Raw genomic sequence first — 57,671 nt, 5'->3', positions numbered from 1 at the left:
GCACTGGTTGGACTCGGTGAATTGTATGGAGGTGTGGAGATTCTTTCAAAAGCCAAGGATGTGGCGCCGAATTCCAAAGCAATCATGGCTGTGCGTCGTCTGGAACAGATTTATGACGTCCTGAAGATTTATGGGGTGGAGGAGTATATTAACTTTGACTTCAGCATGAGCGGAACCTACGGATACTACACGGGAATCATTTTCCGCGGATATACTTTTGGAACCGGAGATGCCATCGTAAAGGGCGGACGATACGATCATCTTCTGGAAAAATTCGGCAAACAATCGCCGTCTATCGGATTTGCTCTTGTAATAGATGAGCTGATGAATGCTCTGACCAGACAACATATCCGAATCACCTACCCGCGTAAGAATACAATCATTGTTTATGATGAGGGAAAACAGACTGATGCCATCGGACTTGCGAAAGAATTTCGTGAAAAATGTAAAAATACAGAGTTGATGAAACGAAAAGAGGGCAAGACTCTGGAAGATTATATAGCCTATGGAAATGAATATCATGCCGGCAGCCTGATATATATACAGGAAAATAATCAGATTGAAATGGTGAATCTGGTATCCGGAGAAAAGAAGACGATTAATTCGAACAGATAGGAGCAGCATTTATGAGATACCTGACATTTGCCCTGGGAAAAGGGCGTCTTGCAAAACAGACACTGGAATTATTTGAGAAAATCGGCATTACCTGTGAAGAAATGAAGGACAAGGATTCGAGAAAGCTCATTTTTGTAAATGAAGAGCTGAAGCTCAGGTTTTTCCTTTCTAAGGGACCGGATGTTCCTACCTATGTAGAATACGGGGCAGCTGATATTGGTGTGGTCGGAAAGGATACGATTCTGGAGGAAGGAAGAAAAATTCACGAGGTTCTGGATCTGGGTTATGGTCGCTGCAGAATGTGTGTGTGTGGTCCTGCTGATGCGGCTCCACTTCTGAAGCATCATGAACTGATCCGCGTTGCTACCAAATACCCGAACATTGCCAAGGATTATTTTTATAATGTAAAGCATCAGACAGTAGAGATTATCAAATTGAACGGATCGATCGAGCTGGCGCCCATTGTCGGTCTGTCAGAGGTCATTGTAGATATTGTAGAAACCGGATCCACTCTGCGTGAAAACGGTCTGACTGTACTGGAAGAAGTTTGTCCTCTTTCTGCCCGCATGATCGTCAATCCGGTCAGCATGCGTATGGAAAGTGAACGGATCAGGGATCTGATTACCAGACTGCGTACAGTCATATAATAAGGAAGGGATGATAACATGAGAATACAGCGCTTAGATCAAAATACAAAAGAAAATCTTCTGGAAGATTTATTAAAGAGAAGTCCGAATAATTACGGGCAGTATGAAGAAGGTGTGGCAGAGATTCTTGCCCGCGTAAAGGAAGAAGGAGATCAGGCAATCTTTGATTTTACACGTCGCTTTGATCATGCTGAGATTTCCGAAGAAACAATTCGTGTTACAAAGGAGGAAATCGAAGAAGCATATGGTCAGGTGTCCCCTTCCCTGGTTGAGATTATCAGAAAGGCACTGGTAAATATCCGCTCTTATCATGAAAAACAGAGGCGTACCAGCTGGTTTGACAGCAAGCCGGACGGAACGATCCTGGGTCAAAAAGTTACCCCTCTCCAGCGTGTAGGAGTATATGTTCCGGGTGGAAAAGCTGTTTATCCTTCCTCTGTACTTATGAATATTGTTCCGGCAAAGGTGGCAGGAGTGGATGAGATTATCATGGTCACTCCGCCGGGCAAAGACGGAAAGGTGAATCCAAATACACTGGTTGCCGCATGTGAAGCGGGAGCTGATGTCATCTATAAAGTTGGCGGGGCGCAGGCAATCGGGGCGCTTGCTTACGGAACAAAATCCATTCCAAAAGTAGATAAGATCGTGGGACCCGGCAATATTTATGTGGCTCTTTCCAAAAAGGCAGTATACGGTCATGTAAGTATCGATGCAATTGCCGGACCAAGTGAGATTCTGGTAGTGGCCGATGAGACAGCAAACCCACGTTATGTAGCAGCGGATCTTCTGTCACAGGCTGAACATGATGAACTTGCTTCTGCAATTCTGGTTACCACCAGTGAAGAACTGGCACAGAAGGTGTCCGCAGAAGTGGATGAATTTGTAAAAGTCCTTTCCAGAGGAGAGATCATTCAGAAATCTCTGGATAATTATGGATATATTCTGGTTGCGGATACCATGGAGGATGTAATTGACATTGCCAACGAGATTGCCTCTGAACATTTGGAAATCATGACCAGGGATCCTTATCAGGTCATGACAAAAATCCGCAATGCGGGAGCTATTTTCATAGGAGAATATGCAAGTGAACCTCTGGGTGATTATTTTGCAGGACCGAATCATGTTCTGCCCACCAATGGAACAGCCAAATTCTTCTCACCGCTTTCCGTGGATGATTTTATCAAAAAATCCAGTATTATCGGATATTCCAGAGAGGCATTGGAACAGATTCATACAGATATAGAGGCATTTGCCGAGGCAGAACAGCTGACAGCCCATGCCAACTCCATTAAGGTCCGTTTTGAGTAGCAGGAGGAATGCCCATATGAACAGAATTGCGACTTGTACAAGAAAAACAAAAGAAACGGATATCACCATTACCATTAATCTGGACGGCCAGGGAAAAAATGATATCCATACCGGCATCGGTTTCTTCGACCATATGCTGGATGGATTCGCAAGACATGGCCTTTTTGATCTGGATGTCAGAGTAACAGGTGATCTGAACGTAGACTGCCATCACACGGTGGAGGATACGGGAATCGTACTGGGAACTGCCATCCGGGAGGCACTGGGAGATAAGGCCGGTATAAAGCGTTACGGTAACTTTCTCCTTCCTATGGATGAGACTCTTGTTATGTGCGCCATTGATCTGTCCGGCAGACCCTATCTGAATTATGATGCCGGTTTTACTGCCGAATGTATCGGTGAACTGGACACGGAGATGATAAAAGAGTTTTTCTATGCGGTTTCCTACAGTGCAATGATGAACCTTCACCTAAAGGTGCTGGACGGAGGCAATAACCACCATATCGCTGAGGCTCTATTCAAAGGATTTGGAAAAGCGCTGGATATGGCAGTTATGGAGGAACCTAGAATCAAAGAAGCCTGGACTACCAAAGGAAGTCTTTAGGAATAACTATGCGAAAGGGAAATCCTGAAAAAAGGAGAGAATTAGAATGAGTTATAAGAGAGTTATACCATGTATTTTTATAGCTTCCGGCAAGGCGGTCAAATGGTTTGATGACCGTACCGTTGTTTGTGATGACGTAATCAAGCTGGCAAAATACTACAGCGAACATGGCGCTGATGAACTGCTGGTATTCGATATGTCTGAATCAGATGAGGACCACGATGAAGCGATTAATTTAATGAAGAAGATTAACCGGGTCATCCGTATTCCTATGGTTGCGGGAGGTAATATTAAGCGTCAGGAGGATGTAAAGAAGATCCTATATGCAGGTGCAAAGCGTGCGATGCTGAATTTTTCCAAGCCGGACAGTCTGAAGCTGATCGATGAAGTATCAAAGCGTTTTGGCAAGGAGAAGATTGCCGTATCGCTCAATGATTTTGATACACTGTTCAAACACCAGCATCTGATAAATAAGAATTGCAGCGAGATCGTATTTATGCACCGTCTGGATCTGGATTCCGTTATGAACATTACCGAGATTCCCTGCGTGATCGTGACGGATACCATGGAAGAGCCGGAACTGTTTAAGATCCTCAAGTGTCCGGGAGTAAAAGGATTATCCGGAAAATATATCAGCCAGACGGATATGGATTTTGTGGCTTTTAAAGAAAAATGCGAGGAAGAAGAAATCAGTATGACTACATTTGAAAGTCTTATGGATTTTTCTGAATTTAAAACAAATGAAGACGGTCTGATTCCTGTAATCGTTCAGCATTACAGAACACAGGAAGTTCTGATGATGGCATATATGAATGAAGAAGCCTTCGATAATACCATCAAGACCGGACGTATGACCTATTACAGCAGAAGCCGTAAATGTCAATGGATAAAGGGAGAAACCAGCGGACATTATCAGTATGTAAAATCACTCACTATCGACTGTGACAAGGATACGCTCCTTGCCAAGGTCGATCAGGTTGGAGCGGCATGTCATACCGGAAATCCCACCTGCTTCTTCCAGCCTCTTGTAGGAAGTGATTATAACGAGCATAATCCGCTGCAGGTGTTTGAATCTGTTTATAATACGATTACTGACCGCAGAGAGCATCCAAAGGAAGGTTCTTACACCAACTATCTTTTTGACAAGGGAATCGATAAAATCCTGAAAAAAGTCGGTGAAGAAGCTACAGAGATCATCATTGCGGCAAAGAACCCCAATCCGGAGGAGATTAAGTATGAAATGGCTGATTTCCTGTATCACGCCATGGTTCTTATGGTAGAACGGGGCGTAAGCTGGGATGATATTGTACAGGAACTTGCAGACAGATAAAATGCGAAGCATTTTGGAGGTTTGCTCTGAACAGTTACAGAAAAGGAAGTATTGTGTTACGAAAGATATATTTCATGGCATAATGCTTCCTTTTTTTTCGTATTGTTATATCAGATGGGAATTCGTATCAAAAGGAGAAGATACATCTATGAATCAATCAGAAAAAAGAAGACGGGAACTATTAAATCAAACCAGACGCCAATATACAGACTGGCGTACACCACCGGCTGTACATCCGAGATATGGTACGTTTTATAATGAATTATATGATACAGATGAAGAACCTTCCGGAACACTGGGATTACGGATATTGGTTTGTCTGATTCTCTTTGTCCTGTTTGTTGTTATGGATTATCGCGGCACCGATATTGCCCAGGTCAGCAGTGATCAGATTACGGCCATGGTCACTCACCAGATCAGTCCGCAGGAGGCCCTGGATTTTCTTAATTTTAAAGGAGTGATAACGGAACATGAACCTTAAATCAAAAAAAAATTCCAAAGTACATATGCTATTTATTTTGCTTTTACTGGCAGCTATTTTTCTAATGATACCCTTTCTTCTGAAAAAGAAAGTGGAATACGATGTGAACAATCAAATGAATAGTTATTGCAGCGAGCTGGTTCTTACTTTTCCGGAAACGGCGCAGACTTCTTATGAGGAGTTTCTGCAGACTGCTTTAGGACATGTTACCTTCCATGCGAAGGATATCGAAAAAAAGGCAGACAATCTCTGGAACACAGAGGTTTCATTTCAACCTGTTGATCTGGAAAAATTATTATCTTCTGAAAATCTTACATATGTAAAAGAGATGAAATCGACAGATATGGAAAAGGAATTGACGGGTATTCTGGAAATGGATAACAAAATACTGGAAGAATCGAAAGGCAGTATTCCTATTATGGATGAGATTTGTCAGGAAATAAAGATTTACAGGACAGATGATGGATTGCAGGTGGACAAAGACGGGTTACAGACTCTTCTGGAAGCGGCACTGCCGGGGTATATGAATCCATATACGATCGTGGCAGAAGCCTTTGATGTCCGTCAGAATCTGGAAGCCTATCTGGATGCGCATTTTAAGGGAGAACTGGAATTATTTTCCGAATACAGTCACATGAGTGAGGAAGAGGCAAAAAACTGGTATCAGTCAATCTTTACAAATGATAGTCAGATATTTCCGGAAGACCTGGCTCCGGAAATTACTGACAATCTCATGGAAATCTATCGGAAATGTGAATATGATGTTGGAATTGTTCGAAAGAGGGATGACTCCGGATATTCGATAGAAATAGATGTTGTTCCGAATATGAGTCTAAAGCTGATCAGAGAAGAAATGAATAACAGGGTATTCGACAGTGAACGAGAAGTATATGAAACCTATGCAGATCTGCTGGAACAATACGCGCAGTCACCTGTGTATGGTGACCGGGAAGTTCTGACCTTTCAGTGGAACCAGAAGTCTCTGACAGACCCTATTAGCCCGGATTCTGAATTTGGCAATCTTTTGGAAACTATACTTCCTATTTGACAGAAAACTGCAAAATTGATATAATAATATCAGATGTGAAAGCGTTGATTTTACTCTAATCAACGCTTTCCTTGTGTATGGGAAAACAAAGGAGGAAATGAGATGTTAAAAGTTTGGATTGTTGGCTCCGCAAGCCAATTGGGGAAGGCTATCAACGATGTCCTGGATCCGCTGGAAATGGAGGTATTCAACACAGATGTGGATGAACTGGATGTCACACAGACTGACGATGTTCTGAACTTCGGGGAGATTAATCGTCCGGATGTTATTATCAACTGTGCGGCAATCACAGATACGGAACTCTGTGAAAAAGAGCCGGAGCTTGCATACCGTGTTAATGCACTGGGTGCAAGAAACTTAAGTATTGTGGCAAGAAAGACCGGAGCCAAAATGGTTCAGCTATCTACTGACGATGTGTTTGACGGAACTGTAAAGGCTGCCCACACAGAGTTTGATGAGATGAGTCCGAAGACTGTGTACGGAGCTTCCAAGAGAGCGGGAGAGAATTATGTAAGAGAATTTACCCACAAGCATTTTATCGTGCGAAGTAACTGGGTTTACGGACATAGTGACAATAATTTCGTTAACAATTTGCTTAAAGCATCAGAAACAGAAGACAATCTTCCGATTGCCTGTGATCAGTTCGGTTCACCAACCAGCGCCAGAGATCTGGCTAAGATCGTCCTGTATCTGATTAAAACAAATGAGTATGGAACCTATCACGCAACCTGTCAGGGAAGCTGCAGCCGCTATGAATTTGCCCAGGAGATTTTAAAACTGGCAGGAAAAGATACCAGAATCGTTCCTGTACCGGCAAGCCAGTCCAGATTCTCATCTGTAAGACCGGACTACGCAATACTGGATAATTTTATCCTGCGCATTATGAATGTCTATGAGATGCCACACTGGAAGGAATCACTGCGTGAGTATATGGAAGAATGGAAGGAGAACTAAAGCGTATGGGAAAAACGGATACAACAACGAAAAAGAAACTTGGGCTTACCACAAAGATTTTCATTGCTCTGATTACGGGTGCAATCTTCGGAATCATTCTTCATTATCTGATTCCGGCAAGCTCTGTAAAGGATGATATTATTGTAGGCGGTGTACTTCACGTTATCGGACAGGGATTCATCCGCCTGATGAAGATGCTGGTTGTACCGCTGGTATTCTGTTCAATCGTATGCGGAAGTATGTCCATCGGAGATACCAAGAAGCTTGGAACGGTTGGAGTTCGTACTCTGATTTTCTATCTGTGTACCACAGCACTCGCTGTTACGGTAGCACTTACAATAGGAAATATCATCGATCCCGGAAAAGGGCTGGATATGACACAGGTTCAGGCTAATGCAGCAGATGTGGCAGAGATGGAAGCAACTTCTCTTACAGATACACTGCTGAATATCATCCCGGATAACCCGATCGGTTCTCTGGCGAACGGCAACATGCTGCAGATTATTTTATTTGCCCTGATCGTAGGTATTATTCTTGCAAAACTCGGCGAGCGTACTGAGACTGTAGGCAATTTCTTCAGCCAGTTCAACGACATTATGATGGAGATGACTATGATGGTTATGAGCCTTGCACCAATCGGTGTATTCTGCCTGATCTCCAAAACATTTGCAGGTATCGGATTCTCTGCATTCCTGCCGCTTGCAAAATACATGCTGGGTGTAATAATTGCTCTGCTTATCCAATGTTTCGTTGTTTACCTGGGACTTTTGAAGATTTTTACCGGTTTAAGCCCGTTCAAGTTCATTAAGAATTTCTTCCCGGTTATGGCATTTGCATTTTCAACAGCAACATCCAATGCAACCATTCCGATGTCTATTGACACACTGGCTAAGAAAATGGGTGTATCCAAGAGAATTTCTTCTTTCACCATTCCGCTTGGTGCAACGATTAATATGGATGGCACCGCAATCATGCAGGGTGTAGCTGTCGTATTTGCCGCACAGGCATTCGGAATCAATCTGAGTATCACAGATTATATTACGGTTATCGGAACCGCTACTCTGGCATCCATCGGAACTGCCGGTGTACCAAGTGTTGGTCTGGTTACACTGACAATGGTATTCAACTCTGTAGGACTTCCTGTAGAGGCTATCGGTCTGATCATGGGTATCGACCGAATCCTGGATATGAGCCGTACCGCTGTTAATATCACCGGTGATGCTGTATGTACGACCATCGTTGCACATCAGAATAAGGCACTTGACCGTGAAGTGTTCAATAAAGATCATTCAAAAGAGGCATAAATAAATATTTTGAAATATATAAAAGCATTCACCTTAAAACAGAAATATTCTGATTTTTGATGTGAATGCTTTTATTAATGATTTAAAAATATTTTGCCAAAATTTCTTTGCCTTGTTCTAATAAGATGTGTATAATAAAAATAATAATTGAAAAGAGGATGCCGTAAATGAACGAAAAAATATTTCGAAAAAAAACAATTGATAAATTATCAAGTCCTGAACAGCTGACAGATTATATCCGGGTGAGCAGTCCTTCCATGTGGCTTGTTCTGATCGCTATCATTTTTCTGTTATCGGGTGCCTGTATATGGGGAATATTCGGACGTTTAAATTCTACCATGGAAACAGCGGCAGTGAGTGAAGGTGACAGACTTTTTTGCTGTATCGGGGAATCGGAAGCAGAGAAAGTGAAGGAAGGTATGGAAGTAACGGTAAACGGAAATAAGTACACCATCGTAAAAATCTCTTCTCAGCCTGTACAGGTTCCCGACAATTCTCTTTTGTTACATTACAGCAACCTGAATGAAGGAGAATGGATGTATACTGCTGACCTGGACGGCAATGAACCGGAAGGTACATATAATGCAACTATTGTGGTTGAAAGCATTGCTCCGATGAAATTTGCAGTAAATTAATATCAGGAGGTCATCTCATGAAACGAAAGAAATTGAATACGGCTCCTGTAACGAAAGGAGTCGCCCGTGTTCCGGTCATTATGCAGATGGAGGCACTGGAGTGCGGTGCTGCCTGTCTTGCTATGGTCGCAGCATATTACGGCAAATGGATTCCTCTTGAGAAAGTAAGATTAGATTGTGGCGTTTCCCGCGATGGGTCCAATGCCCGCAATGTTCTTCTGGCAGCCCGCAGTTATGGATTCACTGCTAATGGTTTTCGCTCTGAACCGGAAGCTTTGCGTGCGCATGGAAACTTCCCCTGCATTATTCACTGGAATATGAATCATTTTGTGGTACTTGACGGATTTAGAAAGGATAAAGCAATCATTAACGATCCAGCCCGTGGTGAAGTGAAAATATCCTTAGAGGAATTTGACCGGTCTTTCACAGGAGTCTGTATAATGCTTGAACCAGGTGAAGATTTTATACCGGAAGGAAAACCCAAAAGTGTGATTTCTTTTGCAATAAGACGCCTGAAAGGTGCAGGTTCAGCTATTGCCTTTGTAATAATGTGTACGATCATAGGAACACTGCTTGGGGTTATCCGACCGGTCTTTTCCCGCGTTTTTTTTGATCGTTTGCTTACCCGCCAGAATCCTGAATGGTTTGTACCATTTATGATTTCACTGATAGTTTTTTCCTGTCTGCAGGTGTTTATCAATATCATTCAGATTTTTTATTCCAACCGGATCAATGCTAAATTCTCGGTAGTGGGTAATACCAGTTTTTTATGGAAAGTTCTTCATCTTCCGGCTGAATTTTTTTCGCAGCGTCTGGCAGGTGATATACAGATGCGCCAGAGCTCGAATGGAGCAGTAGCGAATTCCATTGTTAATACCTTTGCTCCGTTAGCACTTAACATCATTATGATGATATTTTATTTTGTTGTAATGCTCCGGTACAGTTGGTTACTTACTCTGTTGGGTGTCATATCTATTGCGGCAAATATATTTATGTCTACCATTATTTCAAAAAGAAGAATCAATCTGTCACGGGTCAAGATGCGCGATCTGGGTAAACTTAACAGCACTACCATATCCGGTGTAGAAATGATTGAAACGATCAAGGCAAACGGTGCAGAAAATGGTTTTTTCAGTCGTTGGGCCGGATTTCAGGCCAGTGTAAATTCACAACAGATCCGTTCTTCACAAATGGAACAGTTTTTGGGCCTTGTTCCGGCTATTGTTTCCATGCTTTGTAACAGCGCTATAATATTAACCGGAGTATGGCTGACGATGCGGGGACAGTTCACGGTGGGAATGATTGCTCAGTTTCAGGGATTTCTTGCCTCTTTTACATCACCGGCAACTTCTCTGATATCATCCGGACAGACGGTAATGGAGATGCGTACGGAGATGGAGCGTATTGATGATGTAATGAATTACCCGGAGGATCCAGTTTATAATGCCCATCCTGACCATACCGTCTTCACAGATTCCATGGGAAAATTATCCGGTCAGGTGGAGCTTAGGAATATTACCTTTGGGTATTCAAAACTTGCCCCTCCCTTAATTCAGAATTTTAATCTGACTCTTAAACCGGGAAGTCGTGTAGCTTTGGTAGGCGGATCGGGCTGTGGAAAATCCACAGTAACTAAACTGATATCCGGTCTGTATCAGCCGTGGAATGGAGAAATATTATTTGATGGACAGCCAATTCAAAACATTGATCATGAACTGCTTACCGGCTCACTTGCCGTGGTAGACCAGGACATTGTAATTTTTGAAGATACCATAGCGAACAACATTCGTATGTGGGATACTTCAATTGAAGATTTTGAAGTAACTCTGGCTGCATGGGATGCTCAGATTTATAATGATATCATGCAGCGCGATGGAGGATTCCAATATAAACTTTCCGAAGGTGGAAAAGATTTTTCCGGAGGCCAAAGACAAAGGCTGGAAATTGCCCGTGTACTTGCGCAGGAACCAACGATTATTATCATGGACGAAGCCACCAGTGCACTGGATGCAAAAACAGAGTATGATGTTGTGAATGCAATTCACAACAGAGGAATTACCTGCATCATAGTAGCACACCGTTTGTCGACGATAAGAGACTGTGATGAGATTCTGGTTATGGATAAGGGAGTAGTAGTGGAACGGGGAACTCATGAAGAATTAATGGCAAGAAAAGGTCTCTACACAGAACTTGTAACAAATGAATAACAGGGGGATCAGAATGAGAATTTACGAGGAACAAATGGAGCAGCGCCGAAAAGCTGATAACGAAAGTCTTGCCGATGCTCTACAGGACCTGGCTGCAGCAGCGACACAGCATCACACATATATCGGGCAAGACAACAACCAGCGTTTATTAAGTGCTATTGAACAGGTATTTCGCTATTACAATATCAAATATCGTGATATTTCCACCTCAGCTGCAACACTGGATGATAAAGTAGAATGCCTCTGTCAGCCTCATGGCATGATGCACCGGAATGTAAAACTGGATAAAGACTGGTATAAACATGCCACAGGAGCTATGCTTGGTTTTTTGAAGGACGATACTCCTGTAGCCTTAATCCCGGGAATGATAAAAGGTTATTTTTACTTTGATCCTGCTACAGGAAAAAAAATCCGTCTCAATGAAAAATCAGTACAGACACTTCAGGTAGATGCAATTTGCTTCTACCGCCCTTTTCCACAAAAAAAACTTGGGATTCCTGATTTATTGAAATACATTTTACAATGTATTCCGCTTTCTCAGCGTATAGTACTGATTATCATGATGGGCATTACTATGCTGGTTGGCATGATTTCTCCTAAAATCACATATATCCTGTACAATAATGTTATTCCCAGCAAGAGTATACGTGTTCTTTGTGCAGCTGGAATTTTTATGATTTTCACCAACATCAGTATTCTGATATTTGGAATCATACAGAATTTTCTGTCTACAAATATTAATGTTCAGATAAGCATTTCAGTGCAGGCAGCAACCATGGCAAGATTGATTTCACTTCCTGCCAATTTTTTTCGACAATTCAGTTCAGGAGAATTATCCAATCGAGCACAGCAGCTCAACACCCTGTGTACCACCCTGTCCTCCACTTTCGTGATGTCAGGGATAACAGCACTTTTTTCTCTTGCGTATATCGGTCAGATATTCGTTTATGCTCCTGCTTTGGTGGTGCCGTCTCTGATTATGACAGCAATTACGATTGGCTTTACTCTGCTCAATACAAAAATCCGAATGAATGAAGATCGTCAGGTGATGAATGTTGCCGGAGAAGAGAGCAGCATGACTTATTCGATGATTACGGGAATTCAGAAAATTAAACTTGCCGGAGCTGAGAAACGTGTATTCTCAAGATGGGCACGGCTGTATACTCAGGAGGTACGACATACCTATGACCGACCAAAGATTTTGCAATTAAGCAGTGCATTTAGTATGATCATATCCCTTAGCAGTACTGTTATCATGTATTATTTTGCGATTCAATCAGGAGTTACGGTGGCAGAATATAATGCTTTTATGGCTTCTTACGGTATGGTATCCGGAGCTTTTTTTACATTGGCAAGTATGGCAAATACGGCTGCATCTTTCCGTCCTGTACTGGAGCGGGTACGTCCTGTGATACAGGCAACTCCGGAAAATGGAACAGGGAAAAAAGCTGTAAACAGGATAAAAGGAAGAGTAGAACTATCGCATGTATCATTTCGGTACAGCGAAACGATGCCGCCTGTACTGGACGATATCTCAATGCAGATTCATGCTGGAGAATATGTGGCAATTGTAGGAAAGACAGGCTGTGGAAAATCAACACTTGTGCGAATGCTTCTTGGATTTGAAAAGCCTCAGAAAGGTGCGGTTTATTACGACGGCAGAGATATACAGACATTAAATCTTCGTTCATTGAGACAGCACATAGGCACTGTAATGCAGGACGGAAAACTCTTTCAGGGCAGTATTTATGAAAATATCATTATTTCGTCTCCTGACGCAACAATGGACGATGCATGGAATGCTGCCGAACTCGCAGGTATAGCCGATGATATACGGGAGATGCCGATGGGAATGTATACTATGATTTCAGAAGGCGCGGGGGGAATTTCCGGAGGTCAGAAACAACGTCTGATGATTGCACGTGCAATCGTATCCAAACCTAATCTTCTGATTTTTGACGAAGCAACCAGTGCACTCGACAATATTACCCAGAAAAAGGTTTCCCAATCACTGAACAGCCTTAAATGTACCCGTATCGTTATTGCACACAGACTTTCCACTATCCGGCAATGTGACCGCATCCTTGTGTTAGATGGTGGCCATATTATAGAAGATGGAACCTATGATGAGCTAATGGCTCAAAATGGATTCTTTGCTTCCTTAGTTGAGAGACAGAAAGTAAGTTGACAGAAGAAATAGCTTATAGTACAATTTTACGGTTATAATTTCTTCCTGAATTTCGGAGAAAAATATATAATAAAAAGGTAAATGAAAATGAGAAAACTAGCGTTAAGTGATGAAATATTACTGAATATCGAGAAACCCGCTCGCTATATAGGCAATGAGGTAAACTCGATAATGAAGGATAAGAAAGAAGTGGATATCCGCTTCGCCATGTGCTTTCCGGATGTTTATGAGATAGGGATGTCCCATCTGGGAATCCAGATTCTATATGATATGTTTAACCGCAGAGAGGATGTCTGGTGTGAGCGGGTATATTCTCCATGGATAGATCTGGATAAGGTGATGCGAGAGCAGAATATCCCTCTCTTTGCACTTGAATCCCAGGATCCCATTCGGGAATTTGATTTTCTGGGTATTACGATTCAGTATGAGATGTGCTACACCAATATTCTACAGATTCTGGACTTAAGCGGTATGGCTCTGAAAGCCTGTGACAGAAAGGAAGGGGATCCTATCGTAATCGGAGGCGGTCCCTGCACCTATAATCCGGAACCGCTTGCAGAGTTTTTTGATTTATTTTATATTGGTGAAGGTGAGACGGTCTACGACCAGCTTTTAGATGCCTATAAAGAAAATAAAATAAATGGCGGCTGCAAGCAGGATTTTCTTGAGATGGCTGCACAGATCGAGGGTATCTATGTACCTTCTTTTTATGATGTGACCTACAACGAGGATGGAACTATTGAGCGGTTTTATCCAATCAATCCCCATGCACCGGAAAAGGTGAAAAAACAGGTAGTAATGGATATCACCGATACGACTTACCCGGAAGCACCTGTAGTTCCATTTATCAAGGCGACCCAGGACAGAGTAGTACTGGAAGTACAACGCGGCTGTATCCGTGGGTGCCGTTTCTGCCAGGCAGGTATGCTCTACCGTCCCACAAGAGAGCGGAATGTTGATAAATTAAAGGAATATGCATATAAGATGTTGAAAAACACCGGTCACGAGGAGATTTCTCTAAGTTCCTTAAGTACCAGTGATTACAGTCAGCTGGAAGAACTGGTGACTTTTTTGATTAATGAATTCAAAGGAAAGGGAATGAATATCACATTGCCTTCTCTTCGTATTGATGCATTTTCCCTGGATGTAATGGAAAAAGTACAGGATATCAGGAAAAGCAGCCTGACCTTCGCCCCGGAAGCAGGTTCCCAGAGAATGCGAAATGTCATTAACAAAGGTCTGACAGAGGATGACATTATTAATGGTGCCGGACAGGCATTTGAAGGCGGATGGTCTAAGGTAAAGCTCTATTTCATGCTGGGTCTTCCTACGGAAACGGAAGAGGATATGAAGGAAATCGCAGTACTTGCTGATAAAGTGGCAAGACGTTATTATGAGATTCCAAAAGACCAGAGAAATGGAAAATGCCAGATAACAGCCAGCTCATCCTTCTTTATCCCGAAACCTTTTACTCCATTCCAGTGGGCAAGAATGTACACAAACGAAGAGTACATTGCAAGGGCTGCTATCGTAAAGCATGCTTTTCAGGATCAGCTGAACCGCAAGAGTCTGAAATACAACTGGCATGACGCGGAAGTAACAGTACTGGAAGGTGTCTTCGCAAGAGGAGACCGGAAGACCGCAAGAGTAATTGAAGAAGCCTATCGTCTGGGATGTCTCTATGATTCCTGGACAGAGACATTTGATAATGAAAAATGGATGCAGGCCTTTGAAAATACAGGAATCGATATTGGATTTTACAATCTCAGGGAGCGTCCATTGGATGAAGTGTTCCCGTGGGATTTCATTGATATTGGCGTGACCAAGAATTTCCTGAAGAGAGAATGGGAGCGCGCCATGAAAGGCGAAGTAACACCGAATTGCCGTCAAAACTGTTCGGGATGCGGTGTGGCAAAATGGGGAGGAGGTGTCTGTGTTGAAGGCAAGAATTAAGTTTCGTAAATACGGAGTTATGAAGTTCATCGGTCATCTGGATGTTATGCGTTATTTTCAGAAGGTGATGCGTCGTGCAGACATCCCAATTGCATTTACATCCGGATACAGCCCGCATATGATCATGTCTTTTGCGCAGCCACTAGGAATCGGCGTGACCAGTGATGCAGAATATCTGGATATAGAACTGACAGAGCCCATATCTTCCGCAGATGCAGTGCGTCAGATGAATGCTGCGATGGTGGAAGGTATTGATATTGTCAGCTTTGTAGAAATCTCGGACGATAAGAAGCAAAGCGGCATGACCATTGTGGCAGCTGCTGACTATCTGGTGCTGCCTAAATCCGGGAGCACTTATGAAGGAGGTAGTTTCCCTGAATCATGGAGGAAATTTATTGACCAATTTATGAGTCGGGATCAGATCGTTGTCTGGAAGAAGACAAAGAGAAGCGAAAAAGAAGTGGATATCAAACCTATGATCTATGATTTCCACTGGAGAAAAGACGGACTTTTCCTTCGCCTGGCAACCGGAAGCGAACAGAATCTGAAACCGGAGCTTGTGATGGAAACCTTTGCAAAATATGCAGAGCTTTCTGAAACAGAATCTGGTTTCCGCTATCACCGGCTGGAAGTCTATGCTCATAAGGATGAGTCGAAGGAAGGGTTCATTTCCCTGGAAGCTTTGGGCAAGGATATTCTCTGTTAATAGGAGGAAGATCATGAGCAAAAAAGAACTGAAAACAAATGCTATGCGAATATTAGAGCGCAACAAGATTTCGTACACTTATGAGACCTATGAATGCGATGAATTTACTGATGGTATCCAGGTGGCAGACATGCTTGGACTTGATCACAGGCTGGTATATAAGACACTGGTAACGGCGGGAAAAAGCGGCGGTTACTATGTATTTGTTATTCCTATAGAGGAAGAGATTGATTTTAAAAAGGCTGCGAAAGCCGTAGGAGAAAAATCCCTGGAAATGCTTCATCTTAAGGATCTGACAAAGGTCACCGGCTATGTGCGTGGCGGCTGTACCGCTATTGGAATGAAAAAACAGTTTCCAACTGTCATTCAGGAAGATGCAAAGGAACTGGATGAAATGTACGTAAGCGGCGGAAAACTTGGAATGCAGATTAAACTGGCACCTCTGGATCTGCAGAAAGCAGCCGGAGCAGTATTCGCTGACGTGATTCATACTTCATAAATATTTAACTGCTTACGATTCAAAATATATGAGGAGGCACTATGTATTTATATCAGGGACATGCAATTCGTAATATCGTATTTGATCTGGGAAAGGTTCTGCTTCAGTATGACTGGGAAACTTACCTGAAATCCTTTACATTTGATGATAAAACCTATGAGATCGTTGCAGATGCCATTTTTCGGAACCCGGACTGGGAGACAGGAGATGCCGGAACCGTGACACCGGAAGAATGGGAAGAGCTGTTTGTGGAAAATGCACCGGAATATGAACCCGAAATCCGCCGTGTGTTTGCCGGCATCCGAAAAACAATCTCTCCTATGCCCTATACGGAAGAATGGATCCGTTATTTCAGACAGCGGGGATTAAAGCTGTACTTCCTGTCCAATTATTCAGAAAAACTTCATAAGGACACGCTGGAACACATGAGTTTCCTGAATGATTTTGATGGAGGAGTATTTTCTTATGAAGTGAAATGTATTAAACCGGATTTGAGAATCTATCAGATTTTACTGGAACGCTTTCAGTTAGAACCATCAGAAACGCTTTTTTTTGATGATCGTCCGGAGAATATCGAAGCTGCAAAAAAGCTTGGAATCCATGGTGTGGTATTTACACCGAAGATTGTATATGATATGCTACAGGGTGATTGATTGACAAAATACTTTATACAACTTGAAAATGATGGAGGATACCAGAAGATGAAGAAAGTAGTGAAATTTGGAGGCAGCTCACTGGCAAGCGCAGCACAGTTTAAAAAGGTGGGAAGAATTATCCGTCAGGATGAATCCAGACGTTATGTGATTCCTTCCGCACCGGGAAAACGGCATTCCGGAGATACCAAGGTCACCGATATGCTGTACAGCTGTTATGGGCTTGCTATTCAGGAGGAAGAATACGAAGAGCTCCTGGATGCAATCAAAGAACGTTATAACGAAATCATTCGCGGACTGGAACTGAATCTGAATCTGGATGAAGAATTTAAAATCATTCATGAGAATTTCAGCAAAAAAGTCGGAAGAGACTATGCTGCATCCAGAGGAGAATATTTAAATGGAATTATAATGGCAAATTACCTGGATTATGAGTTTATTGATGCAGCCGAAGTGATTTTCTTTGATGAGAATGGGAATTTTGATTCTGATAAAACGGATGCAATTCTTTCCGAACGTCTGGATAAAACAGAACGTGCAGTCATTCCGGGATTTTACGGTATCGGAACCAATGGAAAAATCCGTACCTTCTCAAGGGGCGGATCTGATATTACCGGTTCTATTGTATCAAAGGCTGTCCATGCAGATATGTACGAAAACTGGACGGACGTTTCCGGATTTATGATTGCTGACCCGCGTGTTGTAAAGAATCCGAAATCCATCGATGTGATCACATACCGTGAGCTTCGTGAGCTTTCCTATATGGGTGCTACCGTACTCCATGAAGATGCTATTTTCCCGGTGCGCAAAGAAGGTATTCCGATCAATATCCGCAATACAAATGCACCGGAGGATAAAGGAACTCTCATTGTAGAAGCAACCTGCAGAAAACCGAGATTTGTAATTACCGGAATCGCCGGTAAGAAGGATTTTGCATCAATTACTGTTGAGAAGGCAATGATGAACTCACAGGTTGGTTTCTGTAAGAAGGTACTGGAGGTATTTGAAGAAAACGATATTTCCATTGAACATATGCCATCCGGAATCGATACCATGACCATCTTCGTACATCAGGATGAATTTGAAGAAAAAGAGCAGAAGGTAATTGCCGGAATTCACCGGGCAGTGGAGCCGGATCTGGTGGAAATGGAATCCGATCTTGCACTGATTGCTGTAGTAGGACGGGGAATGAAAGCTACAAGAGGAACTTCCGGAAGAATTTTTTCTGCGCTGGCACATGCAAATGTTAATGTAAAGATGATCGACCAGGGATCCAGCGAGCTGAACATCATTATCGGTGTCCGCAATCATGATTTTAATGCGGCAATCAAAGCAGTTTATGATATTTTTGTAACAACACAGATTTAATTTTTATGTTTTTGAGAGAGTTTTATAATGAAAAGTATAATGTTTTTTTTGAAACCTAAGGTGGAGATTGCTTACATATATGATTATCATACGGTAAGACAGGCACTGGAAATCATGGAGTATCACAAGTACTCCTCCGTGCCGATTCTGAACCGTGAAGGAAAATATGTAGGATCTATCACAGAGGGCGATTTGCTTTGGGGGATTAAGAAGCTGGGTATTATGAATATCAAAGGCGCGGAAAGCGTCAGTGTAATGAAGATTGAGCGCCGTCTGGATTATCAGTGTGTAAATGCTGAATCCAACATGGTCGATCTGATTGACCGGGCAATGGAGCAGAATTTTGTTCCGGTAACAGATGATCAGCAGAACTTTATTGGTATCATTACCCGAAAGGACATCATAGGTTATTGCTATAGCGAGCTGCGCAAATTAGAGCAGCAGCTGGATAAAGAGGAAATGTAAAATGATAGATTTTCACACACATATTTTCCCGGAAAAAATTGCAAAAGCGACCTTAGCGTTTCTGGCCGAAAAATGTCAGGAGGAACCGTCTACCAATGGTATGGCAGACGGTCTTCTTGCATCTACCGAAGACGCAGGGCTTGAATGTTCTGTTATCCTGCCGGTAGTGACAAAACCGTCTCAATTTCAGTCCATTAACCGGTTCGCATCGAATTTCAGGGAAGGAAAGCTGATTTCTTTTGGAGGAATCCATCCGGACAGTGCGGATTATAAGGCAGAACTACGGGAGATTTATCATCTGGGACTAAAAGGCGTGAAGCTGCATCCGGACTATCAGCAGGTCTTCATAGATGATATCCGCTATAAGCGAATCATTTCTTATGCAACAGAATTGGGCTTAATCATCAGTGTACACGCCGGTTTTGATCCGGGCTATCCGGAATGTACGCACTGTACCCCAAAACGTGCAAGAGACATGATTCTGGATGTACAGCCGGAAAAACTGGTTCTTGCCCATATGGGTGGATTTATGCAGTGGGACGATGTGGAGGAGTATCTGGTTGGTCAGCCTGTCTGGTTCGACACCGCAGTTGTTTTTGGGAAAATACCGGATGAGCAGTTTATAAGAATGGTTAGAAACCATGGAAACGATAAAATTCTTTTTGCCAGTGATTCCCCGTGGGCAGATCAGAAAGAATTTGTAAAACATCTGCAGTCTCTTCCTCTTACCGGGGAAGAAAAGGACAATATTTTTCATAATAATGCAGTACGTCTTCTTTCATCTAAATAGTTGTAAAAGGTTGTATACAGCGGAAATTCGACGTATAATAAAGAATCAGAGGAAAAATTTTATTGTAAAAGGAGTTTATACATATGGGAGAATTTATTACGCCGGAGGGCTATGAATCTCCGTTAACGATCCGTGAAACGGAAGTAGCTATTAAGGAAATCAAAGACCATTTTGAGCGTGCTCTTGCAAAGTCTCTGCATCTGACACGTGTTTCCGCTCCGTTATTTGTAAAGCCGGAAAGCGGAATGAATGATAATCTGAACGGAGTAGAACGCCCGGTATCTTTTGGAATCAAGGCACTCGACGATGAGGCGGCAGAGATCGTACACTCTCTTGCAAAATGGAAACGCCACGCATTGAAGCGCTATGAATTTCATTCGGGAGAGGGACTATATACGGATATGACTGCCATTCGCCGGGATGAAGATCCGGACAATATTCACTCCATCTATGTGGATCAGTGGGACTGGGAAAAGGTTATTTCCAAAGAAGAACGCAACACGGAGACACTTCAGTATACGGTACGTAAAGTGTACGCTGCACTGAAGGAAACGGAAGATTTCATGTCCAGACGATACAATTATATTGAGGCACTTCTTCCGGACGAGATTACATTTATCACGTCCCAGGAATTGGAGGATATGTATCCGGGTGCAACAGCAAAAGAGAGAGAATATAACATCGCCAAAGCGAAGGGAGCAGTATTCATTTCCCAGATTGGAAAGGTTCTTGCTTCCGGTGAGAAACACGACGGACGTGCACCGGACTATGATGACTGGGAGCTGAACGGGGATATTATTGTATACTATCCGGTTCTTGATATTGCACTGGAACTTTCATCCATGGGAATCCGCGTAGATGAAGAAGCAATGAGACGTCAGCTTAAGCTTGCCGGCTGTGAGGAGAGAGCAGAACTTGCCTTCCACAAACAGCTTCTGAACGGCGAACTTCCCTATACGATAGGCGGCGGAATCGGCCAGTCACGTATCTGTATGTATTATCTGCGTAAGGCCCATATTGGCGAGGTACAGTCTGCTATATGGCCGGATGAGACTCATGAAATCGCAGAGGCTCACCACATTCACCTTCTCTAGGCAGAGTATGTAAAAAAGTTTGAAAAATAAGTAAAAAACTGTAGAAACAGTATTGATTTTTTGAAATGTTTATGCTAACATACAATGGTATGCCGCACAATGAGGTTTTAAGATTCTGGAATTATTTTTCAGACACCGTAATTGGCGAGTAATGATAATAGGAGGTGCCATATGTACGCAATTATAGCAACAGGTGGTAAACAGTACAAAGTAGCTGAAGGCGATATCATTAAAGTAGAGAAGCTTGGTGTAGAAGCTGGAGAGACTTATACATTTGACCAGGTGCTTGCAGTAAGCGACAACGAGTTAAAGGTTGGAAATCCTACAGTTGAGGGTGCAACCGTTGAGGCTTCTGTTGTAGAAAACGGAAAAGCAAGAAAAGTTATCGTTTACAAGTACAAGAGAAAATCTGGATACCATAAGAAAAACGGTCACAGACAGCAGTACACAGCAGTAAAGATTGAAAAAATCAACGCTTAATATTGGAGAATATCCATGATTCATGTAACCATTTTTGAAAATGACCACGGAGAGTGTATAGGATTTCAGACAGAAGGCCATGCTGAATACAGTGAGGCCGGACAGGATATCGTGTGTGCAGCAGTTTCCATACTGGTGATTAATACGATAAATGCCATAGATCTCTATACGGATGAGGAGGCTTCTTTGATTTCTGATGAGGAGTCGGGAATGATTTCCTGGAATCTGCAGCAAAGACCCTCTGCCGGGACAGAACTTCTTCTGAATACTATGATTCTTGGTCTGAGACAAATGGCAGATGATGATAACTATGCAGAATATATTCAGTTAAACTTTGAGGAGGTGTAAGACCATGATGAAATTAAACCTTCAATTTTTCGCTCATAAAAAAGGAGTAGGTTCTACAAAGAACGGACGTGACTCTGAGGCTAAGAGACTTGGTGCTAAGAGAGCAGACGGACAGTTTGTAAAAGCTGGTAACATCCTTTACAGACAGCGCGGAACCAAGATTCACCCAGGTGTTAATGTAGGACGCGGAGGCGACGATACATTATTCGCACTTGTGGATGGCGTTGTTAGATTCGAAAGAAAAGGAAGAGATAAGAAACAGGTTTCTATCTACCCAGTAGCACAATAATGATGAGACGAAAGTTCCGGGACCAGTTGATGTTCCCGGACTTTTTGTTACCATAAGGATGCACAGAGATTCGGATGATTAGTTCGAATGTTGTAATTAAAAGCGAAGACGCAGAGAGGAACATCTTATGTTTGCAGACAGAGCAAAAATATTTATCAAATCAGGAAAAGGCGGCGATGGTCATGTGAGCTTCCGCCGGGAATTATACGTACCAAACGGCGGTCCTGACGGCGGTGACGGCGGACGTGGGGGAGATGTTATTTTTGAGGTAGACGAAGGACTCAATACGCTCCAGGATTACCGCCACAGAAAGAAATTCGCTGCCAAAGATGGTGAGCAGGGCGGAAAGAGAAGATGCCATGGTGCAGATGCCGAGGATATTGTACTTCGCGTTCCGGAAGGAACCGTAATTAAGGAAGCTGAGTCCGGCAAGGTTATTGCGGATATGTCAGGAGACAATCGCCGTCAGATCATATTGAAGGGCGGTAAGGGAGGCCTTGGAAATCAGCATTTTGCAACCGCAACCATGCAGATTCCGAAATATGCCCAGCCAGGACAGCCATCTAAGGAACTTTGGGTAAATCTGGAGCTGAAGGTTATTGCGGACGTAGGACTTGTGGGATTTCCGAATGTGGGAAAATCCACACTGCTTTCCCGTGTAACAAATGCCCAGCCAAAGATTGCCAACTACCATTTTACGACGCTGAATCCGAATCTCGGTGTGGTTGATCTTCCGGGAGCTAAGGGATTTGTGATTGCCGATATTCCCGGACTGATCGAGGGTGCATCCGAGGGTGTCGGCCTTGGTCATGAATTCCTGCGTCATATTGAGAGAACAAAGCTGATGATTCATGTGGTGGATGCAGCAGGAACAGAGGGCCGTGATCCCATCGATGATATATATAAAATCAATGCAGAGCTTGAAGCATACAATCCTGAGATTGCAAAACGTCCTCAGGTTATTGCAGCAAACAAGATCGACGCCATTTATCAGGAGGACAGTGATCCGGTTCAGGCACTGAAAGATGAATTTGAGCCACAGGGAATTCGTGTGTTCCCGATTTCAGGTGTGACAGGTTCCGGTATGAAGGAACTGCTGTATTATGTGTCAGAACAGCTTCAGAAGCTTGATCAGGCACCGATTATCTTCAAGCAGGAATATTTCCCGGAGGACGAGCTTATTTACGTAGATCTTCCTTATACTGTTGAGAAAGAAGATGACATGTATGTGGTGGAAGGTCCTAAGATTGAAAAAATGCTGGGATATACAAATCTTGATTCCGAGAAAGGATTTGCATTCTTCCAGAAATTCCTGAAAGATACGGGTATTCTGGATGAACTGGAAGCTGCCGGAATACAGGAGGGAGATACCGTCCGCATGTACGGTCTCCAGTTTGACTATTACAGATAAGAAGGGAAAAAAGTGATGACTACAAAGCAGAGAGCCTATTTAAAGAGCCTTGCCATGACCATGGATGCAATTTTCCAGATCGGCAAGAACAGTATGACACCTGAACTCACAAAAGCCATCAATGAGGCGCTGGACGCCAGAGAACTGATCAAAGTCAGCGTACTGCAGAATTGTGCTGATGACCCGAAGGAACTGGCACAGATGCTGGCAGAGAGAACCCGCTCCCAGGTGGTTCAGGTAATTGGAAAGAAAATTGTCCTTTATAAAGAAGGAAAAGATGATAAAAAGAAAATACAGTTACCATAAATAATTTATGTATATTTTCATGTAAAAGAGGTGTACCGATGAAAATTGGAATCATGGGCGGAACATTTAATCCGATTCATAATGGTCATCTGATGCTGGGCGAATATTCTTATCGTTCTTTCGGGCTTGATCAGGTATGGTTTATGCCAAATGGAAATCCGCCTCACAAAGCAGGTATCAGCGCAAGCTACAGTGCTGACATCAGAGCCCGCATGACGGAACTTGCCATTCAGGATGTACCGTACTTTCGATTGGAAGATTATGAAGTGAGACGGCAGGAACTTTCCTATTCCTATCAGACACTGGAACATTTTAAAGAAATATATCCGGAAGATTCATTTTATTTCATAATAGGGGCAGATTCGTTATTCGACATCAACAAGTGGATGAAACCGGAACGGATTCTGAAGATATGTACGATTCTTGCGGCATTTCGCGGAGATAAGAATAACAGCGAAATTATGAACCGACAGATTGAACTGCTGAAAGAAAAATATGGTGCTGAAACAGATATCCGGCTGTTATCTTCCCCGTTGATGGATGTATCCTCCCATGAACTTCGGGAAATGATTTCTGAAGGAAAATCTATCTCGGGACTGGTACCGGAAACAGTAGAGCAGTACATTAAAGAACACGGATTATATCGGTAATCAGGATAAGACTATGAATGAACACATAAGTAAAATAAGCAGAAAACTAAAAAAATATCTGGACAGGGATCGTTATGACCATACCATGGGAGTCATGTACACCGCAGCATCTCTTGCAATGTGCCATGGCACAGATATTGAGCAGGCAATGATCGCAGGTCTTTTGCATGACTGTGCAAAATGCATCCCATCTGCCAAAAAAATCCGTATGTGTGATAAGTATCATCTCAGTGTGTCAGAGGTTGAATTAAAAAATCCCAGTCTTCTTCATGCAAAACTTGGTGCATTTATTGCCGCCAAAAAATATCATATAGAAGATCGGGAGATTATTAATGCAATTGCAAGCCATACTACCGGCAAACCGGAAATGACTATGCTGGAAAAAATTATTTATATCGCAGATTATATGGAACCTGGCAGAAAGGAACTGCCCAATATGGCAGTCGTTCGAAAACTTGCGTATACTGATATTGATCAATGTCTCTATCGGATTCTTGAAGATTCTCTGACCTATCTGGCTTCCAGGAATATCCCTCTGGATCCCATGACAGAGAAAACATATCAGTATTACAGACAGATATTAAAAAAAGAAGAGGAGATGTAACCTTATGGAACATGCAAAGAACATGGCCCGCACCGCGTGGCATGCATTGGACGAGAAAAAAGGCGAAGATATTCGCGTCATTAATATCTCTCAGGTTTCTGTAATTGCAGATTACTTTATTATTGCAAACGGAAGCAGCAACAGCCAGGTAAATGCCCTGGTAGACAATGTAGAAGAGAAGATGCACGAAGCAGGATTCACCCTCAAACAGCGTGAAGGCTACGGAGCAGGAACATGGGTACTTCTCGACTATGGAGATGTAATCATACATGTTTTTGACCGTGAGAACCGTTCTTTCTACAATCTGGAGCGCATCTGGAGTGACGGAATGGAAGTAGCACCGGAAGAATTATAAGAATCAAAAAAGTCCACGCAGTTATTCAGACTGTCTGGACTTTTTTAATCTTTTTTATACTTAATTCTTAATGAAAGAAACGGAAAACTCCGATTACTTTTCCAAGGATCTGAACATCCCTCACGATAATCGGATCCATGAAATCATTCTCAGGCTGAAGACGAATTACTCCTTCTTCTTTGTAAAATGTCTTAACAGTTGCGCCATCTTCAATCAAGGCAACTACCATCTCGCCATTATGAGCTGTATTCTTTTGTTCCACAAGAACCATATCCCCATCCAGAATACCCGCATTGATCATACTTTCCCCACGTACAGACAGAAGAAAAGTCTGGTTATTCGGAAGCATATCTACCGGAAATGGAAAATAATTCTCTATATTCTGTTCCGCCAGAATAGGTTCACCGGCGGCCACACGACCCACAAGTGGAACATTCGTAACTTCCCGACGTGTCAGATTAAAAGTGTCATCCAGAATCTCGATAGCTCTCGGCTTAGTAGGATCCCTTCTGATATATCCATTCTTCTCCAGAGTCTCAAGATGGGAGTGAACAGAAGAGGTTGACTTCAGATTCACAGCCTCACATATATCACGTACAGCCGGAGGAAAACCTCTGCTCAATATCTGTGATTTAATATATTCTAAAATTTCCTGCTGTTTTGGGCTGATCTTTCCCTGTGCCATAATAATCCCCTTTCTCATGCAATTCATCCTTATAATCCGGCACATACCGTTATAACATTCACATAAATACGTTCATTTGCATTTAAAAATATTTTATCATAGTGCAAATAAAAACGCAAACAAATGTTTGAAGAAAATGTGTTCGGATTTAATTATCTTCTATTGACAAACATTTGTTCGTGTCGTATAATTTAGTCACAAAGAACAGATGTTCGATACATTCGGATTAAGGGGGAAGAAGTTATGAAAACACCAGGCAGAAAACAGACTAAAAAGAGAAGAGAAGCTATTGTAATTAGACATAGTTTCATTGCAATCCTGTCATTTACATTTATACTAATCATGGCACTTTTCGTCAGCACAAGCTTCGTAGAAGCTAGTGATCACACTACAGAATCCAGTTCTTCCTGTGTTTTATATAAAAGTATCCAGTTGGAATCAGGTGACACCCTTTGGAGCATTGCTGAGGAATATATGCCGGATGGATTTTCTTCCATCTGGGATTATATTGAAGAACTAAAAGACATCAATGGCCTGAAAAGTGATGAGATTCATGAGGGAAGATATCTGACGGTCGTATACTGCGATACAAATATTGAACCTTAGATATTATTAGTATCTAAGAAAATATGAAAGTAAAATCAATAACACTCAGTTACACATATTATGACCGGGTGTTATTTTTTACTACATATATCGGGTAATGCCAATCTATACGTAAAATACCGATTTTTCCAAAAGATATAGACAGAAAATATAGAAGATGGTATAATCAATCCGTATACAGGAGGTAAAATTACTTATGGCAAAACAAATCACCTATCATGAGCAGACAAATATTGATTATACATTGCGTCTCCGAGAGATTCTTAAAACCCTTCCTCCTTTTGCCAGGGATTATTTCCGAGCAATGGAACCAACGTCCTCCATACGGACACGGATGAATTATGCCTATGATATCCGGGTATTTTTTCATTTTCTTATGGAGAATAATCCCATATTTTCTTCCTATACCATTGACCAGTTTACTCTGCATGACCTGGAACGGCTGGAACCGATTGATATTGAGGAATATATGGAATATCTGAAGGTTTATAAAAGCGAGGATGAAGAACTCCGCTATAACGGAGAAAAAGGCCTTGCACGCAAGATGTCGGCTCTCAGAAGCTTCTATGGATATTATTATAAACATCAGTCCATCTCCAGGAATCCTACTTTATTAGTGGATATGCCTAAAATGCATGATAAAGCAATCATACGTCTGGAAACGGATGAGGTTGCCATGTTGCTGGATTTTGTAGAACATTGTGGAAATACACTTACCGGACAGGCTAAAGTATACTATGAGAAGACAAAGAAACGGGATCTTGCCATTCTTACATTATTACTTGGTACCGGAATCCGTGTATCCGAATGTGTGGGACTGGACCTGAACGACGTGGATTTTAAAAATAACGGAATCAAAGTTACACGAAAAGGCGGCAACGAAATGATTGTTTATTTCAGCGATGAGGTTGCAGATGCTCTGATTGAATATATAGAAACAGACCGAAAATTCATTCAGCCTCTTTCCGGTCATGAAAATGCACTGTTTCTTTCCACACAAAAACGTCGAATGGGTGTACAGGCCGTTGAAAATATGGTAAAAAAATATGCACGTCAGGTAACACCAAATAAGAAAATTACGCCACACAAGCTTCGCAGTACTTATGGAACATCTCTGTATAAGGAAACCGGAGATATCTATCTTGTTGCAGATGTTCTCGGCCATAAAGATGTCAATACTACTAAAAAGCATTATGCTGCTATTGATGAAAATCGAAGACGTCAGGCTGCCTCTGCAGTAAAGCTCAGAGAACCGTAACAAATTACAATATGTCAGAGTGGAGACATAATAAATATATGTAAACACAGAAAGGATTTACCCGCAAATGAAATTACAGCAATTATTAAGTTATACAAGAAAAGCCGTGGATGAATATCAGATGATACAGGAAGGAGATCACATTGCGGTAGGTGTCTCCGGAGGAAAGGACAGCCTTACTCTTCTCTATGCCATGCACGGACTGAAACGATTTTATCCGAAGAAATTTGAACTCAGCGCCATCACCGTAGACCTCGGATACTCTGAGTGTGATTTTACTCCGGTTCAGAAACTTTGCAAGGAATTGGAGATTCCATATAGAATCGTAAAAACAGACATTGCCCACATTCTTTTTGAAGAGCGAAAAGAGCCGAATCCCTGCTCTCTCTGCGCAAAAATGAGAAAAGGCGCACTGAATCAGGCTGTTAAGGAAATGGGCTGTAATAAGGTAGCTTACGCGCATCACAAGGATGATATTATTGAAACGATGCTCCTCTCTCTCATCTTTGAGGGACGATTCTATTCCTTCTCTCCAAAGACCTATCTGGACAGAATGGAGCTTACCGTCATTCGTCCGATTATGTTCGTAGATGAGGCTGATGTGATTGGATTTAAGAATATGTATCAGCTGCCGGTCGTAACCAGCCGCTGTCCGATTGACGGGTATACCAAGCGTCAATATGCCAAGGAGCTCGTAAAACAGTTGAATATGGAGCATCCCGGTGCAAAACAGCGCATGTTTACGGCTATCCTGAACGGAAATATCAAGGGATGGCCGGAACGCGTACCACATGTTCGGTAAATCAAAAATTTTTCTCATGAAAATGCGCGTGGAATGCAGACATCGATACATTTTACCGTGCCGTTTCGCATCTCACGCGCTTAAATCTTTATACTAAAATACTTTATCCCAGAAGTGCCTTATCGCTGGCGAATTCTTCACCGCTTGCAAGCTCAAATTGATGAAGCAGGTCTTCTACGGTAAGTTTCTTTTTCTCTTCTCCACTGATATCAAGAATGATTTTTCCATCCATCATCATAATCAGTCGATTACCGTGGGCAATCGCATCCTTCATATTATGGGTGATCATAAGAGTGGTCAGGTTGTCTCTGCTTACTATTTTTTCCGTAGTATCCAAAACCTTGGCTGCTGTCTTCGGGTCAAGTGCTGCTGTATGTTCATCCAAAAGAAGAAGCTTCGGTTTCTTTAGTGTTGCCATTAGAAGTGTCAGAGCCTGTCTCTGTCCTCCTGATAAAAGACCTACCTTTGATGTGAGACGATTCTCCAGTCCCAGATCCAGAATCTTTAACAATTCTTTATATGATTCTCTTTCTTTTTTCGTAATACGTGGCTTTAAAGTACGTGATTCCCCGCGACGCTGTGCTAATGCAAGATTTTCTTCAATTCCCATACTCCCAGCTGTCCCGGTCATTGGATCCTGAAAAACACGTCCCAGATATTTTGCCCGCTTATGTTCCGGAAGCTTTGTTACATCGATTCCGTCTATCAAAATCTGTCCCTCATCTATTGGCCATACGCCTGCTACCGCATTCAGCATCGTAGATTTTCCTGCACCATTTCCACCGATAACCGTTACAAAGTCTCCATCTTCCAATTTAAGTGAAACACCATTCAAAGCACATTTTTCATTCACTGTTCCCGGATTAAAGGTCTTATATATATTCTTAATTTCCAGCATTTACATTTCCTCCTCTTTTTACCGGTTTTGAAAAATATTTGCTTTTCCAGAAAGGAATCGCAAGAAATACTGCAACAACCAGTGCTGAGAACATTTTTAATAAATCTGTATCGACTCCCAGCCAGATTACGATTTGAAGTACAAGGTAATAGATTACGGAACCCAGGGCAACTGACAGAAGATTCAGGGCAAAATTATGGAAAATACGCCCAAATATAGCTTCTCCTATGATGACTGCCGCAAGACCGATTACAATAGCTCCACGTCCCATATTAATATCTGCAAATCCCTGATATTGAGCTAAGAGCGCACTTGAAAGGGCAACCAGACCATTGGATACCATCAATCCCAGAACCTTATTAAAGTTTGTATTAATTCCCTGGGCACGTGCCATATTGCTGTTGCATCCCGTAGCACGGATGGAGCATCCAAGTTCCGTACCAAAGAACCAGTATAAAATTGCAATTACAGCAATGATAATAATTGCTACAATAAAAATTGTATTTTTACTGAGCGCAACTCCTTTTATGTAGCGAAGAGATACCAGAAGATCATACTTGTCTACATTAATTGCCTGGTTCGCTTTACCCATAATTTTAAGGTTTGCTGACCACAGAGCCAGCTGAGTCAGAATACCGGCCAGGATTGGCGGTATTCCCATGGCCGTATGAAAAATTCCCGTTACGAATCCTGCAATTGCTCCTGCAAGAAGTGCAAAAAAAAGTGCAATCCATACATTGTATCCATTTAACATCATCATAATACAGACAGCACCGCCAATACACATGGTTCCATCTACCGTAAGATCAGCAATATCCAGAATTCTGTAAGTGATGTAAACACCGATAGCCATGATTCCCCATATCAAGCCCTGGGCAATCGCTCCCGGCATTGCATTAAAAAGTGACATAAAATTCAATGATAAAACCTCCCATTCCTATAATTTCAGACTCATCCGAATACGACATACAGCGAGAAAGCAAAAACATACTTTCCCGCTGCCTAATCTTCATGATTTCTATCATTTTGTTATGATTTATGATTATAGCCGATTACTCCTCAATTGCTTCATAATCATCCGGGATGGTAACTCCCAGTTCTTCACAACGACTTGCAACATATTTCTTTGTAAAGTTCGGTGCATACTCGATTGGCATCTTGGAAATGTCTTCGCCCTGAAGAATCTTCACTGCCATCTTACCTGTTGCACATCCAAGATCATAATAGCTGATAGATAAAGTAGCTACACCGCATCCGCTGCAGATACCTTCCTCTCCTGCAATTACAGGAACCTTAGCCGGAAGACAGATATTGTTAATAAGCTCTGTGTTAGAAGCAACTGTATTATCTGTTGGAACATAGATTACATCAGACTCATCTGCTGCTGTTGTTACAACAGAAGACAAATCATTAGAATCTGAGAATGCATAAGGCTCGCATGTATAGCCCATACCTTCCAAAGCTTTTTTAACCTCATCTACCTGATACTGAGAATTAGCCTCTGCGGAACAGTACAGCAGACCGACTTTCTTTGCATCCGGGAAAAGTTCATTTAACATCTTTGCCTGATCCTCGAGAGGTGCAAGGTCAGATGTTCCGGAAATATTTCCACCTACAGTACCATCAAAATCATCAATTTCCAGAGCAACTCCGTACTCTGTTACAGATGTTCCGAGAATCGGAATCTCATTTGTTCCTGCTGCAGCTGCCTGAAGAGCAGGTGTAGCATTTGCCAGAATCAGGTCCACACCGTCTGATACAAAACCATTAATAATTGTGGAACATGTATTGGAATCTCCCTGTGCATTCTGTTCATCAAACACTACATCATCACCGAGTTCTTCTTTTACCGTGTCCATAAATCCCTTTGTTGCTGCGTCAAGCGCTTCATGCTGTACCAGCTGACAGATACCAATCTTATAGGTTGCATCTCCGGAAGCTTGTGTCTCTTCCTTTTCTCCATCCGAAGAATCCGTGGATGAACTACCACATGCCGCAAGGCTCAATGCCATAATCATGACAAGCATTGCTGCCAATAATTTTTTTGCTGTTTTCATAATGTATCTCCCTTCTTTTGTAGCACCATTTACGTGTACTATTAACACATCAAAGTGTAACGCTTTAAAGCGCGAAAGTCAACATGAAATTTTTAACATATTTTAACTTTAGGATTGTTGATTATTTTTAATCAACCAGATTACAAAGAGTCGAACTATAAAGAAAAATCCGGGAAGCAGATATTTCTATCGGATTCCCGGCTCTGAATATTCAATAACTACAATTTTTTATTTACATCTCTTTCTTTTATCTCTATCAATTTCTTGATTGCTTCAGCTGTTCCTTCGATACCCAGAACTGAACTGTCCAGACACATATTGTAACTGGAAGAATCTCCCCACCGTTTGTTGGTATAATAATTATAATAGCTTGCACGTTTTTTGTCCGCTTTGATTATCATATCTTTTGCCTTAGCATCGGTAAGATCATAGATTCTTGCAATTCTGCGGATACGTGCATCCAGATCTGCATGGATAAATACGCTTAGTACATTATCATATTCTTCCAATGCATAGTCAGCACATCGTCCAACCAGGATACATGGACCTTCATCAGCAATCTTCTTAATCGCATCAAACTGGGCCAAGAAAATCTTGTGATTGATCGGCATGTCCGTAAATGTACCGGAAGAATATCCCAGTGAATACGTATCCATAACAAGAGAATACAAAAAGCTGTTGGTAGGTTTCTCATCATGTGTCTCGAATAATTCCTGACAAATGCCGCTCTCCTTTGCAGCACGATTCAGCATCTCTTTATCATATAATTTAATATCAAGATCTTCTGCAAGCTTATATCCGATCTCTCTTCCCGCACTTCCAAACTGACGTCCTATGGTAATAATTGTATTTGTTTTTGCCATAAATTCCACGCTCCCTTTTACTGATTCTTAATCCTGACGATTATCTATCAGAAAATTATTTATATATATTATAACGGAAAAGCCTGTAAATGTATAGAAAAATATGTTATTTTACACAAAATTAATCTTAAAAATAGGTTAGTTTATCTAATAATTCTGTAAAATATTGAGGAAGCGGTGCATTCACTTCTAAATATTCCCCGGTTCTTGGATGAATGATTCCCAGTGTTTTCGCATGAAGTGTCTGTCCAACAAGATCCCGAAACGGACATTTTGCCGGTCCGTAAACCATATCTCCCACAAGTGGATGCCCGATACTGGCCATATGAACACGAATCTGATGCGTACGTCCTGTCTCCAGTTCACACTGAATATACGTATAATTACCAAAACGCTTCAGAACCTTATAGTGCGTCACCGCATCTCTGGACTGTTTTGCATGGGTGCTCATTTTCTTTCGATCCACAGGATGCCGCCCGATCGGTGCATTCACCGTTCCTGCATCTTCTTTTATATTACCGTGAACAACAGCTTCATATACCCGTTTGATAGAATGCTCTTTAAGCTGGGCAGCAAGATGCTGATGTGCCATATCATTTTTACATACCAGGAGGGATCCCGTCGTATCCATATCAATTCGATGTACGATTCCCGGACGCATAACTCCGTTGATTCCCGAAAGCTCCGAACCACAATGATACATCAGCGCATTTACCAGAGTGCCGCTGTAATGTCCAGGCGCAGGATGAACCACCATCTGCTTGGGTTTATTAACGATAATAATATCTGCATCCTCATAGAGAATATCAAGAGGAATGTTCTCGGCCTCGATTTCCGGCTCTTTTAGTTCCGGTATAGTAACTTCTACCATATCATCAAAAGAAAGCCTGTAATTGGCTTTTACAGGCTTCTGATTGACAATGATATTGCCATCCTTTATTAATTTCTGAATATGAGATCTGGACAGGTCCGGCATCTCCTGAGCCAGATACTTGTCGATCCGTATATCATTTTCTGTCTCGATGCTGAAAAATCTCTTCAAAATCTTCCTCCTTATACCAGAACAAAATCAAAACTGCCAATACAAAAACTGCAACTGTCACATAAATATCAGCCACATTGAAAATAGGGAAATCGATCAATTCAAAATAGAAAAAATCTACTACATAATTCAGCCTGAGTCGATCAATCATATTGCCAATTGCACCTGCACAAATGAAAAGAACACACACCCTGATTGGAAGAAATTTGCGATTCATGGGAACACGCATGTAAAACCACACTGCAGCACCCAGCACAATGATGGCACTTACTACAAAAAACAGTTTCTGATTCTGGAAAAGCCCAAAAGCTGCACCTCGATTCTCCAGGTAGTGCAACATAAATACACCTTTGATCAAAACCAGGGAATTTCCCTGTTTCAGATGAAGCACAGCCAGATGCTTGGACCACTGGTCGATAAAAATAGCTGCCAGCACACATATAATTCCTGCCAGATAATGCTTTGTTCTTGAATTAGTTGTCTTTAAATCTGTGTGTCTCTCTACCATAGAACCTCCACTAATAATACTGATATACCTGAATAAAATACCGTCCCTTCTTTGTCTCAGAAAGAACACCATTATATTGAATGCGTCCCATGCCGCGGACAGAAATCAAATCTCCCTCTTTCAGCCGGTAACCGTTTGAAGTAATCAGTTTTCCATTTACAAATACTTTTCCTCCTTCAATCAATCCGGTCAACTTACTGCGCGACAGTGGATATGCCACAGCCAGAACGGTATCCAGACGCACAGAGGCAACCGTCCCTTTTAATTCTTTCCTTCGGGGCTCATACTGAAATGCCGACATTTCAATCGATGTTGCAATTACAGACGTATGACGAATCCGTGTCAGTGACTCTTCGATATAAGATGCAATAGAATCAGATACAAAAAGAATACATTCTCCATCCGCCAGAATAAGATCTCCCGTTTTACACCGTTCAATTCCAAGATTCATCAAAGCTCCCAGATAATCCCTGTGGGAAAGGTCTTCGGCAAATCTGGAGTTTAGTGGAGAGATACGGAGTGCCGACATCGGATAATCATATTCATAATAAAGAGCATCAGGTAGAAATGCAACCATCTGACGCTCCGCATATTCATATCCTCCGTATGTACGATACCCTGCCGGTAACATATTTTTAGGAATAGAATGTAAAATATTCTGTTCATTTAAATTAAGAAAATCTGAAAAAGTAACAATATCCCGTCTGAAAGCAATATTAGATAGCTCTATGAGACGCTTCTGTATCATCAACTCTTCTTTATTCATAAAAAATACTGCTCCTGATTAGAATCTATCCCTCATGGAAGATGCATCAAAAGAAGTGTTGAGCAAATCCTGCAAATCTCCGGAAATATCAACATTAGTAGGTGTAACCAGGAAAATGTAATTGGAGATTTTCTGAAGATTACCGCGGATTGCAAAAGCTGCTCCGGAAGTAAAGTCAATAATTCTCTGAGCGATCTCAACATCCAGCCCTTCAAGATTCAGAATAACGGTGCGGCCACTGAGCAATGTTTCTGTAATCTCCCGTGCATCTTCAACAGAAGCCGGCTTAATAACACATACTTCCATAGCAGGACCTCTTCTGGAAGGCTGACGCATCGGAGTTACTTTATTACTTACAGCAGTACTTCCTGATTTCTTTGCAGGTCTCTCCTCGTAATCATCTTCATAATCATCATAGTCATCTTTATCTTTACGACGATTAAAGAAACTTTTTTTCGCGGGTCTTTCCTCATAATCATCTTCATAATCATCATCGAAGAAATCATCATTTTCATCATAATCGTCTTCATCACTTAACTTCATAATATCAAGGAACTTATCTAATACTCCCATTTTTAAACACTCCTATCTTACGTTGTCAAAATATTATACGTGAGTATTCCCTGATTAAAACCACACTCTTAAAAGCAGAATCAGGGCTGCTATTTCGCATAATTTCTCGCACCGAAAAGACCGGTCCCTACTCGAACCATCGTTGCCCCCTCTTCAATTGCGATCTCATAGTCATTTGTCATACCCATAGAAAGAATACTCATAGTAACATTATCAACTTTTTTCGCTTCAATGTCAACAGATAATTTACGTAAACGCTGAAAATATATACGATTTTCTTCCGGATTTTCAACAAAAGGAGCTATCGTCATCAGACCGCAAATTTGAATATGCGGAAATTTGGCTACTTCTTCGACAAAGGAAAAGACATCTTCTTCCATAAGTCCAAATTTACTGTCTTCTTTTGCCACATTAACTTCTATGAGAATTTTAGCGGTAACTCCCTTTTTTGCTGCTTCTTTATCTATTGCATCAGCAAGACGAACGGAATCTACGGAGTGAATCAAATCTACTTTGTCAATAATATATTTGATTTTATTGCGCTGCAGGTGACCAATCATATGCCAGTGTATATCTTTTGGCAATACATCGTATTTTTCAGTAATTTCCTGAACCTTATTTTCACCGAACACTCTGGTTCCAAAATCATATGCCTCCTGAAGCATTTCAACCGGTTTTGTTTTGCTCACTGCAATCAGAGTTACATCTTCCCTTTTCCGTCCTGCTCTGTCACATGCAGCCTGAATTCGTTCCTCTACCTCTTTAAAATTGTCAATTAACATTCTATGTCAACTCCTTTATTTGTATTCTATAACAAGATATTTCTGTTAAATGAGCTAGAAAATCACATCATTTTCCCGGACATTTTTTCCCTCGAGAGCAATATGATCATAATTGGAAAGTCCATAAGTATTTCCGTTTTCCACAATATAATATTCATCACTCTCACACAGCTTGTGTATCTGCTGAAAAACGGCATATCCCTTATTGATATTGTAAACGCCCTGAAGACTGTCCGTCTTATTCATAACATAACTGTCACTGGAATCGGGTTTTAAAAGAACCGTATTTTCCTTAAAATCCGTTGGATTCAGATAAACCATACCCGTTTCATTATCGCGATAATAAATATCTACGGTACGGAACTCTGTCGTATTTTTCTTTCCCTGTATCAGGACACCGGATCCACTACTGTTTCCGCCCTGGGTAATATATTCTTCCGGAACCAGGTAGAACTCTTTTTCTACCACTGCGGATTTTGGTATTTTCAATCCTGTTGCATCTTCCAGAATCAATTCGATATCCAGAAAACGTTCTCCCGCATACCTGACCATTGAACGGTCAAAAGTTAGAAATCCAAGGTTGGATTCTTTCGTATTGTAAATCGAGAAACCTGCTCTTGTTACCTGATGGTCCTTTGAAAATTTTACCTTAACACTGGTAGTTTCTTCCAGTTCTTTTGCCATTTCATCATCAAGCTCTATAACAAGCGTCCAGTCATCCGATGTAATAAGCTTATAAACCGGATCTCCCGAAGCAACTTTCGTATTATTACCAAGTTCATTTTTCTGATAATCTGCACGGGATATCATCTCTTCCGTCACCTGATCTGCAGTCAGACCTTCATATCCATCTGTAGAATATATGATAATACCATCATCTGACGCTGGATATATAGTCACACCCTCCTGTCCGTTTTGAAGCATAGCTGTAATCTGAGCTTCACGGCTTTGTGTAGAATTACTGGAAATGATATTTTCTACCGAATCTTTCAGTATATAGGCATCTCCATACTGGGTATCCTGAAATCCTTCGCAAAAGGTCTGCGCTTTTAAAACGGCAGATGCCTGTTCTTCAGAAGTTAGCGCTGCCCCTTCTGCATATTCTCCCTCCTCAACTGTCTGTGATGTACTGTCAAAATTAAGCTTTTCCGGAGATAAACTGTAAACATTCGTTTTCATGCCAACTTTATATCCCTCCGGAACGAAATAATTCACATATCCGTCAGCATCGGCATGAACAACAGTTTCCTGTCGGAGAACAATCCCGGTATATGAATTGTCTCTTAGGATAGAACCTTCCCGTACCTCATAAACAGATACATGCTTCTGTGTCACATAAGCCAATATCGTAACCACAAGATAAATAAAAATAACGCCGAAAATAATAATTCCAATATTAAAATTCCATTTTTTTCGATACACTTCAATATTTGTTAAGTCATTTCCTGCCAAGTCTGTGCCTCCCCGTTTTACAAATATTTAAGCGCTGCGCCATTCAGGTAATGAAAAGCACAGCCCTGATACGCCCCTTCTTCTATCATCTTCTGCTCAAACTCATCCTTCAGTTTCCACCAGCTTGTTCCCCAGTTTGAAAACACAGCATCTTCCTCCGGTATACGGCTAAACAGCCTTTCCACTACAATATCCGGTGAAAGATTTTTCAAAAATACTGCCAGACGTTCCAGATACTCTTCTTTTGAGCATACCGATATTGTACCATTTTCATAAGCCTTGCACAATAAGGTGTTTTTCGCAATATAAAGAGAATGTATCTTCACCATGGAAATATCCAGAGCTGAAAGAATTCTTGCGGTTTCTATGCAGTCAGTCATATCATCTCCCGGAAGATTTAAAATCACATGTGCGCAGACAGAAAATCCATGTTTTTCTATCCGGCGTACCGCATCTATGAATTCTGCCAGTCCATGTCCTCTGTTCATTGATTGAAGCGTGTGATAATTCACCGTCTGCAACCCCAGTTCAATTCCGACCTTAACAGGATATCTTAACTCTACCGTATCCAGATAGTCCAGATAATCCTCACGAATGCAGTCCGGTCTTGTGGAAATCTGTATTTCGACTATATCTTTCACTTTTGCTGCTTCTTCTATATATTGCTGAAACTTTTCTAATGGCAAAAATGTATTGGTAAAATTTTGAAAATATGCAATAAATCTGTGTGCATGATATTTCTTCTCAATATGTTCGCGATTACGTGCCAACTGCTCTGTGACCGGCACATCTGCATCTTCTGATTCAAACCCGGTTCCCTGTTCCGAGCAAAATGCACATCCGGATAAACCATTTATTCTATTCGGACATCCCACCGGGAGGTTTACCGGCAGCTTGTATACTTTTTCACCATATTTATTTTTCAAATAATCGGAATAAGCGTAATAAAGCTTTTTGTTTTCCATAAAAGTTCCTTTCCTGCGGTATATTTAAAAATTTTCCGGCACATAATATCAGTATCGATAAAAAAGGAGGAAAATCTCATGAAATGGTTTGATAATACATCTCTGACACTTGTAATCATCGGAGCTGTCAACTGGCTTCTGGTCGGAATATTCCGATTTGATCTGGTCGCCTTTTTATTCGGGAATCTCACCTGGTTATCCCGCATTATTTACGCAATCATTGGTCTGTGCGGGCTTTATCTGATCAGTCTGTATGGAAGAATCAGCAGCACTCCTGATGTTTAACAACAAACAAAGAGGGGTATCCACTCAGATGCCCCTCCTATTTATATTTTTTTAGTTAATGTTAGGAATCTGATCAATAATTGCCGTCATATCTTCATAAAGAAGCGGTTTGCTCTCAGCCCCCAAAACAATTGATATATACGGATTGCCTCCTGCATCCTCATCAAGAAGAATCAGGCAGTTGCCTGCTTCTCCTGTATATCCTGTCTTACCACCAATTACCTGCGCTCCGCTTGGAAGAGCAGCTTCTCCTTTTGCATAAAAACTGGTTGGATACCAGGTCACCTGTCTTACGCTTCCGTCTGCACCTGTAATATCTGCAGTATAATAATCAGAACTTATAATGTCTATAAATTCCTCATATCTGATACACTCATTGAAAATCAGATACAGATCATAGGCAGTGGTATAATGATTTTCATCATGAAGCCCATTCGGAGTAACAAAATGTGTATTGGTAGCCATCAGACTCCGGGCTCTCTCATTCATCATATTCACAAATCCTTCTACACTTCCGCCAATATACTCTGCAATGGCAACCGCATTGTCATTGCCGGAATGAAGCAACAGCCCGTTCAATAACGCCTCCATTGTAATCTGATCCCCCTGCTGCAGACCACATACCTGAGCATCTATGGCAAAAGAAGCTGCCGCAGCATCGCTCCCGATCGTTACCACATCATCCATACTGCTGTTCTCCATCGCAACCAGAGCCGTTAAAATCTTTGTCGTGCTCGCCGGATAATTTCTCTCATGAAGGTTTTCTGAATAAACAACTTTCTTATTATTCAAATCAAAAAGCGCCGCAGCATGGAGTGAACTGTCGCCATGAAACCCTTCTATTGATATGTCCGTATCCGATACACATAAATCCTCTGCATACAAACTTTCTTCATATATCTTTTTATTATAATTCTCCATTTCATATGAAGCCACTATATCCTTTGCACCACAGCCGGTCAGGACTGCAGAGATTCCTGCCATGCAGCACAAAGATATAAAATATCTACCTGTACATCTCACGCCAATCCAAATCTCCTCTGTCTATTGCTAAAACAATCAATTCCGCTGTGGCAAGATTGGTTGCCATAGGGATATTATGCATATCGCACAGACGAATTACATCATTCACATCCGGTTCATGCGGTTTTGCACTTGTTGGATCACGAAGAAAAATCAGCGCATCAATATCATTCTGAGCAATCTGCGCACCAAGCTGCTGCTTTCCGCCAAGAGGACCTGCCAGATACTTATGAATAGAAAGATTAGTAACCTCTTCAATCAGTCGTCCTGTAGTTCCTGTAGCGTATAAATTATGCTTATTTAAAATTCCTCGGTATGCAATGCAGAAATTCTGCATCAGTGTTTTCTTTGAGTCATGTGCGATTAACCCAATATTCATTCCTCTCTCACTCTCCTTATTGATATTTTTTTGGCTGTAAACCAACATTAAGGACTAACCCGATACCGATATACAGACTTACCAGAGACGTAAGTCCATAACTTACAAATGGAAGAGGAATTCCTGTATTGGGAAATACCTGTGTTGCAACAGCAATATTAATAAATGTCTGAATTCCTATCAGTGAGCCGACACCACAGGCTATCACACGTCCTGCCATATCCTGCGATCGGACTCCGACTAAAATACATTGAATCACTATTAATAATAACAGAGTGATAACAAGACAGCAACCCACAAATCCCAATTCTTCTCCAACAATTGCAAAAATAAAGTCAGTCTGCGGTTCAAGAATAAAGTTTCCGTTTTTTACGGAGGTAGTGGTATTATTATTCAACCCTTTTCCGGTCAATTGTCCGGATCCGATGGCCATAACGGAATTATTCTGCTGATACGCATCGTCTGTTGCATATTTCTGTGGTTCCAGCCATGCAAGAATACGCTTCTGCTGATAGTCCTCCAGCAACTTCTGATCCGGCTGTACTACTATACTCAGAAAAATAATTGCCAATGGAATGGTAATCAGCAGTACTGTTCCTATAAACCGATAGCTCAATCCCCCAACATACATAAGGACACAGAACAAAAGCGCTGTAGCAATGGTAGTAGAAAGGTTTGGCTCTTTTATAATCAGAAGCAGTGGAATGGCAATCAGAATCACTGCTTTTATGATTGTTACCTTATCACTCAGATCCTCCTCGTGCTTCATAATAAACTTCGCAAAAAAGATAATCAGCAGAATCTTGGCAAGCTCAGACGGCTGGAAATTGGTAAATCCCAGATTAATCCATCTCCTGGCACCGTTTACATAGACTCCTACTCCCGGAATCAATACGATAGCCAGAAGGAATACTGCCAGTCCGTATATAAGCCAGTAAAAATTCAAAATCCAGACATAATCAATCAATGACACGACCGCCATCACCACTAGGGCGATCACCAGTCCCAGAATCTGCTTGTTCTGGTAATTTTCATTAGCACTTCCAATAACCAGTACCCCAAGAAAGGATGTGGCCAGTACCAGTATCAGCAGGCTGAATTTAAAATCTTTCAAACGATAAGGTTTCCTTAATTTCAGTAATCTCAATTCTTTTCTCCTGTAAGTTTTATATGGATATGTGTTCTGGTAATCGAAACGTCAAATTCTTCGGGTGTAAGTTCCAGGTACTTCGAAAGTGTCTGGTATAATTCTCTGCAAATGTGCTCATACGCATCCGGATTACAGTGAACCCGGTCAGATACCACCAGTGTTCGAAGCCTGTCTTTTGCAACGGATACCGAAGATCTCTTTAACATTCTTTCCCCTCCTAATTAGATTTAAACAATCTGGTCAATTTTTGAAAAATCCCATTTCCACTTTCCAGATCCAGGAAAGGAACTTCCACACCCAGAATCCGTTTACAAATGTTAAGATAAGCCTTTCCGGCAAGTCCTCCCATACCGATTACCGGCTCACCCTGATTGGTACCTACTACCACCTGCTCGTCATCGGGAATGGCACCGATCAATGGAATAGACAGAATCTCTGTCACATCCTCGATAGACATCATATCGCCTCTTTTCACCATATCCATACGAATACGGTTAATGATCAGATCCATTTTTCTGAGTTCTGCTTTTTCAAGTAATCCTATGATTCTGTCTGCATCACGAATTGCTGACACTTCAGGAGTCGTTACTACAATAGCTCTGTCAGCACCGGCAATAGCATTCTGAAATCCCTGTTCAATTCCCGCCGGACAATCCAGAAGAATATAATCAAATTCCTCTCTCAGTTCCGCTGTCAGCTTCTTCATCTGTCCCGGAGAAATCGCTGACTTGTCTCTTGTTTGAGCCGATGGGAGAAGATACAGATTCTCATACCGTTTGTCACGAATCAGAGCCTGTTTCAGTCTGCAGCTTCCCTCGATAACATCTACCAGATTATAAACGATCAAATTCTCAAGGCCCATGACAACGTCCAGGTTCCGAAGTCCCAGATCCGTATCAATGATTACCACCTTTTTATCCAACTGTGAAAGACCTGCGCCTATATTTGCAGTAGTGGTCGTCTTACCCACTCCGCCTTTTCCTGATGTAATTACGATGACCTCGCCCATGAATTATATCCTCCTATTACTGGTTTCAATTTCTCATCTGATGTATTAATCACCGTGTGATGTAACGGTAACTGTTGATGCCTGTCCGGTTATCAGCTCGGATGGGTCCGTAATATTATAATAGTATTCCATAACACTTTTGCCGACCTCTGCTGCAAAGGTAGAACTGTATCCATTTGCAATACGAATAGCAAATGCCACATCTGAATCAGTATTCGATGTAAATCCGACAAACAATCCATGATCGGGATGTGTTGTACTCTGCTGTGCAGTACCTGTTTTTCCACAAAGTTCAATACCACTTGCATTCAGTTTGGTAAAGACAGTATTGTTGCTGACCACACCTCTCATGCCGGCATGAACTGCATCCCATGTATCCGGAGAAATACCTTCCACCTGGTTCCTGATTTCCGGTTGATAATCCTCCACCAGCGTACTGTCCACTTTCTCAACCCGGCCCAGAAGGCTCAGATTATAAACCGTTCCTTCATTAGCCACAGCCGTCACATAACGGGCAAGCTGACTTGTTGTAAAGTTATTTGTACCCTGTCCCATCGCAGACGGAACAGAAGAATCATCCGAGATCTGAGGTTCTGACTCCGGTATCTCCATACCTGATGTTTCATCCAGGCCAAACATGGCTGCATATTTTCCCAGACGGCTAAGTCCCAGTTCACTGGAATATGCACCCTGTTCATCCAGACTCATATTGTACCCCAAATCACAGAAAAACACATTGCAGGAATGAGTAATTGCTCCTACTACATCCTGTGTTCCGTGGCTGTCCGGATATACCCAGCATTTGATATTAGGTTCTACGCGTTTGAAAACACCATCACAGTAAACAGATGTTCCCAGTGATATCGTGCCTTCTGTCAGACCTGCAATCGCCGACAGAGGTTTATAGGTAGAACCGGGGGCTGTTTTTTCCTGAGTCGCATTATTATAAAACGGTCTTGCCTGATCTGTTACCAGCTTATTATAATATGCACTGTCCATGGTGTTTGCCAGACGATTGTTGTCATATCCCGGATATGACACACATGCCAGAACTTCACCGGAATTTGGATCTGTCATAACAAGAGAACCGGTACAGGGTTCCAGTGCAAGCTGCCCCGGCGTGATCTCAAGTGTCTGGATTTTCCCCCTGATAAAATCATAGGCGCTGACTGCTCCGGAAGCCAGCTGATTGTACTGTGTCTCATCGAAAGGAAGAATATTCTGCTCATAAATCATCATACAGATCTCCCTGCCGCTGATAGCGCCCGATTTAATCATGTACTTATAAATTAATTTATCAAAATTCCGGTCACTTCGAAGAGCCTGCTCAACATAAGAAACCAGAGCAGTATATACATCTGCTGCGTCTGAATACTTCTCCCCTTCCGGTGTATATTCCTGAAGTTTTGAAGAATCAATCCAGTTTTTCGAAATTGCATAATTCAGATAAGTATTAATATTAATAGTTTCTTCTTCCCGCCATTTCAGATACGTCTCATCACTGGTATCAATAGCATCCTTCATAAGGATGGACGCCGAACTGGTAAGCAGATCATTTACAATGTAAGAAAGATAAGCCTGCTGTTCCCTGGGCATATCCGTATATGCAGCAGCTGCTCCATCCAGCATAATAGAAACAATCTGTCCCAGCACAGCCTCTTTATAAGCCGAAAAAGAGGCATAAACACTCCTTTCGGCCTGTCCGGCATCTTCGCTGGAAAAATGATTGGTGTCCAGGATATCATTTCCAATAAAAGCATTATATACGTCACCGCTTGCGACAATCACATCACCGGCATCTGTAGTCTTGGATCGGTCATAATCCAGAACATCTGCCATTTTAACAAGCAGTATACCTGCCAGTTCCTGCTCCAGAATATCATAGGCAGCTTTCTGGAGATTCGCATCTATCGTCAGATAAAGGTTATTTCCCGCTTTTGGCTCTGTATCCTCAGCAGTTTCGATTACCTTGCCCACACTGTTAACATACAATTTTACCTCTCCTTTTTCACCCTGGAGAGTTTCATCCATCACCTGTTCAAGTCCAGCTTTTCCTACTGTATCAGTCAAAGAATAATTCTTCTGTTCACTCTTACTGAGAGCATCATATTCTGCCTGTGATATCTGACCTGTATAACCTATCATATTAGCAAAATACTTACTGTCTGTGTATCTGCGAAGAGAATCCTCCGCAATATCCACGCCCTGGAGACCATCAAGATTTTCCATAATACTTGCTACTGTCTCCTCGCTGACATCCTCGGCCACTGTAGTAGGAATATATTTCTGAAAACTGTTCAGTCCCATGGCGTAACGGATATTTACCAGCTTCAGGACCTGGCTTTTTTCAAGTTTCTCCTGATCAATTCCATATCCATACTCTTCATCGGTACAGAGATAAACTATGATATCTTCTGCAGTCATATTTTTCTGCTCATCATCGAGTTTGTCAATGGTTTTTTCTCCGAAAACGTCTGCGATAAAACGAAGACGCAGCGTCTCATTATCCATGGCATACTGGTATTCATTATTTGAATCCAGGACTATATTAAAATCATTAATGACAGAATCACCATTTTCTTCTACAATTTCAATGATTCTTGTAATTTCCTGATTCAGCTCTTCATTTTTCTCAGCAATAGTAGCATAACTTCCATTATCTTCAATCGTAACCGAATAAGCCAGCTCATTATAAGCCAGCAGAACTCCATTGCGGTCATATATTTTCCCACGGGTTCCCTGAATCACCCTTGTTTTCTGGATCAGCAGCTTATAATCATCCAGATATTTCTGTCCATTTACAATCTGCAGATTAAACAATCGTCCAACCAGGATAGAAAACAGGATAATAAATACTATCATGACCACGAAAACTCTGGTTCTTACAATTTCCGAAACTCCGGACTTTATCCGGTCCCATACATTATACAAATCGACTTGCACTCCTTTGTTCTTCTGCTTCTAAATTCCGGTTTACATGGAGAATAATCTGGTATAACACCAGAGTCACTAAAATTGTATACACAAGCTCCGGCAAAATAATGTGCTGAGCATAATAGAAAAACTGAAATTCTCCCTTTAGCATAAACAGGCAGATATAAACAATAATTCCATATGCCAGATCACTCGCCCCAATCAGCGCCAACGGAAGCTTAATGTCTTCATCATAAAATAATCGCCGGAATGTACCATTGAGATACCCGATTACCATATAAATCAACGTATAAAAACCAATCAGATCTCCCCAGAATACATCTGCCAACATACCGCAGATAAATCCAACCCACAGCCCGGTCTTTTTTCCCCTCATAAATCCGAAGGATGCTGTCACAACCAGAATCAGATTCGGGCGTATAGAAGCCAGTTGAAAATGCTCCATAACAGTAGACTGCAGTAAAAAGCAGATGAAAATCGTCAGAAGGGTGGTTATTTTTCGCTTCATAGCCTATTCTCCTTCTTTTTCTGCATTCTTTCTCTCAATCAGATCCTGCTTGGTTGAAGTAATCACTAATACCTCCTGCAGTTTGCTGAAATCTACTGCCGGTGTAATATAACCGGATCTGGTAAGATTATTCGAATCCACCTGTATCTCACTGATGTATCCGATAAAAAGTCCCTGCAGGAAACGCGAACTGATATGAGATGTTACAACCTGCTCTCCAACTTCAATTGTGTTATCATTGTTCGGAAGCTTTTCAAACTTGATTCTTCCATCATTCATCAGCTTCAGGTCTCCTCTTATCATACAGAGATCTGATGTAGAAAGAATCATTCCACTAACATTACTTTCATCATCTATAATAGATCGAACCTGTGCATAATCCGGACCAACCTCTGTCACAATTCCTACAAGCCCACTTCCGGCAAGCACATTCATATCCTTGCGGATTCCATCGTTACTTCCTTTATCAATAGTAAATGAACTGAACCAGTTGGTACCATTACCTGCAATAACATGTGCCCCGATTTTCTCATAATCCGCATAATTCCTATCCAGCTTGAAAAGCTCCTGCAGACGTTCCAGCTCATACTGATCCTGACGAAGTCTTGTATTATCAATAGTCAGCTCATCCACCTTTTCCTGAAGAGATTCGTTTTCCTTTTTTAATTCTTCCATCGTCTTGAAGTTGTCCGTAAAATCGCTCAGCCACATTCCTACATAGCTGATACCTTTCTGCATGGGAACTATCGTATAATTACCAATAAACCTCAGAGGACCTCCGCCATCGGCAAAACGTTCTACTCCGAGAAGAATTCCACAGACAACAATCAAAATCAACAGTAAGTATTTACTTGGTATCGTATTTTGATTTTTAATTTTCATGCTACCTCATCCACCTATAACTTTCATCCAGCATCGAATATGCCAGTTTTTTCAGATCTTTTGACTGCATGATCCGTTTTAACCCATTTACTGCACAGATATCCGGCTCAATAGCAGTTCTGGCACGTATACCCGTCATCTCTTCAATATATACCTCAAGTCCAGGAAGATTTGCAAGTCCTCCGGTAAGGAAAATACCATTGCGATGGATAGCATTGCGCACCTCAGGAGGTGTCCTGTCCATCATGGATAAAATCGCACGGACGCATTCTTCCAGCGGCTCCTTAATTGCCGCACGGACCAGATGTATGGAAATCTCTCTCTGCTGCGGAACACCGGTAATCAAATCTCTTCCTGCCACCTTAAGCCGGGTATCATTATTACCATCACTGAAAATTCCAAACTTTTTACGCAGCGTTTCTGCCGAAAGCCGTCCGATCAGGAAATCATGATTATAACGAACCAGCTGGATCACCGCTTCGTCAAAAGTAACTCCGCCAACCTTCACAAGACGGTTCAGTACAATACCTCCGCCGGCCAGAATGGAAAGCTCCGTTGTCTCTCCTCCGAAATTAGCAATAAATAAACCTTTGGTGTTCCAGACATCCAGATTAAGTCCTATCGCATCCGCAATACCACGTTCTACAATATTTACTTCCCTGGCACGTGCCGCTGAATGGATAACCAGATCAAAAAAGGCCTTTTTCTCTACTTCTGTCACATCTGTCGGAACAGCAATCACATATTCTGCCCCTCTGGAAAAACGATGTCCCTTCCTTTTCAACAGCGTCTGAAGAAGATACTGCATATCATTAAATCGTGAAATAACACCGCCTTTCATAGGAAAAACAACCTGTATATTTGACGGTGTCTTGCCATACATCTCGTAGGCCTCATCTCCTACGGCAAAGATTTCTTTGTCGTTTATAATAGATAGTACTGTCTTTTCTTTCCATATGGTATCCTGTTTTTTATCATATACCTTTACCTCGTAAGATCCGAGATCCAGACCGTATACATTCTTCGCCATTTCCACTATCCTTTCGTACGAAGCAGTCCCTTCTCAGAGAAGCTGATATAACAATTATTTCCAATAATAATGTGATCTAACAGTTCAATTCCTATCAGATCACCTGCATCCTGAATCCTCCTGGTTATCTGAATATCTTCCCTGCTTGGGGTCGGATCTCCGCTCGGATGATTATGCAGAATCACAATAAAAACAGCTTCCTTTTTTAACGCTTCTATAAATAGTTCTCTCGGTGTGATCAAAGAGGCATTTACCGTCCCCTTGGATATCATTGTTTCACCGACAAAACCTGATTTCGAATTCAGCATCAGAAGCTTCATCATCTCCTGACGCTCATGCCGCAATTCCTCCATATAATAATTTGCAATGGAGGCCGGACAGGTAAATTTAAGAAGTTCACAGGCACTGGCTTTGGAAAGCCGTTTGGCCAGTTCTGAAATACAGGCAATCTGCACCGCCTTAACCCTGCCTACTCCTTTGATTTTTTTCAATTGTTCCATGCCTAGATGATGGATACTTAACAATCCGTCATCACCTGCAGCATAGAGAATGCGTCTGGCAAGGCCAACTGCATTCTCTCCGTGAGTGCCTGTCCGCAGCAACACTGCAAGAAGTTCAGCATCCGTCAGACTGCCCGCTCCATAACGCTCACATTTCTCGTAAGGACGTTCATACTCTGACATTTCTTTCATGGTATTCATTTGATTCATTCTTTTGTAGATACGTATGACACTCACAAGACTCCTGCTTTTACAAGAAACGATATATTATAATTGCAAGAACCACCCCTATGATGCTGGCTATCGTAATCTTAATATTCAGCCCAAAGGTAATCACCAAAAGTCCCAGATTCAGCACAATCGGCTCATCCAGACCAAATGACTGTCCATAGTTCAGCCATCCAAATGCAGCATTACCTTCCGTCAGAACACCGAGAAAACCTCCGAGAACCATTCCTGCAAGAATTAAAAGGCAAAGTGCCCAGTTGTTCTTGCCTCCTGCTCTTTTCATATGTACTCCACCTCACATTTACGAATCGTTTTCCCTGAAAACTCAATATATTTTATCACATTTAAAAAAATGTGTATAGACTTTAGCTATTAAAAATTTCTTAATCCTTTCGCCCCATTGTCGAAGGGTTGATATTTCCTGACGATTATTTCCGCCGTACGAATCCCATCCATGGCTGCCGATGTTATCCCGCCCGCATAGCCTGCTCCTTCACCGCAGGGATATAATCCACGCACATTGCTTTCAAGATTCTCATTCCTTGGGATCCGCACAGGTGATGAAGTTCTGCTCTCCACACCGGACAGCACTGCATCCATTCTTGCATACCCCGGGATTTTCCGGTCAAATGCCAAAATGCCTTTTTCTATAGCACACGCCAGCTTCTGCGGAAAGATTCCCCTTACATCGGCAAATGTCCAATCACCTTTCATCTGTGGTTCGACCTCTCCCAGTTTCTCAGATATTTTTCCGGATATAAAATCCCCCAAAAGCTGAACAGGGATCCTGCCATTTCCGGCCTTCCAGGCATTCTCCTCCAGCTTTCTCTGGAATGCGATTCCTGCAAGAGGCCCCTCTCCGCCATAATCTTCCGGAGAAACCGTCACAATCACCGCACTGTTTGCATTTTTACCATCCCGTGCATGGTAGCTCATCCCATTAACTGCCAGCCTGTTCTTTTCTGAAGATGCATTTACCACATAGCCTCCCGGACACATGCAGAATGTATAAACCCCTCGCCCATCCTCAAGCTTTTCCGTCAGCTTATAGGCAGCAGCCGGAAGAACCGGGTGTTCTTGCATTCCATACTGGGATTCATTGATCATGGACTGGGGATGCTCCACACGAACTCCTACTGCGAAGGATTTTGCTTCCATCGACACATGCTGTTCGTACAGCACCTCAAAGGTATCCCTGGCACTATGGCCTATGGCAAGTACCAGATTTTCTGTTCGAATCGAAGACTCTTTTCCGGTCAACGTATCTTTCACACGTATTCCACAGATACTTTTCTCATCTTTTCCTTCTAAAAAGCCTTCACCAAAAAGAAGACCTGTCATCTGCGTATGGAAATGTATTTCACCGCCTTTGCTGATGATATACTCCCGCATACTTTTTACGACCTTCATCAGTACATCCGTACCAATATGCGGTTTATTTACATAGAGGATTTCTTCTGAAGCACCATGCTTCACAAATATTTCCAGCACCTTCCGGTTGCGACCGAAAGAGTCCTTCACCAGAGTATTCAGCTTTCCGTCAGAAAACGTTCCTGCGCCACCCTCACCAAACTGTACATTTGAATCCGGTTTCAACACTCCCGTCTTCCAGAATTCCTCTACATCCCGAATCCGTTCTTCTACCGGAAGACCACGTTCAATGAGAAGAGGTCGGTATCCATCTTCTGCAAGCATATAAGCGCAGAACAGCCCCGCCGGTCCGCTTCCTACAATGACAGGTCTTTCTTCCATCCGCAAAGTACCGAAAGATGGCATCCGATAAGGCACATCTTCAACACAGGATACATTCTTATCCCTTATCTTTTTCAGTATGCTTTTCTCCTGTCCAACCGTAACATCCACTGTATACACATAACTTAACTGTGGTTTTTTTCTGGCATCAATGGACTGTTTGCGAATATCATAAGAAAGAAGCGTACCTTCTTTCAGATGAAGAGTTTTTCTTATCTTCTTCGTAAGATCCGCTTCTGTATGGTCAATATTTAATTTTAACTGCTGAATCCGAATCATGCTTCTTCGTTCCTTTCTTCTCTAACCCGGTTTTCCCCGAAATCATCTTAAGGCAGCATGTTCTCCGGCGATGACTCCTGTAGCCCAGGCCCATTGCAGATTATAACCGCCGCAGATTCCGTCTACATCCAGTAGTTCGCCGGTCAGATATAATCCATTACAAATGCGGGACGCCATAGAGAAGGCATCCACTTCCGATGTCCTCACGCCGCCTGCACAGACCTGTGCCTGCTCGAAAGAATTCGTGCCAACGATCTTGACCTGGAATTTTTTACAGATTTCTACCAGACTTTTCCACGTCTCATCCTGGACATTCCGAGCCGGAGTTCCACAGGAAATCCCTGCCCGCTCCAAAAGAACCGGTAACAGCTTACTGTGGAAAATTCCATTTATAAGGTCTTCCACCGGACTGTCCTGCCATTGATGCCCACGATTCTTCAAAAGCTTCAGAAATTCGGTATCTGTAACATATGGCAGGAAATCAATCTCTGCTCTTACCCTCTGTTCACAGGCAATTCCAAAGGCCGCATAACGGCTGACCTGAAATACCGGGATTCCCGAGATACCGTAATCCGTAAGCTGTACTTCTCCTACATCGGACGCCTTCCATTCATCATCCACATAAAGTTTCACACCTGCATCTGCGCGAACACCTGCCAGCTGCTTAAAACATGAATCCTCTGCCCGAAGCTGCACCAGCGCCGGGACAACCAGTGTCAGAGAATGCCCCAGTGACTGAGCCAGTTTATAACCACTTCCGTCAGACCCGAGAACGGGTGCCGCCTGACCTCCCGCAGCCAGGATCACAATATCTGCTCTATATGTCTCCGGAAGAATCCGGAATATCTTTTCCTGTTTTTTCCCCTGTTTCCTTCCTTTTTTCGATCCAGGGAAGCATTCTGTCACACGAGAGGAATCTTCTATCCGTCTCTGAACCTCGATGCGAAAGCCGCCCTTATCCGGATGAATGGACTCCACCTCCGTGTTTACATACCATTTCACGCCGCAGCGCTCCATTTCTTTCTCCAGACTATCTCTCACACAGGCAGCCTGCCCATTTCTCGGATAAATATACCCGTCTCTTGATTTCGTAAGGATACCAATACTTTCAAAAAATGAAATGGCATCTGCCGGAGTGAACAGCTTCAGTACCTCCGAGGCAAATGTTTCGTCTTCTCCGCGATAACAGCCCTCCGGAAGGAACTCATTGGTGAGATTACACCGTCCGTTTCCGGTAGAAAGAATCTTCTTTCCCAACCGGTCCTTATGTTCCAGTACCGTTACCTTTGCTCCTTTTCGCGCCGCTGCTATGGCTGCCGCCATCCCGGACGCGCCGCCTCCGATGATGCAGATTCTTTTCATAGAGTTACAATTCCTTCCCGAACCATGTATTCCAGTGACATCAGGATACCCAGTTTTGCATGCGGCCAGGTAAGTCCTCCCTGGAAATATACCGCATATGGAGGTTTTATCGGTCCATCCGCACTTAATTCAATGGAGGATCCCTGCACAAAAGCTCCCGCAGCCATAATTACATCACTGTCATATCCCGGCATTGGCCATGGTTCCGGTGTCACGTAGGAGTCTACTGGCGCTGCCGCCTGAATTCCCTTGCAGAATGCAATGACTCCCTCTGCTGTTCCCAGTTCTACAGCCTGTATAATATCGTGACGGCCCTCCGTTCCATTCGGAACAACACCGTATCCCAGTTTTTCATAAATATTTGCAGCAAGAATTGCACCTTTCAGGGCACTTGCCACTACGACAGGTGCAAGAAAAAGTCCCTGGTAAAATGACTGCATTACTCCGAGAGAAGCGCCCACTTCCCGGCCGAGTCCCGGTGATGTCAGGCGATATGCACAGGCGTCGATCAAATCCTCACGACCGGCAATATAACCGCCGATCGGCGCCAGACCGCCGCCCGGGTTCTTAATCAGAGAACCGACCACCATATCCGCTCCCACATCGCTGGGCTCAATAGTCTCCACAAACTCCCCGTAGCAGTTATCTACCATACAGATCACATCCGGTTTGATCTCTTTTACAAATGCGATCAACTCTCCAATCTGTTTTACAGAAAAGCTGGGACGGGTCTGATACCCTTTCGAGCGCTGAATGGTAACCAGCTTCGTTCTGTCATTGATGGCTTTGCGTATATTTTCATAATCGAAGGTTCCGTCTTCCAGCAGATCCACCTGAGAATAAGTCACTCCATATTCCGCCAGTGAGCCGCAGGAAGGACGGATTCCGATCACTTCTTCCAGTGTATCATAAGGTTTTCCCACCGGAGATAAAAGTTCATCTCCCGGACGTAAGTTTGCACTTAATGCAAGTGCCAGTGCATGTGTTCCACATGCGATCTGAGGGCGTACCAGCGCACTCTCTGTGTGAAAAACACCGGCGTAGACCTTCTCCAGCGTATCTCTTCCCAGATCATCATAGCCGTATCCACTGGCATAGTGAAAGCAGCCGGCATTTACCCGGTTCGCCTGCATGGCATGAATGACCTTAAGCTGATTATATTCTGCCACTTTATCAATAGCGTCAAAGCGTTCTTTCAGTTCCTCTTCTATTTTCAGTCCAAAGTCCAGCACGGACCTGCGGATTCCAAGCGATTCATACATATTGGTTATTTCTGACATCTATCTGTGTTCTCCTCTGTTTAATGCAATCATAATCTTTGTTTTCATTTCCGCACACTGGGCATCAAATTCCGGATTCAGCGACGGTATCTGCTGAATCACATCTGCCGCTTGCTGATGCTTATGCATATCATACAGCAGACACGACCGGTTAAGGTCATACATAGCCCGCTCCCCCTTTGTCCGGATCAGACCTTCCAGTTTTTCCAGTTCCCGGTAAGTCTTTTCACTGTTCTTGCTGCAGGAATATAATTCCATCAGCGGATTCATTTTCTTCAAAAATTTAGAACCCCCGAATAATTTTCTAAACATTGTACTCCCTCCATTTTTGAAAGCATCGCCTTCAAAATCTGTGTTTCATCATACTGGTAATCCTGTTTATTGATCCAGATCACCTGTCTCTCCCTCTTAAACCAGGTAATCTGACGCTTGGCAAAATGTCGGGTGTCTCTCTTAATAGTATAAACTGCTTCCTCCAGGGAACACTCTCCATCCAGATAAGCCAAAATCTCCTTATAGCCCAATCCCTTCATAGAGACCATGGAACGATTCAGCCCCCTCGCTTTCAGAACCTTCACTTCATCCACCAGGCCTTCCTCCACCATCTGATCCACTCTGCGGTCAATCCGTTCATAGAGACGGCTTCGCTCATCATTTAACACAAAATACCGGAAATCATATGGAGATTCCTTCTGCTTTTCCAGTTCATTGTGTTCTGAAATCGGACGTCCCGTCTGATGATAGAATTCCAGCGCCCGAATAACACGCTTGATATTATTTGCGTGAATTTCTTCCGCAGCTTTTGGATCCACCTCACGAAGCTTTCCGTGAAGAGCCTCAGCACCATAAGTATCTGCAAAATGTGCGAGTTCCCTACGATATTCCGTATCCTCTTCCCCTTCTGAAAAGTCGATATCATAGAGCAGTGCCTGAATATAAAATCCGGTTCCGCCCACAATAATGGGAATATGTCCATTGGAGTAGATCTGATGCAATGCTTCTTTTGCCATCTGCTGGAATCTTGCCACATGGAACTCTTCCTCCGGATCCAGCACATCCACAAGATAGTGCGGAACTCCTTCCATCTCTTCGGGGCGAATCTTCGCAGAACCAATATTCATATACTTGTATACCTGCATGGAATCTGCAGAAATAATCTCACCGCCAATTGTCTTTGCAAGACCTATGGAGGCTTTTGTTTTCCCAACAGCAGTCGGTCCCGTCAGAATAATCAGGGGTTTCTTCATAGACATTTTACCTCATTTTATAAAATACGTTTAAATTTCTTCTCCAGTTCCCGTTTCGTCATCGCGATAATCGTAGGCCTTCCATGAGGACAGTGATAGGGATTATCAAGCTTTAAAAGCTCCCCGATCAGCGTCTCCACTTCCGCTGTGGATAATCTCATATTACCTTTTACCGCTGCTTTACAGGACATGGATGCCACCTTCTCATCAATAATATCCGGTGCGAGTCCAGTATAAATCTCATCTGAGAGACTGTCAATCATCTCCATGAGCAAATCTTTTTTCGCAATACTGAACAGATTATCAGGAACGGCCCTCACTGCATAAGATTCCTGACCGAATTCCTCAATTTCGAATCCAATCCTTGTGAACTGATCCATGTAGGTATTCAAAAGTTCTGATTCCTTCATTGTCAGATTCAGGATAATCGGCGGGCTGATATTCTGAGAAGTGAAATCTCTGGTTTTCATTCCTTTTAATGTTTTCTCATACAGGACTCTTTCATGAGCGGCATGTTGATCAATAATATACAGATTATCGCCAAACTCCACGAGCCAGTAGGTGTCAAAGACCTGTCCGATCAGCTTATACTCAGCGACCGTTTCTCTTTTCAGGAGGTTTTCATCAAAGAAATTAAGTTGCTTCGTTTCCTCCTTTTTCCTGTAATTCACCGCCTCCTGAATACGGTCTTTCTGAATCTCAGGCTTAAAGACGGCAGTAGCATCTTTTACCTCGGCAGCAGAATTCTGATTATGGTACGACATGACACGTTCCCGCATCTTTTTCATAAAATAATCAAGGTCTCTCTGTCCCAAAGCCGGAGGCGTTGACTTTGATTTCATCTCAAGCTCCGAAGAAGGGTGATTTTCACTAATCTCAGGGGCGTTTTTGCAGAGTGCGCTCTCATTTTTACAGAGTGAACTCTGCTTTTTGTTTTCTAATTTTAGAGTGTGCTCTTCTTTTTGCAGAGTGTGCTCTGCTTTATTTGCCTTTTTTTCGGATTTTTCAGGCATTTTCGCTTCGGTTTTTACCGTTGAATGGTAGGAAACACCTTCTGCCTTAGGTGGTTCCGGCAATTCCACATGTGGAATCAGTTCTTCTCTTCTAAGTGCCCGTCCAACAGCCTCGCACACACGGTTATAGATTTCCTGCTGGTTATGAAAGCGCACTTCCATCTTTGTTGGATGTACATTTACATCTACATCTTCCCCTTCTACCTGAATATGCAATACAGTAAATGGATATTTGTGCTGCATAGTAAAATCTTTGTAAGCATCTTCAATTGCCTTGGAAACCATACTGCTTTTTACATATCTTCCATTGATAAAATAGTTTTCAAAGTTCCGGTTCCCCCGTGACACCAGGGGCTCTCCGATAAATCCCGTTATCCTTAGTCCGTTCTGTTCATAGTTCACTTCCAGAAGGTGAGCCGCAATATCACGTCCGTAAATATGATAGATCACATCCTTCAGATTACCGTTTCCGGATGTATGTATCTTGGACTGTCCGTTATTAATGAACTGGAAAGAAATCTCAGGATGAGACAGAGCCAGTCTGGTAACCAGTTCTCCTACATGACTTGCCTCCGTCATAGGTGTTTTTAAAAATTTCCGGCGCGCAGGCGTATTATAGAAGAGCTGTCTCACCAGAAAGGTGGTACCATCCGGTGCTCCCGTCTCATCTTTGGAAATCTCTCTTCCACCTTCGATCCGATAAGAGGTGCCAAAGTCACAGTCTCTTGTCTTAGTGATCAGCTCTACCTGGGATACAGCGGCAATGCTTGATAATGCCTCTCCGCGAAATCCCAGGGAAGCAATATGCTCCAGATCTTCGGCAGAGCGGATCTTACTGGTAGAATGCCGCAAAAATGCCTCTCCAACCTCATCTCCCGCAATTCCGCACCCGTTATCCGTAATGCGGATAAATGAAATACCGCCTTCTTTTATTTCCGCAACGATGGCAGTAGCTCCTGCATCAATTGCATTTTCAATTAACTCCTTTACAATAGAAGCGGGACGTTCTATGACCTCTCCCGCTGCTATCTTATCTATCGTTATCTGATCTAATACCTGAATTTTACCCATGTCTTACCACCTGTTCTTCAGCTTATTCTGAAGCTGATAAAGTGTATTTAACGCCTCAATCGGTGTAAGGTTGCTGACATCCAGATTCTTAAGTTCTTCCAGAACATCGTCATCTTTCACCGTGTCAAAAAGGGACATCTGAGCCAGATCCACCTCGTCATATTTCTTTGGTTTTCCTTTTCCTTCATGACCGTGGTTTCCAACCGCAATATCCCTGATTCGGGTCGTAATGTCCACGTGCAGAAGCTCTTCCACGATTTCCTTGGCGCGCTCGATGACAGAATCCGGCACTCCTGCAAGCTTGGCGACCTGAATACCATAGCTCTTATCGGCACCGCCTTTTACGATCTTGCGAAGAAAAACAATGTCATCTCCCTTTTCTTTTACTGCGATACAATAATTATTTACATTATCAATCTTACCCTCCAGCTCTGTAAGCTCATGGTAATGAGTAGCAAAAAGGGTTTTGGCTCCAAGAAGTCTTGTATTACTGATATGCTCCACCACAGCCCAGGCAATACTTAAACCGTCAAATGTACTGGTTCCCCGCCCAATCTCATCCAGGATCAGAAGGCTGTGTCTGGTCGCATTTCTTAAAATGTTGGCAACCTCGGTCATTTCCACCATGAAAGTACTCTGTCCGGATGCCAGGTCGTCGGAAGCTCCCACGCGGGTAAATATACGGTCCACAATGCCAATATTTGCGCTGGATGCCGGAACAAAGGATCCAATCTGTGCCATCAGTACGATCAGCGCTGTCTGACGCATGTAAGTGGATTTTCCTGCCATATTCGGTCCCGTAATAATAGCAATCCGGTTTTTCTTATCATCCAGACAGGTATCATTTGCAATAAACATATCGTTTGGAATCATCCGCTCTACCACCGGATGACGTCCGTCTTTTATCTGAATCTGACCTTTGTCATTCAGTTTCGGCTTCACATAGTTATTGCGTTCCGCAACAAGTGCCAGAGATGCAAACACATCAATCTGTGCCACTGCCTTGGCTGTACTCTGAATCCTCGGTATTTCCGCACCGATCTTATCGCGAACTTCACAGTAAAGCTGATATTCCAGAGCGTACAGCTTGTCTTCTGCTCCCAGTATGGTATCCTCCAGTTCCTTAAGTCTTGGGATAATATACCGCTCTGCATTGGCAAGGGTCTGTTTTCTGGTATAATAATCCGGCA

The 57,671-nt window shown here is 42.5% G+C and carries 62 protein-coding genes (2 of these 62 cut by a window edge); 32 read left to right on the top strand and 30 right to left on the bottom strand.

Translation table 11 applies throughout. The annotated features are described in order from the left end of the window. From hisZ to rsfS, 28 genes are all read left to right on the top strand, one after another. A protein-coding gene (gene hisZ, locus ACQRCC_RS00835; RefSeq protein ID WP_427848915.1) for an ATP phosphoribosyltransferase regulatory subunit crosses the window boundary here: on the top strand, window positions 1–615 show its 3' portion. The gene continues 633 nt to the left of window position 1, outside the view; the window shows 615 of its 1,248 coding nt (coding positions 634–1,248); its start codon lies beyond the left edge, outside the window; its stop codon occupies window positions 613–615. A gap of 11 nt (window positions 616–626) precedes the next feature. Beyond that, window positions 627–1,262 carry an ATP phosphoribosyltransferase gene (hisG, locus tag ACQRCC_RS00830; RefSeq protein ID WP_427848914.1) on the top strand — a complete coding sequence of 212 codons (636 nt, stop codon included), beginning with the start codon at window positions 627–629 and terminating at the stop codon, window positions 1,260–1,262. 18 nt (window positions 1,263–1,280) lie between these two features. Further along, on the top strand, window positions 1,281–2,570 hold the full coding sequence (gene hisD, locus ACQRCC_RS00825) for a histidinol dehydrogenase (protein ID WP_427848913.1): 1,290 nt from the start codon (window positions 1,281–1,283) through the stop codon (window positions 2,568–2,570). Between the two features lie 16 nt (window positions 2,571–2,586). After that, the gene (gene hisB / locus ACQRCC_RS00820; RefSeq protein ID WP_427848912.1) at window positions 2,587–3,174 is read left to right on the top strand and encodes an imidazoleglycerol-phosphate dehydratase HisB; all 588 of its coding nucleotides are present in this window, start codon (window positions 2,587–2,589) and stop codon (window positions 3,172–3,174) included. A 46-nt stretch (window positions 3,175–3,220) separates the two neighbouring features. Further along, the gene (gene hisIE, locus ACQRCC_RS00815; protein ID WP_427848911.1) at window positions 3,221–4,504 is read left to right on the top strand and encodes a bifunctional phosphoribosyl-AMP cyclohydrolase/phosphoribosyl-ATP diphosphatase HisIE; all 1,284 of its coding nucleotides are present in this window, start codon (window positions 3,221–3,223) and stop codon (window positions 4,502–4,504) included. A 148-nt stretch (window positions 4,505–4,652) separates the two neighbouring features. After that, a complete protein-coding gene (locus tag ACQRCC_RS00810; protein WP_427848910.1) occupies window positions 4,653–4,985 on the top strand; it encodes a hypothetical protein in 333 nt (110 codons plus the stop codon). Beyond that, window positions 4,975–6,033: a hypothetical protein gene (locus tag ACQRCC_RS00805; RefSeq protein ID WP_427848909.1), complete on the top strand. Its 1,059-nt coding sequence runs from the start codon at window positions 4,975–4,977 to the stop codon at window positions 6,031–6,033. Before ACQRCC_RS00810 ends, ACQRCC_RS00805 begins: the two co-directional genes overlap by 11 nt. A 102-nt stretch (window positions 6,034–6,135) precedes the next feature. Next, complete coding sequence (rfbD, locus tag ACQRCC_RS00800) at window positions 6,136–6,987, top strand: dTDP-4-dehydrorhamnose reductase (protein ID WP_427848908.1); 852 nt, start codon at window positions 6,136–6,138, stop codon at window positions 6,985–6,987. Window positions 6,988–6,992: 5 nt separating this feature from the next. After that, on the top strand, window positions 6,993–8,291 hold the full coding sequence (locus ACQRCC_RS00795) for a dicarboxylate/amino acid:cation symporter (RefSeq protein WP_427848907.1): 1,299 nt from the start codon (window positions 6,993–6,995) through the stop codon (window positions 8,289–8,291). A gap of 167 nt (window positions 8,292–8,458) precedes the next feature. Further along, complete coding sequence (locus tag ACQRCC_RS00790) at window positions 8,459–8,926, top strand: hypothetical protein (RefSeq protein WP_427848906.1); 468 nt, start codon at window positions 8,459–8,461, stop codon at window positions 8,924–8,926. A gap of 17 nt (window positions 8,927–8,943) precedes the next feature. Next, entirely contained in the window at window positions 8,944–11,133 is a 2,190-nt protein-coding gene (locus ACQRCC_RS00785; RefSeq protein ID WP_427848905.1) for an NHLP family bacteriocin export ABC transporter peptidase/permease/ATPase subunit, read from the top strand. Between the two features lie 13 nt (window positions 11,134–11,146). Beyond that, complete coding sequence (locus ACQRCC_RS00780) at window positions 11,147–13,321, top strand: NHLP bacteriocin export ABC transporter permease/ATPase subunit (RefSeq protein ID WP_427848904.1); 2,175 nt, start codon at window positions 11,147–11,149, stop codon at window positions 13,319–13,321. A gap of 87 nt (window positions 13,322–13,408) precedes the next feature. Beyond that, window positions 13,409–15,274 (top strand): TIGR03960 family B12-binding radical SAM protein, encoded by a 1,866-nt coding sequence (locus ACQRCC_RS00775; RefSeq protein WP_427848903.1) that lies wholly within the window; start codon window positions 13,409–13,411, stop codon window positions 15,272–15,274. After that, window positions 15,255–15,980: a TIGR03936 family radical SAM-associated protein gene (locus tag ACQRCC_RS00770; protein WP_427848902.1), complete on the top strand. Its 726-nt coding sequence runs from the start codon at window positions 15,255–15,257 to the stop codon at window positions 15,978–15,980. The genes ACQRCC_RS00775 and ACQRCC_RS00770 overlap by 20 nt, the downstream gene beginning before the upstream one ends. A 13-nt stretch (window positions 15,981–15,993) precedes the next feature. Continuing rightward, window positions 15,994–16,479: a Cys-tRNA(Pro) deacylase gene (gene ybaK, locus ACQRCC_RS00765; RefSeq protein ID WP_427848901.1), complete on the top strand. Its 486-nt coding sequence runs from the start codon at window positions 15,994–15,996 to the stop codon at window positions 16,477–16,479. A gap of 41 nt (window positions 16,480–16,520) precedes the next feature. Then, entirely contained in the window at window positions 16,521–17,132 is a 612-nt protein-coding gene (locus ACQRCC_RS00760) for an HAD family hydrolase (protein WP_427848900.1), read from the top strand. Between the two features lie 48 nt (window positions 17,133–17,180). Then, window positions 17,181–18,500, top strand: a complete 1,320-nt coding sequence (locus ACQRCC_RS00755; RefSeq protein ID WP_427848899.1) for an aspartate kinase — start codon at window positions 17,181–17,183, stop codon at window positions 18,498–18,500. Between the two features lie 27 nt (window positions 18,501–18,527). Further along, complete coding sequence (locus tag ACQRCC_RS00750; RefSeq protein WP_427848898.1) at window positions 18,528–18,965, top strand: CBS domain-containing protein; 438 nt, start codon at window positions 18,528–18,530, stop codon at window positions 18,963–18,965. Window position 18,966: 1 nt separating this feature from the next. After that, window positions 18,967–19,755 (top strand): amidohydrolase family protein, encoded by a 789-nt coding sequence (locus ACQRCC_RS00745; RefSeq protein ID WP_427848897.1) that lies wholly within the window; start codon window positions 18,967–18,969, stop codon window positions 19,753–19,755. Between the two features lie 83 nt (window positions 19,756–19,838). Continuing rightward, a complete protein-coding gene (asnA, locus tag ACQRCC_RS00740; protein ID WP_427848896.1) occupies window positions 19,839–20,849 on the top strand; it encodes an aspartate--ammonia ligase in 1,011 nt (336 codons plus the stop codon). Window positions 20,850–21,020: 171 nt separating this feature from the next. After that, window positions 21,021–21,329, top strand: coding sequence for a 50S ribosomal protein L21 (rplU, locus tag ACQRCC_RS00735; protein ID WP_427848895.1), 309 nt, complete (start codon window positions 21,021–21,023; stop codon window positions 21,327–21,329). Between the two features lie 15 nt (window positions 21,330–21,344). Further along, window positions 21,345–21,677, top strand: a complete 333-nt coding sequence (locus ACQRCC_RS00730; protein ID WP_427848894.1) for a ribosomal-processing cysteine protease Prp — start codon at window positions 21,345–21,347, stop codon at window positions 21,675–21,677. A 4-nt stretch (window positions 21,678–21,681) separates the two neighbouring features. Further along, window positions 21,682–21,966, top strand: coding sequence for a 50S ribosomal protein L27 (rpmA, locus tag ACQRCC_RS00725; protein WP_427848893.1), 285 nt, complete (start codon window positions 21,682–21,684; stop codon window positions 21,964–21,966). 127 nt (window positions 21,967–22,093) lie between these two features. Next, window positions 22,094–23,377: a GTPase ObgE gene (gene obgE / locus ACQRCC_RS00720; RefSeq protein ID WP_427848892.1), complete on the top strand. Its 1,284-nt coding sequence runs from the start codon at window positions 22,094–22,096 to the stop codon at window positions 23,375–23,377. A 15-nt stretch (window positions 23,378–23,392) separates the two neighbouring features. Beyond that, window positions 23,393–23,683, top strand: a complete 291-nt coding sequence (yhbY, locus tag ACQRCC_RS00715; RefSeq protein WP_427849087.1) for a ribosome assembly RNA-binding protein YhbY — start codon at window positions 23,393–23,395, stop codon at window positions 23,681–23,683. 38 nt (window positions 23,684–23,721) lie between these two features. Beyond that, a complete protein-coding gene (gene nadD / locus ACQRCC_RS00710) occupies window positions 23,722–24,333 on the top strand; it encodes a nicotinate-nucleotide adenylyltransferase (RefSeq protein ID WP_427848891.1) in 612 nt (203 codons plus the stop codon). 13 nt (window positions 24,334–24,346) lie between these two features. Further along, window positions 24,347–24,937, top strand: coding sequence for a bis(5'-nucleosyl)-tetraphosphatase (symmetrical) YqeK (yqeK, locus tag ACQRCC_RS00705; protein ID WP_427848890.1), 591 nt, complete (start codon window positions 24,347–24,349; stop codon window positions 24,935–24,937). Between the two features lie 4 nt (window positions 24,938–24,941). Continuing rightward, window positions 24,942–25,292, top strand: a complete 351-nt coding sequence (gene rsfS, locus ACQRCC_RS00700; protein WP_427848889.1) for a ribosome silencing factor — start codon at window positions 24,942–24,944, stop codon at window positions 25,290–25,292. Between the two features lie 67 nt (window positions 25,293–25,359). Here the strand turns inward: rsfS and lexA are convergent, their stop codons facing one another. Beyond that, window positions 25,360–25,977 (bottom strand): transcriptional repressor LexA, encoded by a 618-nt coding sequence (gene lexA, locus ACQRCC_RS00695; protein WP_427849086.1) that lies wholly within the window; start codon window positions 25,975–25,977, stop codon window positions 25,360–25,362. Between the two features lie 243 nt (window positions 25,978–26,220). On the opposite strand from lexA, the gene ACQRCC_RS00690 reads away from it, so the two are divergent. From ACQRCC_RS00690 to ACQRCC_RS00680, 3 genes are all read left to right on the top strand, one after another. Continuing rightward, the gene (locus ACQRCC_RS00690) at window positions 26,221–26,583 is read left to right on the top strand and encodes a LysM peptidoglycan-binding domain-containing protein (protein WP_427848888.1); all 363 of its coding nucleotides are present in this window, start codon (window positions 26,221–26,223) and stop codon (window positions 26,581–26,583) included. 196 nt (window positions 26,584–26,779) lie between these two features. Continuing rightward, entirely contained in the window at window positions 26,780–27,841 is a 1,062-nt protein-coding gene (locus ACQRCC_RS00685; protein ID WP_427848887.1) for a tyrosine-type recombinase/integrase, read from the top strand. Between the two features lie 67 nt (window positions 27,842–27,908). Next, a complete protein-coding gene (locus ACQRCC_RS00680; RefSeq protein ID WP_427848886.1) occupies window positions 27,909–28,643 on the top strand; it encodes a tRNA lysidine(34) synthetase in 735 nt (244 codons plus the stop codon). Between the two features lie 103 nt (window positions 28,644–28,746). Here the strand turns inward: ACQRCC_RS00680 and ACQRCC_RS00675 are convergent, their stop codons facing one another. From ACQRCC_RS00675 to ACQRCC_RS00625, 11 genes are all read right to left on the bottom strand, one after another. Beyond that, entirely contained in the window at window positions 28,747–29,541 is a 795-nt protein-coding gene (locus ACQRCC_RS00675) for an ABC transporter ATP-binding protein (protein ID WP_427848885.1), read from the bottom strand. Beyond that, the gene (locus ACQRCC_RS00670) at window positions 29,528–30,451 is read right to left on the bottom strand and encodes an ABC transporter permease (RefSeq protein WP_427849085.1); all 924 of its coding nucleotides are present in this window, start codon (window positions 30,449–30,451) and stop codon (window positions 29,528–29,530) included. Before ACQRCC_RS00670 ends, ACQRCC_RS00675 begins: the two co-directional genes overlap by 14 nt. A 142-nt stretch (window positions 30,452–30,593) precedes the next feature. Next, window positions 30,594–31,598: an ABC transporter substrate-binding protein gene (locus ACQRCC_RS00665; RefSeq protein WP_427848884.1), complete on the bottom strand. Its 1,005-nt coding sequence runs from the start codon at window positions 31,596–31,598 to the stop codon at window positions 30,594–30,596. Between the two features lie 218 nt (window positions 31,599–31,816). Beyond that, entirely contained in the window at window positions 31,817–32,461 is a 645-nt protein-coding gene (locus tag ACQRCC_RS00660; protein WP_427848883.1) for an AAA family ATPase, read from the bottom strand. Between the two features lie 127 nt (window positions 32,462–32,588). Then, window positions 32,589–33,503 carry an RluA family pseudouridine synthase gene (locus tag ACQRCC_RS00655; RefSeq protein ID WP_427848882.1) on the bottom strand — a complete coding sequence of 305 codons (915 nt, stop codon included), beginning with the start codon at window positions 33,501–33,503 and terminating at the stop codon, window positions 32,589–32,591. Further along, window positions 33,469–34,011 carry a signal peptidase II gene (lspA, locus tag ACQRCC_RS00650; protein ID WP_427848881.1) on the bottom strand — a complete coding sequence of 181 codons (543 nt, stop codon included), beginning with the start codon at window positions 34,009–34,011 and terminating at the stop codon, window positions 33,469–33,471. Before lspA ends, ACQRCC_RS00655 begins: the two co-directional genes overlap by 35 nt. A gap of 10 nt (window positions 34,012–34,021) precedes the next feature. Continuing rightward, window positions 34,022–34,777: an RNA-binding protein gene (locus ACQRCC_RS00645; RefSeq protein WP_427848880.1), complete on the bottom strand. Its 756-nt coding sequence runs from the start codon at window positions 34,775–34,777 to the stop codon at window positions 34,022–34,024. An 18-nt stretch (window positions 34,778–34,795) separates the two neighbouring features. Then, a complete protein-coding gene (locus ACQRCC_RS00640; RefSeq protein WP_427848879.1) occupies window positions 34,796–35,350 on the bottom strand; it encodes a cell division protein SepF in 555 nt (184 codons plus the stop codon). 89 nt (window positions 35,351–35,439) lie between these two features. Then, a complete protein-coding gene (locus ACQRCC_RS00635; RefSeq protein WP_427848878.1) occupies window positions 35,440–36,132 on the bottom strand; it encodes a YggS family pyridoxal phosphate-dependent enzyme in 693 nt (230 codons plus the stop codon). A 54-nt stretch (window positions 36,133–36,186) separates the two neighbouring features. After that, window positions 36,187–37,584: an HlyD family efflux transporter periplasmic adaptor subunit gene (locus ACQRCC_RS00630; RefSeq protein ID WP_427848877.1), complete on the bottom strand. Its 1,398-nt coding sequence runs from the start codon at window positions 37,582–37,584 to the stop codon at window positions 36,187–36,189. Window positions 37,585–37,601: 17 nt separating this feature from the next. Then, window positions 37,602–38,549 (bottom strand): TIGR01212 family radical SAM protein, encoded by a 948-nt coding sequence (locus ACQRCC_RS00625; RefSeq protein WP_427848876.1) that lies wholly within the window; start codon window positions 38,547–38,549, stop codon window positions 37,602–37,604. A gap of 78 nt (window positions 38,550–38,627) precedes the next feature. On the opposite strand from ACQRCC_RS00625, the gene ACQRCC_RS00620 reads away from it, so the two are divergent. Next, complete coding sequence (locus ACQRCC_RS00620; RefSeq protein ID WP_427848875.1) at window positions 38,628–38,834, top strand: DUF378 domain-containing protein; 207 nt, start codon at window positions 38,628–38,630, stop codon at window positions 38,832–38,834. A 51-nt stretch (window positions 38,835–38,885) separates the two neighbouring features. Here the strand turns inward: ACQRCC_RS00620 and ACQRCC_RS00615 are convergent, their stop codons facing one another. The 18 genes from ACQRCC_RS00615 to mutS all read right to left on the bottom strand — a co-directional run. Then, window positions 38,886–39,857, bottom strand: a complete 972-nt coding sequence (locus ACQRCC_RS00615) for a D-alanyl-D-alanine carboxypeptidase family protein (RefSeq protein ID WP_427848874.1) — start codon at window positions 39,855–39,857, stop codon at window positions 38,886–38,888. Next, on the bottom strand, window positions 39,841–40,236 hold the full coding sequence (gene mgsA / locus ACQRCC_RS00610) for a methylglyoxal synthase (protein ID WP_427848873.1): 396 nt from the start codon (window positions 40,234–40,236) through the stop codon (window positions 39,841–39,843). Before mgsA ends, ACQRCC_RS00615 begins: the two co-directional genes overlap by 17 nt. A gap of 16 nt (window positions 40,237–40,252) precedes the next feature. Beyond that, window positions 40,253–41,383: an FtsW/RodA/SpoVE family cell cycle protein gene (locus ACQRCC_RS00605; protein WP_427848872.1), complete on the bottom strand. Its 1,131-nt coding sequence runs from the start codon at window positions 41,381–41,383 to the stop codon at window positions 40,253–40,255. Next, window positions 41,380–41,592 carry a cell division topological specificity factor MinE gene (locus ACQRCC_RS00600; RefSeq protein ID WP_427848871.1) on the bottom strand — a complete coding sequence of 71 codons (213 nt, stop codon included), beginning with the start codon at window positions 41,590–41,592 and terminating at the stop codon, window positions 41,380–41,382. The genes ACQRCC_RS00605 and ACQRCC_RS00600 overlap by 4 nt, the downstream gene beginning before the upstream one ends. Before the next feature lie 11 nt (window positions 41,593–41,603). Next, the gene (gene minD, locus ACQRCC_RS00595) at window positions 41,604–42,395 is read right to left on the bottom strand and encodes a septum site-determining protein MinD (protein WP_427848870.1); all 792 of its coding nucleotides are present in this window, start codon (window positions 42,393–42,395) and stop codon (window positions 41,604–41,606) included. A 45-nt stretch (window positions 42,396–42,440) separates the two neighbouring features. Then, the gene (locus tag ACQRCC_RS00590) at window positions 42,441–45,326 is read right to left on the bottom strand and encodes a penicillin-binding transpeptidase domain-containing protein (RefSeq protein ID WP_427848869.1); all 2,886 of its coding nucleotides are present in this window, start codon (window positions 45,324–45,326) and stop codon (window positions 42,441–42,443) included. After that, window positions 45,319–45,837, bottom strand: coding sequence for a rod shape-determining protein MreD (gene mreD, locus ACQRCC_RS00585; protein WP_427848868.1), 519 nt, complete (start codon window positions 45,835–45,837; stop codon window positions 45,319–45,321). Before mreD ends, ACQRCC_RS00590 begins: the two co-directional genes overlap by 8 nt. Window positions 45,838–45,840: 3 nt before the next feature. Continuing rightward, window positions 45,841–46,719: a rod shape-determining protein MreC gene (gene mreC, locus ACQRCC_RS00580; protein WP_427848867.1), complete on the bottom strand. Its 879-nt coding sequence runs from the start codon at window positions 46,717–46,719 to the stop codon at window positions 45,841–45,843. Window position 46,720: 1 nt separating this feature from the next. After that, entirely contained in the window at window positions 46,721–47,749 is a 1,029-nt protein-coding gene (locus ACQRCC_RS00575) for a rod shape-determining protein (RefSeq protein WP_427848866.1), read from the bottom strand. Window positions 47,750–47,754: 5 nt separating this feature from the next. Next, a complete protein-coding gene (gene radC / locus ACQRCC_RS00570) occupies window positions 47,755–48,459 on the bottom strand; it encodes a RadC family protein (protein ID WP_427849084.1) in 705 nt (234 codons plus the stop codon). A gap of 40 nt (window positions 48,460–48,499) precedes the next feature. After that, the gene (locus ACQRCC_RS00565) at window positions 48,500–48,760 is read right to left on the bottom strand and encodes a DUF4321 domain-containing protein (RefSeq protein ID WP_427848865.1); all 261 of its coding nucleotides are present in this window, start codon (window positions 48,758–48,760) and stop codon (window positions 48,500–48,502) included. 89 nt (window positions 48,761–48,849) lie between these two features. After that, window positions 48,850–50,508 (bottom strand): NAD(P)/FAD-dependent oxidoreductase, encoded by a 1,659-nt coding sequence (locus tag ACQRCC_RS00560; RefSeq protein WP_427848864.1) that lies wholly within the window; start codon window positions 50,506–50,508, stop codon window positions 48,850–48,852. A 42-nt stretch (window positions 50,509–50,550) separates the two neighbouring features. After that, complete coding sequence (locus tag ACQRCC_RS00555; RefSeq protein ID WP_427848863.1) at window positions 50,551–51,870, bottom strand: NAD(P)/FAD-dependent oxidoreductase; 1,320 nt, start codon at window positions 51,868–51,870, stop codon at window positions 50,551–50,553. Beyond that, entirely contained in the window at window positions 51,867–53,150 is a 1,284-nt protein-coding gene (locus tag ACQRCC_RS00550) for an aminotransferase class I/II-fold pyridoxal phosphate-dependent enzyme (RefSeq protein ID WP_427848862.1), read from the bottom strand. The genes ACQRCC_RS00555 and ACQRCC_RS00550 overlap by 4 nt, the downstream gene beginning before the upstream one ends. Continuing rightward, window positions 53,151–53,462: a hypothetical protein gene (locus tag ACQRCC_RS00545; protein WP_427848861.1), complete on the bottom strand. Its 312-nt coding sequence runs from the start codon at window positions 53,460–53,462 to the stop codon at window positions 53,151–53,153. Then, the gene (miaA, locus tag ACQRCC_RS00540) at window positions 53,426–54,397 is read right to left on the bottom strand and encodes a tRNA (adenosine(37)-N6)-dimethylallyltransferase MiaA (protein ID WP_427848860.1); all 972 of its coding nucleotides are present in this window, start codon (window positions 54,395–54,397) and stop codon (window positions 53,426–53,428) included. The genes ACQRCC_RS00545 and miaA overlap by 37 nt, the downstream gene beginning before the upstream one ends. A 17-nt stretch (window positions 54,398–54,414) precedes the next feature. Next, window positions 54,415–56,481, bottom strand: a complete 2,067-nt coding sequence (gene mutL, locus ACQRCC_RS00535; RefSeq protein WP_427848859.1) for a DNA mismatch repair endonuclease MutL — start codon at window positions 56,479–56,481, stop codon at window positions 54,415–54,417. A gap of 3 nt (window positions 56,482–56,484) precedes the next feature. Then, on the bottom strand, window positions 56,485–57,671 hold the 3' end of the coding sequence (gene mutS, locus ACQRCC_RS00530; protein WP_427848858.1) for a DNA mismatch repair protein MutS. The gene runs 1,465 nt beyond the window's last position; the window shows 1,187 of its 2,652 coding nt (coding positions 1,466–2,652); the start codon falls outside the window, past its right edge — the gene reads right to left on this strand; the stop codon is at window positions 56,485–56,487.

Origin of the sequence: Sporofaciens sp. SGI.106 (assembly GCF_050314255.1) — a bacterium.
Lineage (GTDB): Bacteria > Bacillota > Clostridia > Lachnospirales > Lachnospiraceae > Claveliimonas.
Note: the sequence above shows the minus strand (reverse complement) of the source record. Positions and strands in the feature narration are given on the sequence as shown.

Bases quoted from the DNA above. Each gene is read 5' to 3' on its own strand.
- hisG (WP_427848914.1), top strand. From the start codon at position 627: ATGAGATACCTGACATTTGCCCTGGGAAAAGGGCGTCTTGCAAAACAG.
- hisD (WP_427848913.1), top strand. From the start codon at position 1,281: ATGAGAATACAGCGCTTAGATCAAAATACAAAAGAAAATCTTCTGGAA.
- hisB (WP_427848912.1), top strand. From the start codon at position 2,587: ATGAACAGAATTGCGACTTGTACAAGAAAAACAAAAGAAACGGATATC.
- hisIE (WP_427848911.1), top strand. From the start codon at position 3,221: ATGAGTTATAAGAGAGTTATACCATGTATTTTTATAGCTTCCGGCAAG.
- ACQRCC_RS00810 (WP_427848910.1), top strand. From the start codon at position 4,653: ATGAATCAATCAGAAAAAAGAAGACGGGAACTATTAAATCAAACCAGA.
- ACQRCC_RS00805 (WP_427848909.1), top strand. From the start codon at position 4,975: ATGAACCTTAAATCAAAAAAAAATTCCAAAGTACATATGCTATTTATT.
- rfbD (WP_427848908.1), top strand. From the start codon at position 6,136: ATGTTAAAAGTTTGGATTGTTGGCTCCGCAAGCCAATTGGGGAAGGCT.
- ACQRCC_RS00795 (WP_427848907.1), top strand. From the start codon at position 6,993: ATGGGAAAAACGGATACAACAACGAAAAAGAAACTTGGGCTTACCACA.
- ACQRCC_RS00790 (WP_427848906.1), top strand. From the start codon at position 8,459: ATGAACGAAAAAATATTTCGAAAAAAAACAATTGATAAATTATCAAGT.
- ACQRCC_RS00785 (WP_427848905.1), top strand. From the start codon at position 8,944: ATGAAACGAAAGAAATTGAATACGGCTCCTGTAACGAAAGGAGTCGCC.
- ACQRCC_RS00780 (WP_427848904.1), top strand. From the start codon at position 11,147: ATGAGAATTTACGAGGAACAAATGGAGCAGCGCCGAAAAGCTGATAAC.
- ACQRCC_RS00775 (WP_427848903.1), top strand. From the start codon at position 13,409: ATGAGAAAACTAGCGTTAAGTGATGAAATATTACTGAATATCGAGAAA.
- ybaK (WP_427848901.1), top strand. From the start codon at position 15,994: ATGAGCAAAAAAGAACTGAAAACAAATGCTATGCGAATATTAGAGCGC.
- ACQRCC_RS00760 (WP_427848900.1), top strand. From the start codon at position 16,521: ATGTATTTATATCAGGGACATGCAATTCGTAATATCGTATTTGATCTG.
- ACQRCC_RS00755 (WP_427848899.1), top strand. From the start codon at position 17,181: ATGAAGAAAGTAGTGAAATTTGGAGGCAGCTCACTGGCAAGCGCAGCA.
- ACQRCC_RS00750 (WP_427848898.1), top strand. From the start codon at position 18,528: ATGAAAAGTATAATGTTTTTTTTGAAACCTAAGGTGGAGATTGCTTAC.
- ACQRCC_RS00745 (WP_427848897.1), top strand. From the start codon at position 18,967: ATGATAGATTTTCACACACATATTTTCCCGGAAAAAATTGCAAAAGCG.
- asnA (WP_427848896.1), top strand. From the start codon at position 19,839: ATGGGAGAATTTATTACGCCGGAGGGCTATGAATCTCCGTTAACGATC.
- rplU (WP_427848895.1), top strand. From the start codon at position 21,021: ATGTACGCAATTATAGCAACAGGTGGTAAACAGTACAAAGTAGCTGAA.
- ACQRCC_RS00730 (WP_427848894.1), top strand. From the start codon at position 21,345: ATGATTCATGTAACCATTTTTGAAAATGACCACGGAGAGTGTATAGGA.
- rpmA (WP_427848893.1), top strand. From the start codon at position 21,682: ATGATGAAATTAAACCTTCAATTTTTCGCTCATAAAAAAGGAGTAGGT.
- obgE (WP_427848892.1), top strand. From the start codon at position 22,094: ATGTTTGCAGACAGAGCAAAAATATTTATCAAATCAGGAAAAGGCGGC.
- yhbY (WP_427849087.1), top strand. From the start codon at position 23,393: ATGACTACAAAGCAGAGAGCCTATTTAAAGAGCCTTGCCATGACCATG.
- nadD (WP_427848891.1), top strand. From the start codon at position 23,722: ATGAAAATTGGAATCATGGGCGGAACATTTAATCCGATTCATAATGGT.
- yqeK (WP_427848890.1), top strand. From the start codon at position 24,347: ATGAATGAACACATAAGTAAAATAAGCAGAAAACTAAAAAAATATCTG.
- rsfS (WP_427848889.1), top strand. From the start codon at position 24,942: ATGGAACATGCAAAGAACATGGCCCGCACCGCGTGGCATGCATTGGAC.
- lexA (WP_427849086.1), bottom strand. From the start codon at position 25,977: ATGGCACAGGGAAAGATCAGCCCAAAACAGCAGGAAATTTTAGAATAT.
- ACQRCC_RS00690 (WP_427848888.1), top strand. From the start codon at position 26,221: ATGAAAACACCAGGCAGAAAACAGACTAAAAAGAGAAGAGAAGCTATT.
- ACQRCC_RS00685 (WP_427848887.1), top strand. From the start codon at position 26,780: ATGGCAAAACAAATCACCTATCATGAGCAGACAAATATTGATTATACA.
- ACQRCC_RS00680 (WP_427848886.1), top strand. From the start codon at position 27,909: ATGAAATTACAGCAATTATTAAGTTATACAAGAAAAGCCGTGGATGAA.
- ACQRCC_RS00675 (WP_427848885.1), bottom strand. From the start codon at position 29,541: ATGCTGGAAATTAAGAATATATATAAGACCTTTAATCCGGGAACAGTG.
- ACQRCC_RS00670 (WP_427849085.1), bottom strand. From the start codon at position 30,451: ATGTCACTTTTTAATGCAATGCCGGGAGCGATTGCCCAGGGCTTGATA.
- ACQRCC_RS00665 (WP_427848884.1), bottom strand. From the start codon at position 31,598: ATGAAAACAGCAAAAAAATTATTGGCAGCAATGCTTGTCATGATTATG.
- ACQRCC_RS00660 (WP_427848883.1), bottom strand. From the start codon at position 32,461: ATGGCAAAAACAAATACAATTATTACCATAGGACGTCAGTTTGGAAGT.
- lspA (WP_427848881.1), bottom strand. From the start codon at position 34,011: ATGGTAGAGAGACACACAGATTTAAAGACAACTAATTCAAGAACAAAG.
- ACQRCC_RS00645 (WP_427848880.1), bottom strand. From the start codon at position 34,777: ATGAATAAAGAAGAGTTGATGATACAGAAGCGTCTCATAGAGCTATCT.
- ACQRCC_RS00640 (WP_427848879.1), bottom strand. From the start codon at position 35,350: ATGGGAGTATTAGATAAGTTCCTTGATATTATGAAGTTAAGTGATGAA.
- ACQRCC_RS00635 (WP_427848878.1), bottom strand. From the start codon at position 36,132: ATGTTAATTGACAATTTTAAAGAGGTAGAGGAACGAATTCAGGCTGCA.
- ACQRCC_RS00625 (WP_427848876.1), bottom strand. From the start codon at position 38,549: ATGGAAAACAAAAAGCTTTATTACGCTTATTCCGATTATTTGAAAAAT.
- ACQRCC_RS00620 (WP_427848875.1), top strand. From the start codon at position 38,628: ATGAAATGGTTTGATAATACATCTCTGACACTTGTAATCATCGGAGCT.
- mgsA (WP_427848873.1), bottom strand. From the start codon at position 40,236: ATGAATATTGGGTTAATCGCACATGACTCAAAGAAAACACTGATGCAG.
- ACQRCC_RS00600 (WP_427848871.1), bottom strand. From the start codon at position 41,592: ATGTTAAAGAGATCTTCGGTATCCGTTGCAAAAGACAGGCTTCGAACA.
- minD (WP_427848870.1), bottom strand. From the start codon at position 42,395: ATGGGCGAGGTCATCGTAATTACATCAGGAAAAGGCGGAGTGGGTAAG.
- mreD (WP_427848868.1), bottom strand. From the start codon at position 45,837: ATGAAGCGAAAAATAACCACCCTTCTGACGATTTTCATCTGCTTTTTA.
- mreC (WP_427848867.1), bottom strand. From the start codon at position 46,719: ATGAAAATTAAAAATCAAAATACGATACCAAGTAAATACTTACTGTTG.
- ACQRCC_RS00575 (WP_427848866.1), bottom strand. From the start codon at position 47,749: ATGGCGAAGAATGTATACGGTCTGGATCTCGGATCTTACGAGGTAAAG.
- radC (WP_427849084.1), bottom strand. From the start codon at position 48,459: ATGAATCAAATGAATACCATGAAAGAAATGTCAGAGTATGAACGTCCT.
- ACQRCC_RS00565 (WP_427848865.1), bottom strand. From the start codon at position 48,760: ATGAAAAGAGCAGGAGGCAAGAACAACTGGGCACTTTGCCTTTTAATT.
- ACQRCC_RS00560 (WP_427848864.1), bottom strand. From the start codon at position 50,508: ATGATTCGGATTCAGCAGTTAAAATTAAATATTGACCATACAGAAGCG.
- ACQRCC_RS00555 (WP_427848863.1), bottom strand. From the start codon at position 51,870: ATGAAAAGAATCTGCATCATCGGAGGCGGCGCGTCCGGGATGGCGGCA.
- ACQRCC_RS00550 (WP_427848862.1), bottom strand. From the start codon at position 53,150: ATGTCAGAAATAACCAATATGTATGAATCGCTTGGAATCCGCAGGTCC.
- ACQRCC_RS00545 (WP_427848861.1), bottom strand. From the start codon at position 53,462: ATGTTTAGAAAATTATTCGGGGGTTCTAAATTTTTGAAGAAAATGAAT.
- miaA (WP_427848860.1), bottom strand. From the start codon at position 54,397: ATGAAGAAACCCCTGATTATTCTGACGGGACCGACTGCTGTTGGGAAA.
- mutL (WP_427848859.1), bottom strand. From the start codon at position 56,481: ATGGGTAAAATTCAGGTATTAGATCAGATAACGATAGATAAGATAGCA.